Origin of the sequence: Ketobacter sp. (genome assembly GCF_003671495.1) — a bacterium.
Taxonomy (GTDB): domain Bacteria; phylum Pseudomonadota; class Gammaproteobacteria; order Pseudomonadales; family Ketobacteraceae; genus Ketobacter.
Map to the genome: position 1 here is coordinate 1 of NZ_RCHN01000022.1, position 56,797 is coordinate 56,797.

The 56,797-nt window shown below is 54.9% G+C and carries 58 protein-coding genes (1 of these 58 cut by a window edge); 25 read left to right on the plus strand and 33 right to left on the minus strand.

The window, feature by feature from the left end; genetic code table 11:
* Window positions 1-166: 166 nt before the first annotated feature.
* The 11 genes from D9N14_RS22705 (at window position 167) to rraA (ending at window position 9,369) form a co-directional block, all read left to right on the plus strand.
* The gene (locus D9N14_RS22705; RefSeq protein WP_411267932.1) at window positions 167-310 is read left to right on the plus strand and encodes a hypothetical protein; all 144 of its coding nucleotides are present in this window, start codon (window positions 167-169) and stop codon (window positions 308-310) included.
* Window positions 311-497: 187 nt separating this feature from the next.
* On the plus strand, window positions 498-857 hold the full coding sequence (locus tag D9N14_RS11105) for a tlde1 domain-containing protein (protein WP_290579580.1): 360 nt from the start codon (window positions 498-500) through the stop codon (window positions 855-857).
* A 434-nt stretch (window positions 858-1,291) separates the two neighbouring features.
* The gene (locus tag D9N14_RS11110) at window positions 1,292-1,840 is read left to right on the plus strand and encodes an NADPH-dependent FMN reductase (RefSeq protein WP_290579582.1); all 549 of its coding nucleotides are present in this window, start codon (window positions 1,292-1,294) and stop codon (window positions 1,838-1,840) included.
* Between the two features lie 139 nt (window positions 1,841-1,979).
* The gene (locus tag D9N14_RS11115) at window positions 1,980-2,351 is read left to right on the plus strand and encodes a hypothetical protein (RefSeq protein WP_290579584.1); all 372 of its coding nucleotides are present in this window, start codon (window positions 1,980-1,982) and stop codon (window positions 2,349-2,351) included.
* Between the two features lie 90 nt (window positions 2,352-2,441).
* Window positions 2,442-2,921, plus strand: coding sequence for a hypothetical protein (locus D9N14_RS11120; RefSeq protein WP_290579586.1), 480 nt, complete (start codon window positions 2,442-2,444; stop codon window positions 2,919-2,921).
* Window positions 2,922-2,972: 51 nt separating this feature from the next.
* Window positions 2,973-3,218, plus strand: a complete 246-nt coding sequence (locus D9N14_RS11125) for a hypothetical protein (protein WP_290579588.1) — start codon at window positions 2,973-2,975, stop codon at window positions 3,216-3,218.
* 130 nt (window positions 3,219-3,348) lie between these two features.
* Window positions 3,349-4,149, plus strand: coding sequence for an outer membrane lipoprotein-sorting protein (locus D9N14_RS11130; RefSeq protein WP_290579590.1), 801 nt, complete (start codon window positions 3,349-3,351; stop codon window positions 4,147-4,149).
* Between the two features lie 85 nt (window positions 4,150-4,234).
* Window positions 4,235-5,638 (plus strand): hypothetical protein, encoded by a 1,404-nt coding sequence (locus D9N14_RS11135; protein WP_290579592.1) that lies wholly within the window; start codon window positions 4,235-4,237, stop codon window positions 5,636-5,638.
* Between the two features lie 144 nt (window positions 5,639-5,782).
* Complete coding sequence (locus D9N14_RS11140) at window positions 5,783-8,032, plus strand: response regulator (protein WP_290579594.1); 2,250 nt, start codon at window positions 5,783-5,785, stop codon at window positions 8,030-8,032.
* Between the two features lie 144 nt (window positions 8,033-8,176).
* Window positions 8,177-8,884 (plus strand): NAD-dependent epimerase/dehydratase family protein, encoded by a 708-nt coding sequence (locus D9N14_RS11145; RefSeq protein WP_290579596.1) that lies wholly within the window; start codon window positions 8,177-8,179, stop codon window positions 8,882-8,884.
* Complete coding sequence (gene rraA, locus D9N14_RS11150) at window positions 8,881-9,369, plus strand: ribonuclease E activity regulator RraA (RefSeq protein ID WP_290579598.1); 489 nt, start codon at window positions 8,881-8,883, stop codon at window positions 9,367-9,369. Before D9N14_RS11145 ends, rraA begins: the two co-directional genes overlap by 4 nt.
* 77 nt (window positions 9,370-9,446) lie before the next feature.
* Here the strand turns inward: rraA and D9N14_RS11155 are convergent, their stop codons facing one another.
* Complete coding sequence (locus D9N14_RS11155) at window positions 9,447-10,427, minus strand: malate dehydrogenase (protein WP_290579600.1); 981 nt, start codon at window positions 10,425-10,427, stop codon at window positions 9,447-9,449.
* Window positions 10,428-10,560: 133 nt separating this feature from the next.
* Entirely contained in the window at window positions 10,561-10,869 is a 309-nt protein-coding gene (locus D9N14_RS11160; RefSeq protein ID WP_290579602.1) for a hypothetical protein, read from the minus strand.
* A gap of 332 nt (window positions 10,870-11,201) precedes the next feature.
* On the opposite strand from D9N14_RS11160, the gene D9N14_RS11165 reads away from it, so the two are divergent.
* Window positions 11,202-13,877, plus strand: coding sequence for an EAL domain-containing protein (locus tag D9N14_RS11165; protein ID WP_290579604.1), 2,676 nt, complete (start codon window positions 11,202-11,204; stop codon window positions 13,875-13,877).
* Window positions 13,878-13,921: 44 nt separating this feature from the next.
* Window positions 13,922-14,257: a BolA family protein gene (locus D9N14_RS11170; protein ID WP_290579606.1), complete on the plus strand. Its 336-nt coding sequence runs from the start codon at window positions 13,922-13,924 to the stop codon at window positions 14,255-14,257.
* Here the strand turns inward: D9N14_RS11170 and D9N14_RS11175 are convergent.
* Window positions 14,248-14,673, minus strand: a complete 426-nt coding sequence (locus tag D9N14_RS11175) for a YbaN family protein (RefSeq protein ID WP_290579608.1) — start codon at window positions 14,671-14,673, stop codon at window positions 14,248-14,250. The genes D9N14_RS11170 and D9N14_RS11175 overlap by 10 nt on opposite strands.
* 4 nt (window positions 14,674-14,677) lie before the next feature.
* Window positions 14,678-15,640, minus strand: a complete 963-nt coding sequence (locus D9N14_RS11180) for a hypothetical protein (RefSeq protein ID WP_290579610.1) — start codon at window positions 15,638-15,640, stop codon at window positions 14,678-14,680.
* 203 nt (window positions 15,641-15,843) lie between these two features.
* Here D9N14_RS11180 and D9N14_RS11185 point away from each other — a divergent pair, with 203 nt between their 5' ends.
* The 3 genes from D9N14_RS11185 (at window position 15,844) to D9N14_RS11195 (ending at window position 19,099) form a co-directional block, all read left to right on the plus strand.
* Complete coding sequence (locus D9N14_RS11185; RefSeq protein ID WP_290579612.1) at window positions 15,844-16,518, plus strand: M48 family metallopeptidase; 675 nt, start codon at window positions 15,844-15,846, stop codon at window positions 16,516-16,518.
* Between the two features lie 212 nt (window positions 16,519-16,730).
* Window positions 16,731-17,834 carry an acyl-CoA dehydrogenase family protein gene (locus tag D9N14_RS11190; RefSeq protein WP_290579614.1) on the plus strand — a complete coding sequence of 368 codons (1,104 nt, stop codon included), beginning with the start codon at window positions 16,731-16,733 and terminating at the stop codon, window positions 17,832-17,834.
* Window positions 17,835-17,890: 56 nt separating this feature from the next.
* Window positions 17,891-19,099, plus strand: a complete 1,209-nt coding sequence (locus tag D9N14_RS11195; protein ID WP_411267934.1) for an acyl-CoA dehydrogenase family protein — start codon at window positions 17,891-17,893, stop codon at window positions 19,097-19,099.
* Window positions 19,100-19,371: 272 nt separating this feature from the next.
* Here D9N14_RS11195 and D9N14_RS11200 read toward each other — a convergent pair whose 3' ends face one another.
* Complete coding sequence (locus tag D9N14_RS11200) at window positions 19,372-21,117, minus strand: alkaline phosphatase D family protein (RefSeq protein ID WP_290579618.1); 1,746 nt, start codon at window positions 21,115-21,117, stop codon at window positions 19,372-19,374.
* A 330-nt stretch (window positions 21,118-21,447) separates the two neighbouring features.
* On the opposite strand from D9N14_RS11200, the gene ttcA reads away from it, so the two are divergent.
* From ttcA to D9N14_RS11215, 3 genes are read left to right on the plus strand one after another with little or no spacing between them, the layout of a single operon-like run.
* The gene (ttcA, locus tag D9N14_RS11205) at window positions 21,448-22,401 is read left to right on the plus strand and encodes a tRNA 2-thiocytidine(32) synthetase TtcA (protein ID WP_290579620.1); all 954 of its coding nucleotides are present in this window, start codon (window positions 21,448-21,450) and stop codon (window positions 22,399-22,401) included.
* A gap of 12 nt (window positions 22,402-22,413) precedes the next feature.
* The gene (locus tag D9N14_RS11210) at window positions 22,414-23,637 is read left to right on the plus strand and encodes a nucleoside recognition domain-containing protein (RefSeq protein WP_290579625.1); all 1,224 of its coding nucleotides are present in this window, start codon (window positions 22,414-22,416) and stop codon (window positions 23,635-23,637) included.
* Window positions 23,638-23,686: 49 nt separating this feature from the next.
* Window positions 23,687-24,658, plus strand: coding sequence for a LysR family transcriptional regulator (locus D9N14_RS11215; RefSeq protein ID WP_290579627.1), 972 nt, complete (start codon window positions 23,687-23,689; stop codon window positions 24,656-24,658).
* Here D9N14_RS11215 and D9N14_RS11220 read toward each other — a convergent pair.
* The 22 genes from D9N14_RS11220 to D9N14_RS11325 form a co-directional block, all read right to left on the minus strand.
* On the minus strand, window positions 24,652-27,099 hold the full coding sequence (locus tag D9N14_RS11220; protein WP_290579629.1) for a hypothetical protein: 2,448 nt from the start codon (window positions 27,097-27,099) through the stop codon (window positions 24,652-24,654). The two genes, D9N14_RS11215 and D9N14_RS11220, sit on opposite strands and share 7 nt — an antisense overlap.
* Window positions 27,100-27,419: 320 nt before the next feature.
* Window positions 27,420-29,594 (minus strand): malate synthase G, encoded by a 2,175-nt coding sequence (locus D9N14_RS11225; protein WP_290579631.1) that lies wholly within the window; start codon window positions 29,592-29,594, stop codon window positions 27,420-27,422.
* Between the two features lie 186 nt (window positions 29,595-29,780).
* Entirely contained in the window at window positions 29,781-30,578 is a 798-nt protein-coding gene (locus D9N14_RS11230; protein WP_290579633.1) for a hypothetical protein, read from the minus strand.
* Window positions 30,575-31,096 carry a hypothetical protein gene (locus tag D9N14_RS11235; protein WP_290579635.1) on the minus strand — a complete coding sequence of 174 codons (522 nt, stop codon included), beginning with the start codon at window positions 31,094-31,096 and terminating at the stop codon, window positions 30,575-30,577. The genes D9N14_RS11230 and D9N14_RS11235 overlap by 4 nt, the downstream gene beginning before the upstream one ends.
* A 157-nt stretch (window positions 31,097-31,253) precedes the next feature.
* Window positions 31,254-32,243: a YeiH family protein gene (locus D9N14_RS11240; RefSeq protein ID WP_290579637.1), complete on the minus strand. Its 990-nt coding sequence runs from the start codon at window positions 32,241-32,243 to the stop codon at window positions 31,254-31,256.
* An 83-nt stretch (window positions 32,244-32,326) separates the two neighbouring features.
* The gene (locus D9N14_RS11245; RefSeq protein WP_290579639.1) at window positions 32,327-32,662 is read right to left on the minus strand and encodes a DUF971 domain-containing protein; all 336 of its coding nucleotides are present in this window, start codon (window positions 32,660-32,662) and stop codon (window positions 32,327-32,329) included.
* A gap of 16 nt (window positions 32,663-32,678) precedes the next feature.
* Window positions 32,679-33,650 carry a HEAT repeat domain-containing protein gene (locus D9N14_RS11250; RefSeq protein WP_290579641.1) on the minus strand — a complete coding sequence of 324 codons (972 nt, stop codon included), beginning with the start codon at window positions 33,648-33,650 and terminating at the stop codon, window positions 32,679-32,681.
* A 7-nt stretch (window positions 33,651-33,657) separates the two neighbouring features.
* Entirely contained in the window at window positions 33,658-33,891 is a 234-nt protein-coding gene (locus D9N14_RS11255; RefSeq protein WP_290579643.1) for a ferredoxin family protein, read from the minus strand.
* 19 nt (window positions 33,892-33,910) lie between these two features.
* Window positions 33,911-35,644, minus strand: coding sequence for a fumarate reductase/succinate dehydrogenase flavoprotein subunit (locus D9N14_RS11260; RefSeq protein ID WP_317622615.1), 1,734 nt, complete (start codon window positions 35,642-35,644; stop codon window positions 33,911-33,913).
* Complete coding sequence (locus D9N14_RS11265; RefSeq protein ID WP_290579647.1) at window positions 35,644-36,405, minus strand: GntR family transcriptional regulator; 762 nt, start codon at window positions 36,403-36,405, stop codon at window positions 35,644-35,646. Before D9N14_RS11265 ends, D9N14_RS11260 begins: the two co-directional genes overlap by 1 nt.
* Before the next feature lie 153 nt (window positions 36,406-36,558).
* Entirely contained in the window at window positions 36,559-37,179 is a 621-nt protein-coding gene (locus tag D9N14_RS11270; protein WP_290579649.1) for a c-type cytochrome, read from the minus strand.
* Window positions 37,169-37,825 carry an SCO family protein gene (locus D9N14_RS11275; RefSeq protein WP_290579651.1) on the minus strand — a complete coding sequence of 219 codons (657 nt, stop codon included), beginning with the start codon at window positions 37,823-37,825 and terminating at the stop codon, window positions 37,169-37,171. Before D9N14_RS11275 ends, D9N14_RS11270 begins: the two co-directional genes overlap by 11 nt.
* Window positions 37,822-38,679, minus strand: coding sequence for an ABC transporter ATP-binding protein (locus tag D9N14_RS11280; RefSeq protein ID WP_290579653.1), 858 nt, complete (start codon window positions 38,677-38,679; stop codon window positions 37,822-37,824). Before D9N14_RS11280 ends, D9N14_RS11275 begins: the two co-directional genes overlap by 4 nt.
* Complete coding sequence (locus D9N14_RS11285; RefSeq protein WP_290579655.1) at window positions 38,676-39,326, minus strand: hypothetical protein; 651 nt, start codon at window positions 39,324-39,326, stop codon at window positions 38,676-38,678. The genes D9N14_RS11280 and D9N14_RS11285 overlap by 4 nt, the downstream gene beginning before the upstream one ends.
* A gap of 60 nt (window positions 39,327-39,386) precedes the next feature.
* Window positions 39,387-40,304 (minus strand): ABC transporter permease, encoded by a 918-nt coding sequence (locus D9N14_RS11290; RefSeq protein ID WP_290579657.1) that lies wholly within the window; start codon window positions 40,302-40,304, stop codon window positions 39,387-39,389.
* Window positions 40,301-41,731, minus strand: a complete 1,431-nt coding sequence (locus D9N14_RS11295) for an ABC transporter substrate-binding protein (RefSeq protein WP_290579659.1) — start codon at window positions 41,729-41,731, stop codon at window positions 40,301-40,303. Before D9N14_RS11295 ends, D9N14_RS11290 begins: the two co-directional genes overlap by 4 nt.
* 286 nt (window positions 41,732-42,017) lie before the next feature.
* Window positions 42,018-43,202, minus strand: a complete 1,185-nt coding sequence (locus tag D9N14_RS11300; RefSeq protein ID WP_290579661.1) for a cupin domain-containing protein — start codon at window positions 43,200-43,202, stop codon at window positions 42,018-42,020.
* Window positions 43,203-43,211: 9 nt separating this feature from the next.
* Window positions 43,212-44,579: an adenylosuccinate lyase gene (gene purB / locus D9N14_RS11305; RefSeq protein WP_290579663.1), complete on the minus strand. Its 1,368-nt coding sequence runs from the start codon at window positions 44,577-44,579 to the stop codon at window positions 43,212-43,214.
* A 64-nt stretch (window positions 44,580-44,643) separates the two neighbouring features.
* Window positions 44,644-45,288 carry a high frequency lysogenization protein HflD gene (hflD, locus tag D9N14_RS11310; RefSeq protein WP_290579665.1) on the minus strand — a complete coding sequence of 215 codons (645 nt, stop codon included), beginning with the start codon at window positions 45,286-45,288 and terminating at the stop codon, window positions 44,644-44,646.
* A complete protein-coding gene (gene mnmA / locus D9N14_RS11315) occupies window positions 45,285-46,403 on the minus strand; it encodes a tRNA 2-thiouridine(34) synthase MnmA (RefSeq protein WP_290579667.1) in 1,119 nt (372 codons plus the stop codon). The genes hflD and mnmA overlap by 4 nt, the downstream gene beginning before the upstream one ends.
* Complete coding sequence (locus D9N14_RS11320) at window positions 46,396-46,854, minus strand: NUDIX hydrolase (RefSeq protein ID WP_317622613.1); 459 nt, start codon at window positions 46,852-46,854, stop codon at window positions 46,396-46,398. Before D9N14_RS11320 ends, mnmA begins: the two co-directional genes overlap by 8 nt.
* A gap of 93 nt (window positions 46,855-46,947) precedes the next feature.
* The gene (locus D9N14_RS11325) at window positions 46,948-47,700 is read right to left on the minus strand and encodes a hypothetical protein (RefSeq protein WP_290579671.1); all 753 of its coding nucleotides are present in this window, start codon (window positions 47,698-47,700) and stop codon (window positions 46,948-46,950) included.
* 158 nt (window positions 47,701-47,858) lie between these two features.
* On the opposite strand from D9N14_RS11325, the gene moaC reads away from it, so the two are divergent.
* The 3 genes from moaC to D9N14_RS11340 are packed head-to-tail and all read left to right on the plus strand — an operon-like array spanning window position 47,859 to window position 49,118.
* Window positions 47,859-48,383, plus strand: coding sequence for a cyclic pyranopterin monophosphate synthase MoaC (moaC, locus tag D9N14_RS11330; RefSeq protein WP_290579673.1), 525 nt, complete (start codon window positions 47,859-47,861; stop codon window positions 48,381-48,383).
* Window positions 48,380-48,631: a molybdopterin converting factor subunit 1 gene (moaD, locus tag D9N14_RS11335; protein WP_290579675.1), complete on the plus strand. Its 252-nt coding sequence runs from the start codon at window positions 48,380-48,382 to the stop codon at window positions 48,629-48,631. Before moaC ends, moaD begins: the two co-directional genes overlap by 4 nt.
* A 7-nt stretch (window positions 48,632-48,638) precedes the next feature.
* On the plus strand, window positions 48,639-49,118 hold the full coding sequence (locus tag D9N14_RS11340) for a molybdenum cofactor biosynthesis protein MoaE (protein WP_290579677.1): 480 nt from the start codon (window positions 48,639-48,641) through the stop codon (window positions 49,116-49,118).
* Here D9N14_RS11340 and D9N14_RS11345 read toward each other — a convergent pair.
* Window positions 49,094-49,747, minus strand: a complete 654-nt coding sequence (locus D9N14_RS11345) for a pseudouridine synthase (RefSeq protein ID WP_290579679.1) — start codon at window positions 49,745-49,747, stop codon at window positions 49,094-49,096. The two genes, D9N14_RS11340 and D9N14_RS11345, sit on opposite strands and share 25 nt — an antisense overlap.
* A gap of 116 nt (window positions 49,748-49,863) precedes the next feature.
* Between D9N14_RS11345 and icd the strand changes: the two genes are divergently transcribed.
* On the plus strand, window positions 49,864-51,126 hold the full coding sequence (gene icd, locus D9N14_RS11350) for an NADP-dependent isocitrate dehydrogenase (RefSeq protein ID WP_290579681.1): 1,263 nt from the start codon (window positions 49,864-49,866) through the stop codon (window positions 51,124-51,126).
* Window positions 51,127-51,385: 259 nt separating this feature from the next.
* On the opposite strand, the gene D9N14_RS11355 is transcribed toward icd, so the two are convergent.
* Entirely contained in the window at window positions 51,386-51,685 is a 300-nt protein-coding gene (locus D9N14_RS11355; protein ID WP_290579683.1) for a cold-shock protein, read from the minus strand.
* 262 nt (window positions 51,686-51,947) lie between these two features.
* On the opposite strand from D9N14_RS11355, the gene clpS reads away from it, so the two are divergent.
* Window positions 51,948-52,328 carry an ATP-dependent Clp protease adapter ClpS gene (gene clpS, locus D9N14_RS11360; protein WP_411267933.1) on the plus strand — a complete coding sequence of 127 codons (381 nt, stop codon included), beginning with the start codon at window positions 51,948-51,950 and terminating at the stop codon, window positions 52,326-52,328.
* 53 nt (window positions 52,329-52,381) lie between these two features.
* Window positions 52,382-54,643, plus strand: coding sequence for an ATP-dependent Clp protease ATP-binding subunit ClpA (gene clpA / locus D9N14_RS11365; RefSeq protein WP_290579685.1), 2,262 nt, complete (start codon window positions 52,382-52,384; stop codon window positions 54,641-54,643).
* Between the two features lie 87 nt (window positions 54,644-54,730).
* Here the strand turns inward: clpA and infA are convergent, their stop codons facing one another.
* The 4 genes from infA to trxB all read right to left on the minus strand — a co-directional run.
* Window positions 54,731-54,949, minus strand: coding sequence for a translation initiation factor IF-1 (gene infA / locus D9N14_RS11370; protein WP_156868714.1), 219 nt, complete (start codon window positions 54,947-54,949; stop codon window positions 54,731-54,733).
* Window positions 54,950-55,153: 204 nt separating this feature from the next.
* Window positions 55,154-55,867 (minus strand): arginyltransferase, encoded by a 714-nt coding sequence (locus tag D9N14_RS11375; RefSeq protein WP_290579690.1) that lies wholly within the window; start codon window positions 55,865-55,867, stop codon window positions 55,154-55,156.
* Window positions 55,868-55,969: 102 nt separating this feature from the next.
* Window positions 55,970-56,695, minus strand: coding sequence for a leucyl/phenylalanyl-tRNA--protein transferase (gene aat, locus D9N14_RS11380; RefSeq protein WP_290579692.1), 726 nt, complete (start codon window positions 56,693-56,695; stop codon window positions 55,970-55,972).
* A gap of 13 nt (window positions 56,696-56,708) precedes the next feature.
* On the minus strand, window positions 56,709-56,797 hold the end of the coding sequence (gene trxB, locus D9N14_RS11385) for a thioredoxin-disulfide reductase (protein WP_290579694.1). It continues 865 nt past the right edge of the window; 89 of the gene's 954 nt are visible here — the last part of the coding sequence; its start codon lies beyond the right edge, outside the window; the stop codon is at window positions 56,709-56,711.

Sequence of the window (56,797 nt, forward strand, 5' to 3'; positions counted from 1 at the left end):
TGCTCATTAGACACCTCTTCTATGGTGGCGAGTTTACCACCTATGTTGGTGTCCGGTATCATTAGACCACTACATCTGGAGGCAGGAAGTGACGGCACCGAACCAGATTTGGGTGGGAGACATAACATACCTGAAGGTAAACGAAGAATGACGTTACCTGGCGGTGGTGTTGGACTTGTTTAGTAGGAAGATCATCGGCTGGACCTTGGGCAAGAGGAAGTCAGCGAGCTTAACGATGAAGGCCCTCAGAAGAGCAGTGAAGCATCGAGGGCGGCACCCTGGCCTGATTTTCATTCTGACCGAGGCATAGAATACGGGGCATATGAATACCGCGAACTGCTGGATACGTATGGAATACGGCAAAGCATTAATCGTGTGGGTGTTTATCACCAGAGGAATATGAGCGTAGTATTTGAATTAACAATACGGTGTGCGCAAAAGCGGATGAGGTTTCATTTTAAACGTCATTCTTTGAGTAAAATAGTAGGGAGTTTGGTATGCCATGGAAATATGATCAAAGTAGCGGAGAGCTTCGTTACAACGGCGCTTTAATCGGCACGGGTTACGCTGGTAGTGGTGTTGGAAAAAACAACCCAAAAATGGAGCACGTTGCTGATGTTGGGCCAATTCCCAAAGGTGAATATAAAATAGGGCCATCGTATAAAAGTGCGACAGGTTTGGGGCCAATTGTAATGGATCTAGATCCGGTAGGGCACAATGCACTCGGGCGAACCTTGTTCAGAATACACGGCGACAATTCAACTGGAACTGCATCTGAGGGGTGCGTCATAATGCCCCGAACTGTAAGAGAAAAAGTATCTATTAGTCAGGATCGAATTTTAGAGGTGGTGGATTGATGCGTAATATATGTAAATGTATTTTTGTGTCAATCTCATTTGTCTTTTCATTGGTTGCTTGTGCATCGAGTCCACACTGTGACGGCAAAGACAATTGGGCTGCTAGTATGGCGTTTGTTCACCTTAAAAACGCTAACATTCTGAGAAATGAGGATGTCGATTTTTCTAAAACTGAGGTTTTACTCTTAGCATCAGAGTTAAAGGCTGATGGTTTATATCTTCAGCTGCATAAAGTTAATTATTATAAGAGTAACGGTGCTCAAATCACCGTGATCACAGAGAACATGGCATCTGCTTCTGAGTGTTCAGAGAGCCCGGTCAGAGTATATCTAGTAAGTGAAATTTATGGAGCCTAACGCCTGCATGCACAGTAAGCTACGCAATAACTCCAAAGCAGAGAAGAGTATCTGCCCCTACCATATCGAGGTACTCATATGAAGTTCCTTCTATTATCCGGCAGTTTTCGTTCAGACAGTAGGAGTCTCGCGATACTCAATGCGATCCAACGGCGATTCCCAGTTCATGACTTCGTACTTCCCGACCTGACAGTTCTTCCGTTTTATAGTGAGGATTTAGCCTTTCCCAAGCCAACGGCGGTGGAGGGGCTTATTTCCGAGGTCGCTTCGGCGGATGGAATTGTGGTCTGTTCGCCAGAGTACAATCACAGTGTCCCTGCTGTGATCAAAAATGCGATAGATTGGGTCTCCAGACCCGCGTTCGAATCGGTACTCAAAGGAATGCCGGTAACCATTGTAACCCAGGCCAGCAGCCCTGTAGGCGGGGCACGGGCGCAGGCCCATTTCAAGTTGATTTTCGATTCAACGCTCTCGATAATTCACCCTGTACATGAAATGATGATTTCTGATATAGATCGGGTGGTCGGTTTAGATGGTGCAATCATCGATGCTAAGGTTAGCAACCGATTAGACCGGCATATGAACGGTTTTTTTGATTTTGTTGTTCAGATTTCTCGTCAGCGTTAAGGGTAGCGACTGTTTCGGGTTGGTGTATTGAGGCATCCCATCAATTTTTGAGATTTCTACACGCTCGGTGCTTTGTATGGTGTGATGGCCCAGTTATCCAGTATAATTTTTGATTTTCCACTGAGGGTATTTCCCAATAATGCTACGTTCTCCTGCTAGTTTAATCTGTTGCTTTCTGTTCGCCGGTTGTTCTACGTTCAAGCAGAATCATTATACCGATGTGAGTGTACTATGTGAGCCGGATGGAGCGATCGCCAGCGTCAATGATGAGCATAAGCCTTCGCCTGCCACATTCAGCGTAGTGACCAACAAGGATATTGATGTTTCCTGTCAAATGCCAGGCTACATGACGTCAACCAAGAAAGTTCGCACCCATATTACGACGACCGGGGTTTTGGATGCCATCGGAGGATTTCTTTTTCTGGTTCCCGCCATTGGCTTGATTTCCCCGGGGGCGTGGGCATTGAATGAGGAGGAGTTCAAAATGGTTCTGGTGAAAGAGCCTGACTAACGCGCAGATGGATGGTATCCCCCATCGCTCTATTGCACCATGGTTACGTTTCGCGGATGTTCGCGTATGAGAATTGCCTGTGAGGCCCCAATGCGTTTGTTGTTAGTGTTTATCCTGCTTTTGTCGGGTTGTGCTTCGAATCCGCAGCACTATGCTCAACCCATCCACTCTGCAGAAACCGCCAGTTTATCGAATATCTCTACTCGCAATAGTGTTAACGACTGGATCAGATTCCAAGTGACATATATCGATGAGCTGTGGCTTAGTTATCGAAGGCCCTGGTACGATCCTTTTCGAGATATGGATACGATTCTATTGAGCTCCGGCCAGCACCACATAGTAGTGAAGGCGGAGTTTAATCGCAGCAACGTTGATTGTCCTTGTACAGCAATAGGTGATCTCAATTTTCATGCTGAGCCTGGTAAATCATACAAGGTCAATGGCGAGCTTGTGGGCGACGCCGTTCGATTTTGGGTAGAGGAGCTACCTTCTGGACAATTAGCATCTGATGCAGTGGCGTCTCCCTATGTAAAGTTGAAGTACAGCAGCCCCATTATGTTGTTCTACTGACGCTTGCAAATACATCGAACTCATACATTAGATCAGGACTCGGGACGGTAAATGGAATTGCTGGTTCGCGCGCGAGGGAAACTGCTCTTGACTGTAATGGTAGGGATGATTGCCTGCCAAAGCATTGAAGCTAAGACAAAATCAAGTGCAGCGAAGGATTGTGACAAGATAGCTCAGCAGATAGAGACCTACACCAAGTTACGTCGTAACGGTGGCACCGCTAAGCAGATGGACAGTTGGCATCGAAAGCGGAATAAACTGAAACAGCGTTTCAGAGCAGCCGGTTGTACATATTGAATGGTTAGCCGATGTATACATATTTCTGTAGATCGTTTCTGAAAATATATAGTCCCTTTGGTTGATGTGGCCCGGATACACTGTGTTAATATGCTTACTGGTCAATCTGTATAGGGACTTGAGAGGTAATATGTTAATAAAAAACAACAAGATAGCAGGCATACTGGTTTCTTTTTCTTTGTTGGTGGCGGCGCCCCTGTTCGCGGAGACTCCTGAAGAGAAGGGGTACAACATATTCAAGGCGGCAGAGGACCGGGATGAGGGCTACGTTGATAACGAAGCAGACATGCTGATGATCCTGATGAACAAGCAGGAAGCCACCAGCGAGCGCGAGATGTCTGTAAAAGGCCTGGAGGGCAAGGGTGACGAAGGTGATATGTCGCTGATGGTATTTTTGTCCCCCAAAGATCAGAAAGGTACCGCGTTGTTGACCCATCAACATAAAGATCGCGACGACGATCAATGGTTGTATCTGCCGGCGCTCAAGCGGGTTAAGAAAATCGCTTCCAGCAAAAAATCCGGACCGTTCATGGGCAGCGAGTTCTCGTTTGAGGATATCGGTGGACAGTCCATCGAGGACTACACCTATAAATATTTGCGGGATGAAACCTATGAGGGACAGGATTGCTTTGTAGTGGAGAGCTATCCGGTGGATAAGAACTCCGGCTATACGCGTATTGTGACCTGGGTTGATAAAGAGCACTACCGTACCCTGAAAGCCGAGTTTTATGACCGCAAGAAAAGCCACTTGAAAACACTCACCGCCAGTGGATTCAAGCAGTATGAAGGTAAGTTCTGGCGCCCGGGCGAGATGCTGATGGTGAATCATCAGACCGGTCGCAGCACCATTCTGAAGCAGAACAATATAAAATTTAAAACCGGTTTGAGCGAATCAGATTTCAACAAGAACAGTTTGAAGCGCGCTCGTTAACTACAGAAACCGCGCTGGGTTTTAGCCTTGCGCGGTTTTTTTTCGTTTATAGCCTGGTCAATGTTTGATCAGCGGGTTGTTTTGGATGAACGTAATTCGAAGTGTTTTGTGGTGTGCCCTGGTGGGTGCGTGCAGCTCGAATGCCCACGCGGTTTTGGAACCGATTCTGGAGCATGGGGAATGGAGTGCGGAAACCGGTCTGGAGTACCGTTATTTTAAGGATCCGGGCGAGTTTGGCCAGTCCCAGCATGCGGCGGCAGTGCGGCTGAGTGCTGAGTATTTCACCTCCTGGAACGACGACATGGACCTGTTTACTTTCCGGCCGTATTTATTGCTGGATTTCCAAGATTCGGAGCGCACGCATTTCGATATCCGGGAAGCGCTCTGGATTCATGTGGGGGAGGATTGGGAGCTCAGGTCCGGTGTGACCCGTGTATTCTGGGGTAAAACCGAGTTTATCAATCTGGTGGACGTCATTAACCAACAGGACCTGGTGGACGGCGACGATGAGAAACTCGGACAGCCTATGATTAACCTGTCCTTGGTGCACGATTGGGGGCTGTTCGATTTCTACTTGTTGCTGGGTTTCCGAGAGCGCACCTATCCAGGGACTGACGGGCGCCTTCGAACACCGATCCCCGTTGATACCGACAACGCCCAGTATTCCTCCGATACCGGGCCCAACGACATTGATTGGGCGGCCCGTTGGCAACGGCCCCTGAATGACTACGTTGAAATGGGGCTTTCCCTGTTTTCCGGTGTGGATCGTGAGCCCTGGTATTCCTTCAATTTCGATCTGGATAATCCAATGCTGGTGCCCAACTACCATCACAAGGATCAGCTTGGTGTGGAGCTGGAGTTCCTCTATGAAGGTTGGGCGGTCAAATTCGAAGCCGTTGGGGTAAGCAGCGCTCGGGAGGAATATTGGGCTGCGGTCACCGGAATCGAATACAGTTTTTACGGCTTGTTCGGAACAAATATCGACATGACATTGATCACCGAGTTCATGCACGATTCCCGTGAGGACCTCGCGCCCGGCTATCTTGAGCACGACATCGGTATAGGTGGTCGTTTCAGTTTCAATGACGAGTACGATACCAACATGCTGGGTGGTTTCCTATGGGATCCGGACACTGAGGAAAAGGTCATCTCCTTGGAGTTTGAACGGCGCCTTTACTCTGACCTGAAGTTGGAAATACAAGCCGTTTCCGTTCTGGAGCGAGGCACACCGGAAGTCGCAGATACCAACGTAGAGGCAATCGCGGATATCCTGAATTCCCCCTTGTTTGGTGACGACGCGTTCTCTTATAACGAAGTGGTGGAGTTTCTGGCCGGGCTTATCGAGGATGAAGGGCTGCAATTTATCTTCGACCCCAATTTTGGTCTTGACCTGTTGCAACAGGTTCAGAGAATGGCAGATACCAGTCGAAAAATCAGTGTGATCGAAAGCGATGATTACATTCAGCTCAAACTGACCTATTACTATTGAGCTTTTAGGCTACTGCCTTGACTGCACATCAATTCCCGTCGATCCTCATAGCGTTTGGTCACAAAGATTTCAATGGTTTGCTGCGGGTTGTGCCCAATTCTGGCTATACTGAACCTAATCATTGGCTGGAATTGACACCATTTCATGGATCGTGACGATAAGCTCCTAAAGGATCGCAAAATTCTGCGCAGGATTGATCAGAATCTTGCCCATCAAAGTCGGTTTTTCATCGCCGCGAATATTCTGGTATTTCTGTTCGTGGCCTCAGTGGGCGGATACTATGTCCACCACGTCGCCATGACGTCGTTCTGGGGGGCGTTGTTGTTTTGCCTTTCCGCCCCGGTTTTCTATCTGGCGTTGCGTTTTGATCCCACCTACGGTGCTGGCCCCGCCCGTTGGCGGTCGCTGTTCGTCGTGCTGCAAATCGCCAATTCCCTGTGCATGGGCTTGTTTTGCGCGGTGATCATTCTGATCGACAAATTGTCGGTCAATGGCTTTCTGCTTTCGCTGTATATGGTCGGCTACTCTTCCATAAACAATGTGGAGTGGTCTCCTTACAATAACCGTAACGCGGTTCGGCTGTTCTGCAATCTGGCCCCCACCATTGTGGCCTATGCCGTTATCGCGGATATCAATGGCCTCACCATCGCGGTGGGTTTGCTGGTGATTCTGGTGATGTTGCTGCGCCAGTCCAGGCTGCTGTGCAGCCGGCATTGGGATAACGTGAGAGTGCACCATGAGCTTCATACCAAAGCCCGGGATCTGGCCCACGCAGCCAGCGAAGCGAACAGCGCAAGCCAGTTCAAAACGGAGTTCCTGTCCAACATTACCCATGAGATCAGAACACCCATGAACAACGTTCTGGGGATGCTGGCCCTGCTGGACGATACCGAGCTGAGCGCGCAACAGCGGGAACTCCAGAATTTGGCGGTTCAGTCCGGCGAGGGCTTGCTCAGTCTGATTGATGATATTGTGGATTTCTCCCGCATTACCTCCGGTCAGATCCAGCTCAATGAAAGTGTGTTTCACGTCAAGCGCTGCATAGATCAGACCCTGGAATTGCTTGGCCCACGGGCCCATGAAAAAGGCATGGAGCTGAGTTGCACCTTCGCTGAAGATATACCGGTCCGGGTCAGAGGGGACCAGGGCAGGCTGGCCCAGCTGATCAATAACCTGGTATCCAACGCCATCAAGTACAGTGATGGTTCCGACATCGTCGTGCATGTGGATATCAACAAATTGAGTGAAAGCCTGGCGGAGCTGCGAGTAACGGTTAAAGACAACGGCCGTGGTATCGATCCAGACATCCAGGATCATTTGTTTGAAGCGTTTTCCAAGACTCTGACCGCCCGGGAAGTTGCACAGGGTAGCACCGGCCTGGGGCTGGCCATCAGCAAAGGACTGGCAGAATGCATGCAGGGGGATATGGGATTTACCAGTTCGGCTGAGAGCGGCACCGAGTTTTGGTTCACGGTGCAAATGGCGCTTTCCACCCAGCAAGCGCAAAAGCTGGCGCTGAATAAAGAACTCTTGAATAAGAATGTGTTGGTGGTCGGAGCCCAGGGTGGGGTGCTGGACGCATTGCTTTACCAGCTCGCGACCTGGAACATGATGGTGGAGTCCGTTGACTGCAACGATCGTGTTCCCGGCTTGCTGCAGGAGGCAGCTGCCGCCGGGCGCAGCTATGACCTTCTTATCGTCAACATGCCGGTGCTGCAGCCCCTGGATATGGAGTTCATTACCGGTATCCAGCGGTCCGCGCCGTTGGAATCGTTGCCACGAATCATCGTGTTGTCCTCTTTGGCACAGCGCGCCGATGTCATGCGGATGGGACTGGACGATACCCTTGAAGTGGAGTGGTTGAGCAAACCTCTGACGCGGGAGAAAGTGTGCCGTGCGCTCATCCACTGCTTTGAACTGGACCAGCCGGATGAGACCACCGATAAACAGGATTCCAATTCAGGCGAGGTCGTGGGGCGGCGCGTCCTGTTAGTGGAGGATAATGCAGTCAACCAGATGGTTGCAAAAGGAATGCTGAACAAGCTCGGCTATGTGGTGACCTCGGTGGTGAATGGCAAAGAGGCCTTGGGTATGCTGGAGGAGAAGGACTTCGACCTGATTCTCATGGACTGCATGATGCCCATTCTGGATGGTTATGAAACCACCGCCGCCTGGCGTGAGAAGGAAGCGGCAGAAGGCGATCAACGGATTCCTATTATCGCCATGACCGCCAGTGTGGTGGAAGGCGAGCAGCAGAAATGCCTGGCCTGCGGTATGGACGATTACCTGTCCAAGCCTGTTAAACTGGAAGAGCTGGATGCTAAAATGCGGCAATGGCTGGGCAGTAAGGGTGCTGGTTCACCCACCAGTGAAACCTCTCTCCGCTCGGCATAACCCGCTTGCGATTTACCAGTAAACTGGCCAACAGACCCACAGATCAGACAGGCCGATAAGACAAAGGCCTCGCAGTTCAATGGGCATGGAATACCGGAGTACTGGAACACTGCTGAATCACAATACAGGTGAATAGGAACTCAGATGAACGTACTTTTGTTGGGGGCTACCGGGTTAATCGGCCACCATTGCCTGGGCTACTTGCTCGGTAATCAGCAGATTACCGAGGTCATCGCCCCCACCCGTCGCTCGCTGCAGGTGAAGCATCAGAATTTGCATAATATGCTTGTGGATTTTGATCGACTGGATGAATACCCGGAATTGTTTGAAGTGGACGCCATACTCTGTTGCCTGGGCACCACCATCAAACAGGCCGGTAACCGCGAACGCTTCAAGCTGGTGGACTATCAATACTGTATGGATGCCGCAGAGCTCGGCCGCACCCATTCAGCACGATCTTTTTCACTGGTTTCAGCCATTGGTTCATCAGAGCATTCCCTGTTTTTTTATTCGCGGGTCAAGGGGCAGTTGGAAGCACACCTGCGGGAACTGGAATACCCCAAATTATCCATATTCCGGCCCTCTCTGTTACTGGGTGAGCGGCAGGAAAATCGACTGGGAGAGTTGGCGGCGGCCAAGCTTGCCCCCTTATTTAATCCGTTAATGATCGGGGGCTTATCCCACTACAAGGCCATATCTGCGGACACCGTTGCCAGGGCCATGGTAAACGATGTGATCCATGACTGCCGGGTCGCAAATCCTGCCGATGGTAAACCCAAAGTGGAGGTGTATAGCTACGACAAGATTGTTAAACTGGCGGGAAATGAGCCCAAAATAGGGGAAGCAGTATGAAATTGGTAACGCCAGACCTGTGTGACGCATACCCGGATGATGTCCGCATTGTGGAACCCATGTTCACCAACTATGGTGGCCGGGTGGCCTTTGGTGGTGAGATCATTACCATCAAGTGCCATGAGGACAATTCGCTGGTGAAGGAGCATGTTGCCAAGCCGGGCGCCGGTCGGATCATGGTGGTGGATGGTGGTGGTTCCCTGCGCTGCGCGCTGTTAGGGGATATGCTGGCAGAGAAAGCTGCGGAGAATCAGTGGGCAGGACTCATCATTTATGGTTGTATCCGTGATGTGGATGAGATCCGCAAGACGGACCTTGGGGTTCAGGCGCTGCGCACCATCCCCATCAAAAGCAATCGCAAGGGGCGGGGTGATCTGAATATTCCCGTGACCTTTGGAGGCGTGACATTCCACCCCGGCGAATTCGTCTATGCCGACAACAACGGCATCATTGTGTCCTCCCGGGAACTGAGCATGCCGGAGTAGAGGCCACCACAGGTTAGAAAAACAAAAAAACCGGCATCCAGTGCCGGTTTTTTTGTTTCTGACTGGGGCGGAACGTATCAGGGCAGCAGGTGGGCTACTGCGTCTCTCTCTTCGCTCAACTCAGTTTCAGTGGCTTTCATTTTCTCAGAGCTGAAGTCGCTGATTTCCAGACCCTGAACGATTTCCCAGTCGCCGTTTTTGCAGACACAGGGGAAAGAGTAAATCAGGCCTTCGGCGATGCCGTAGCTGCCATCGCTATAAACGCCCATGCTCACCCAATCGTTCTCGGCGGTGCCCAAGGCCCAGTCACGCATGTGGAAAATGGCCGCGTTGGCCGCAGAGGCCGCACTGGAAGCGCCACGGGCCTTGATGATGGCCGCGCCACGCTGTTGTACAACGGGGATGAACTCGTTGCGATACCAGTCCTGGTCCACTTTGGGCTCGGCTGCAGCACCGCTGATCAGCGCTTTGGAGATATCAGGATACTGAGTGGAAGAGTGGTTGCCCCAGATGGTCATCTTGGTGATGTCGTTGATGCTGGTGCCGGTTTTCTGGGCCAGTTGCGTCAGCGCACGATTGTGATCCAGACGGGTCATGGCGGTGAACTGGCGGGGGTTGATGTCCGGCGCATTGCGCTGGGCGATCAGGGCGTTGGTGTTGGCGGGGTTGCCCACGACCAGTACCTTGATGTCACGGCTGGCGTGATCGTTGATCGCTTTACCCTGCACCGAGAAAATGGCGGCGTTGGCTTCCAGCAGATCCTTGCGCTCCATGCCGGGGCCACGGGGACGGGCGCCAACCAGCAGGGCATAGTCTGCATCTTTATAGGCAACGTTGGGATCGTCGGTGATAACCATGTCGTGCAGCAGAGGGAAAGCACAGTCATCCAGTTCCATGGCAACGCCCTTAAGCGCTTCCAGGGCGGGTGTGATTTCAAGCATCTGAAGAATTACGGGCTGGTCCGGACCCAGCATCTCACCGGCAGCGATGCGGAAAAGCAGAGAATAGCTGATTTGGCCGGCGGCACCAGTCACGACCACACGTACAGGTTGTTTCATTGGTTCGATCTCCTGTCATCCTGTTTTTAAGACGCACAATTCTATGCATCTGGACCATTAAATACCAATGATTTGTTTCTATAGGGCTATTCGAGGGCTGCTTGGCAGCTGAATATCCTAAAAATGGCTGAGGTTAAACGTCCTCATCAATATAGACTCCGCCACGCTGGATGGTGGCCGGGTTCTGGTTGCCGGCATTTTCCAACAGTGAGCGGATTTCCGGCCGCAATGCCCGGTGCGCGTTGCGCCGATCCTGACGGCGGCGATCTTCTTTGACCGGCAGGTTCTGCCGGCGCCGCTCCTTCACTGCCCGACGATCCACAAATTGTGGTCGATCCTGGGGCTCAACCGGTTTGCTCCGTTCGCTGGCATACACCTTGATCGAGCGGTTGGATTTCAAGCGCTCGATGGGGCGGCGGTGTATACGTGGCATCAACAACATGAACAGAGGCCTCTTGGTGGGTGCGGATAGATTCCTTGCCTGCTTCCAGATGGTTATCGGCAGCTGGCCGATTTACTTTAGTTATCAATAAGTTGTTCGACCAATCTATGACTTGACCAAAAAACGTGCGTTAGTTCAGAATTATCCGGCAGGACTCGGGTTTTTGATAGACAAATCATTAACCTAAGTCTATTTTGATAACCTATAGACAGTATGCACGCCCTGAACTTGAACAAGTCGTTGTGCATATTAGATGCCAAGGAATCTGGCCAGCGTCAAGACACCCGGGGCCTCTCTGGGTAAAGTGTCACACAAATTGGTCAAGATTCTGTATGAACGGTCTCTGTAAGCCGGCTTTGCTCGTCTCTTTCCGCCATTTTCCCCGGGCGCTCCCGTTGGGCCCTGCTTTCGTTCTATTGTGTCTGTTCCTGCTTCTGACCTGGGCGAATGCGGCCTGGGCCTCAGACCGTTTGGTTGCCACGGAATCCAAGCTCTCGGTGCTGGTGAACAGCGTGGGAGCCAAACAACTGGATGTGTCCACTTACCTGGAGATTACGCCAGATCCCGGTGGAAACATGGGCTTGGATGAGGTGGTGTTGCTGCCGGACATTGCCTTTGAGCCGTTGCAGTCGCGCACCCTGCTCAGCACGATGGAGAGTCGCTTTTTTTGGGTCAGGGCTCGAATACGGGAGAGCTCCCGGGTATTGGGTAGCCATTCGCGCTGGATGTTGGTGCTGGAAAATCCGCTGCTGGAAGGATCTCCCATGTACCTGGCCAAAGCCGGCACACCACGGCTGGAGGATTATACCCAGGTGGCCCCCGTAAAAGGGCGCTATCTGGTGTATCCGATTGAGTTGGTAGCCAATGACACCCATCAATTCTATATCCGATTGGAAGTGCGGGGCGCCACCTCCATTACCGCCAAGATCTGGCAGGAGACAGCCTACCAACTGCACAAACGCAAGACCCTGCCGGGCTGGGGTCTGTTGTTTGGCGGCTTGTCCGCACTGATTCTATACAATCTCTTTGTCATGGTGTCGTTGCGCGAGACCATGTATTTTCACCTGTCGGTGTTCCTGGCCTGCAGCCTGCTGGTGACCGCCCATACCGAAGGCTTCCTGGCGCAATTTGCCGGCGATGTGCGGGCGTTTCGTTGGGTGGGGTTTGGCGCGTTCTTCCAGTGCATTGCTTTGGTGAGTGCCGTCTTGTTTACGCGGGCTTTTCTGCAGACGGCCAATGATCATCCGATGGTGGAACGCTGCCTGAAAATCTCGTTGTTCCTTTCGCTGTTTCTGGGCGGTGTACTGATCCTGGGGTGGCTGCCCATTCCAGTGTTCTTCGCCCTGTTTGCGGTAGCGGGGTTGCTGTTTTTCATACCGTCGGTCATCGTATCCCTCAACGTGTCTGACCGCGGCACCCGTTATTACCTGGCGGGGTGGTCGGTGTTCATCGTGGGCTATGCCATCTACCAGTTCGGTCAGCTGGGGATGATTCCGGTTAATGATGTGACTACTCATATGAAAGAGTTTGCCCTGGGCATTCTGGGGATCACATTGTCGTTGGGGATTGCGTCCCAGATTCAGAAAGAACGCTTCCAGAAAATTCAGGGCCTTAATCAGCAGCAGGAAACCATGCTGGAGCTCAAGTACACGGAAGAGCAGATCCAGAAAAAGGTGCTGCGCGATACCTTGAAGGAGTTTCCCGACGAAGCCACGTTGGAAGGCGTCGCTCGTAAGGTCATCGCCGCAGTGGAGGAAACCGGCGAAGCGGTGACCCTGGTGATGGTGGAGTTGCATCACCTGGCCCTGGTGGAGCACAAACTGGGACATGCGGCGCGTAATGAACTGCTGACCCGGGCCACCAAGCGCCTCAGCATTGTCTTGCGCAGTATTACCGGTGTAGTGCCGCTGCAGGAGTTCCAGGGGCAGTATGTACCGATGGCAGTGCTGGACGCCAACCGCTTCGCTTTCCTGTTGCGCTCCATGGATGATGTGGCGGTGAATTTTGCGGTGGATGAGGTGGAATCCTCCATGCAGCGGCCGTTTTTCTATCAAGGCATGGGGTTGCAGCCGGGTGTGTCATTCGGTGTGGCCAGGCTCAATGAGTCCGATGCCAGTTATGAAAAACTGTATGACCATGCCTTGCGCGCTTTGCAGGCGGATACCGAGAAAAACCTCAAAAAAGGTTACGAGCTGGAGTCGGTGGATCAATACAATCCCCGCAATATCAGCCTGATCAACCAACTGCGCCAGGCCATTCAGGAAGACCAGATCAGCCTGTACTTCCAGCCGGTTTACGATTTGAATACCCGCAAAACCTGCGGTCTGGAAGTGTTGACCCGGTGGGATACCGATGTGGGTGAGAAGATCAGCCCCAGCGAAATATTCTATCTGGCGGAAGTGGGTGGGTTTGTCGCTGAGCTGACTCTGAATGTGGTGGACAAGGCGATTTGTTACTATCTGGCGGCCATCGATCCGGAGGAAAACCCGGTCAAGCTGTCGGTTAACCTGTCACCGAAGTGCTTGCGGGAAGAGCGCTTCCTGGAGGAAGTTGGGGTTTTGCTAAGCCGTTATCACATGCCATCCAAAATGCTGTCCTTCGAAATCAAGGAGGCGGCCATCATCGAGGACCCCAGCATCACCCGGGAATCCCTCAATCGAATTCGTGCCATGGGCATCGGTTTGACTATTGACGAATTTGGTGCGGCCTACAGCAATCCCAGTTACATGAGCAGCCTGCCGGTTACGGAGGTCAAGCTGGATCAACGCATCGTGGCCCGCCTGGAAAACAAGTTCCACTTCGAGTCGGTGTCCGGGGTAATCGGTTTGTGTCGGGAAAGAGACATCACCCTGGTGATACACGGTGTCGAGGATGAGGGCACCTTGGCAAAACTCGAACGCATGGGGTGCACCTTCGCCCAGGGGCACTTTTTTGCCGCGCCGGTGAAAGCCAGTGAATACAAGCTTAACAAAGGACCATTGCGCCGATCCCGCTACCAACGGGCTTGACGCCTCGGGTATAATAACCCTTCAAACCGAAGGGGAGTCGCATCATGTCACAGGCAAATCCTGTTCAGCAGGCCATCGAAACCAAGCTGCATGCTGAACTGCAGCCGTCATTGCTGGAAGTGGTGAACGAAAGTCATATGCACAGCGTGCCACCCAACTCTGAAACGCATTTCAAAGTGGTGGTGGTGTCTGATCTGTTTTCCGGGAAACGTTCCGTGGCCCGTCACCAAATGATTTATAAAACATTGTCAGAGGAAGTGGCCGGCCCGGTGCACGCCCTGGCGATTCACACCTATACCAGCGAGGAATGGCAGCAGAGCGGTGCCGCCAGCCCGGCGTCACCCAAGTGCCTGGGTGGCAGCAAAGCCGATCAACATTGATTGTCCAGTGTGCCTGTCTTGGGTTGCACTTCCAGGGTGGGCATACGCAGGATGTAGACGGTAACCCCCGCAGCAATGCCGAACATCATCAGTTTCAGGGCCACAGGGTCCACGAAGAAGAGGGCGGAAGTGCTGATGGTAAACCACATCAGGATCAGGATGTAGGCTTTTGCCTTCATCGGGATGCCTTTCCCATCCAGATACAGGTGAATGTACGGTCCCAGCTGAGGCTGATTCAATAACCAGGAGTGGAAGCGTTGGGAGCTTTTGGCAAAGCAGCTTGCCGCCAGCAATAAAAACGGCGTGGTGGGCAGCAGTGGCAGGAAAATTCCGATCACACCAAGCACAACAGACACCCAGCCAATCACAATCAGGCAGTAACGAGCGACAATATTGGGTTGAATGTTGTTTTCCATCACGTCAGAAGCGCAGGATCATGCCTGTAGATATACCGGATTCTTGCCAGCTTACCTCATTCAGTTGCGTTGATCCACGGGAGCCATCGGCAAAGTATACGGTGTCTTGACCTGGATCGGTTTTCCAGTCTTTCTGTTGCCAGCTCAACCACATGGATATGGTCTGATTGAAGTGATAGGAGTAATCCAGCGACACCGAGTAGCCATTTCCTGTGGCCCGTTGGGAGAAGCTCTTGGGGTGGGCAAAATCGGAGCGCAGGTTCCAGTCGGCCACGGCGCTGTAATCCAGCCATTCGAAGCGCGCAGCCAGGCCAAGCTGGTGATGCCGGGTTTCCAGGCTCCAGCCCAAGCCCAGCCAGAGGGAATCCCAGGTGGTGTCGTAGGAGCTGTTCAGGGTGCCTCGGAAGGGGCCAATGGCAGCAGGGTCGTCCGTATTGATGGTCTGGACGCCTTCTGTCATCAGCATGTTCTGGGTTTTACGGCTGAAGCCCACCATGGGTTTGATCACTTGGAAGGCGTCCAGCTGAACGCGTCGGGCCAGTCCCAGGCTGAAGTCTGTCATTTTTGAGTCCACCGCCGAGGAATAGCTGCGGCTGTACTCTCCGCTGCGATTGTCACCGTCGTAGTCCGAATCCTGCACAGTACCCTGGTTCGCGGCGCCATGGCTGAAGCTGGCAAAGACCTCGTGCTGAGCCAGCCAACCGCGATGCAGTCGCAAGGTGGATGCCATGGTAAACTGGCGGAAGTTGACGTCTTTATAGGTCAATTCCGAGAGGATGTTGGGCCCGTCATTGCCGCCGGCGATGTTCCATTGCAGGGTGCCCTGGCTGTTTCCCATTCCGGTGTTCAATTCCAGGTCATAGGCGGAGGCGGTGGGCAGCTCATAGGCGTAGTAGGCGGAGACCGGGCCACAGAGCAACCACCCGCTGCAAATGCCCATGGTTTTCAATACATTGTGAATTCGCATCGATCCGTGTCCTGATAAGTATCGAACTCCTTACTTACAGGGTAGATCAGATCCGTTGAGTGAAAGACAGGTAACTGGTTGAAATCAAATAAGATAATTAGTATTCAAGGAGTTAGCTTGGAAATTAATTTCCGCGATGGAAGCGACGGGTTTTTGGCATCAGGAACCCACTTAGGTTGTTATTTGTTCGATGGAGGCCGCCGGTGAATGATGTCCGCGCATGGCAATACAGCGTGAAGTACTCACGCCGTAAAACCATAGGGATCTACGTAAGCGCCGAGAGTGGGGTAGAAGTGCGGGTGCCCCATTTCGTCTCCCGGCGCGAAGCGGATGATTTTGTCGCCTCCAAACAGGAGTGGATCGAGAAGCAGCTGGCCAATTTCGCCAGTCGACCGGCACGTTTCGAACCCTGCTTCCAATGGGGTGAAGCGTTCTACTTTCTTGGTGAAAAGCAGGTTTTCCACTGGCAGGACGTAGCGGGCGTGGACCTGGTGTTGAGTGGGAAGGCGGACGACCCGACGGATAAAATCGAAGCCATGGTGCAACGCTGGTTCCGCCAGCAGGCTTTGACGTTGTTTACTGAGCGTCATGACTGGTGGCGCTCACAGATGGGCTCGCTGCTGGATTTACCGCAGTCCACTCTGCAGCAACGTAGCATGAAGCGGCGCTGGGGTACGTGCCGCCGGAACGGCAAAATCATCCTCAATAGCAATCTGGCCCGTTACCCTCTGAATTGTGTGGACGTGGTGATCGTCCATGAGCTCTGCCACCTGCTGGAATTCAACCACAGTCGCCGCTTTTATCATTTGATGGATCAGGTGATGCCGGATTGGAAACAGCATGATGAAATGCTGAACCGGCTCAGTCTTTTGTATTGATACTGCGGTATTGATTATTCCAACCCCCATGGGACCGGCGTTCTGACCCGGTTGACCTGGATTTGTCACTTTTGATCATTGTTGGATCAATTGCCTCTGCCCTAGCATTTAAACAAGCGTTTAATCCCAATGACTACCCAATAACGCCTGCCAGACCGTTTTGCACGGACCACTATATTTGACCGATACCTAGATACCCAGAGGGAGCCAAGATGTCCGATCAATCCGCTGCCAGTTTCGACCTGACGTTAACAGAAGAGCAGCGCATTACCCGCGAATCCATCCGTCGTTTTGTTGAATCCCATATCAAACCCAATGCCCGCGCTGCCGATGAAGCCGCCGCGGCACCGGCGGATTTTTATCGCCAGGCAAGTGAGCTCGGTTTGGGCCTGATGCCCATTCCCGAGGCTTTGGGAGGGGCAGGGATGGCACGCGCGCCCATTTCCAATGTATTGAATGCCGAGGATCTGGGGCAGGGCGATATGGCACTGGCCATTGGTGCGCTGACGCCACTCAGCTTCATCAATGCCGTACTGGATTTCGCATCACCGGTGCAACAGGAGACCTATCTTACGCCGCTGGCCATGGAGTCCCTGGTGGCCACCATCGCGTTGATGGAACCCAAAGCCACGTTCGAGCCTACTGCATTGCAAACCTCTGCGGTGAAGGTGGATGGCGGCTATCAACTGAATGGTGTGAAAACTCTGGTACCACTGGCAACGCAGTCCCGTTTTATTCTGGTGTTGGCCGCATTGGATGGTGAGGCAGCGAGTGCCGGTTTTGTGGTGGAGTCCGCTGCAGAGGGTATGACCATCCAGGAAGAATCCTGTATGGGGTTGCGACCGCTGGAATTGTGTCGCGTGGAATTGCATGACGTAGTGGTGCCGGAATCTGCGCGCATCAACCTGGACATGGGGCGATTGCTGGATCTGTCCAGCATTGGTTTGGCGGCCGTGGCGGTGGGTTGTTGCCAGGCGGTGCTGGATTATGTGGTGCCCTATGTGAATGATCGTACGGCCTTTGGTGAGCCGATTTCGCACCGGCAATCCGTGGCGTTTATGGTGGCAGACATGGCCACCGAGCTGGAGGCCATGCGCCTGCTGGTGTACCGGGCGGCTTCCCGTGCTGAGCAGGGCTTGGCTTTTCACGAGAACGCTTATTGGTGCCGTACATTCTGCTCCGAAAAAGCCATGGAGATCGGCACCAATGGCATTCAGTTGCTGGGTGGGCACGGTTTTATCCGGGAGCATCCGGTGGAAATGTGGTATCGCAACCTGCGGGCTGCGGCTCTGTTACAAGGTGCGGTTGTCATTTAAAGATCGGCATCTGATCAGCCTGTACCATTGGAATTCACATAGCGAGAATCAACATGATCAATCTTGAGTTACCCAAGAAACTGCAGATGGCACAGCAGATGAGCCATCAGGTGGCCGCCACCGTATTCCGGCCCATTGCCCGTAAATACGACAAAATTGAACACTGTGACACTCCGGAGGAATTGATTCCCCTGGGGCAGATGATCAAGGGCATGGGCGGCGACGGCAAAAAGCCCGAAAGCCAATCCGGGGGCCGTGCCAGTGACGCGGTTAACAACGGCGCCAACATGATGCAGGTGTTGACCACCGCGGAGATGAGCTGGGGCTGCATCGGTCTGATGCTGTCGATCCCGGGGTTGGGGCTGGGCAACGCGGCCATCCAGGCCGTGGGCACTCCGCAACAGAAAGAACGGTTTGGTGGTTTGCATTGTGCCATGGCCATCACCGAACCCGGCTGTGGCTCGGATTCTGCGGCGGTGAAGACCTCGGCGGTGCTGGATGGGGATGAGTGGGTCCTGAACGGCGAGAAGATTTTTGCCACTTCTGCCAGTCGCGGTGATGCCGTCGTGGTGTGGGCCACCCTGGATAAATCGAAGGGCAAGGCGGCCATCAAATCCTTTGTGGTGGAACGGGGCACGCCGGGCATGGAGATCGTGCGCTGTGAAGACAAAATGGGGCTGCGGGTGTCGGATACGGCGGCCATTGTGTTTACCGATTGCCGCATTCCAAAGGACAATATCCTGGGGTCCGCGGAAATCGCAGATACCGCTGAAGCGCGCAAAAAGGCCTTTGGTGGTGTAATGCAGACCTTTGATAACACCCGTCCGCCGGTTGCGGCCATGGCCTATGGGGTGGCGAGGGCCGCCCTGGAAATCACCAAAGAGTTGTTGCAGAAGGAAGGGATTGAATTTCGCTATGAAAAGTCCATCTATAACAGTACCGCGATTCAGGCGGAAGTCTATCGGATGGAGGCGGAGCTGGAAGCCGCGCGCCTGTTGATACTGAAAGCCGCCTGGATGGCCGATAACAAGCAGCCCAATTCCAAGCAGGCGTCCATGTGCAAAGCGAAAGCCGGACGGGTGGGGAACCAGATCACCTTGAAGTGTGTTGAATTGTGCGGATCACTGGGTTATGGCGAAGAGCTGTTGTTGGAGAAGTTTGCCCGGGATTCCAAGATTCTGGACATTTTTGAAGGCACCCAACAAATTCAGCAACTGATCATTGCCCGCAATGTGTTGGGTAAATCGTCCAGTGAGTTGAAGTGACGGGTGTCGCGGGGGAGACGGTCAAGGTAGAGCGCGGACATGGAGCCTTTCGGTAGCATGACGCTTGGCCTGCGGCTTCCCTGTGCTTCTCAATTTAACCGGAAGCGTCAGAACTCGCGCGTTGCGCTCAGACAGCTGACGCTTTTTTCCGGTGAAATCTGCGATGCTCGGCGGCGCGAGAATGCTACCGAAAGGCTCCATGCCCGCGCTCAGTAGCTGGCTGCTTTCCCGCTCGGCGTTCCCTGTGAACAGCTACTTCGCAATCAACCTCCCTAGTAAATCAAAGCCGCCTGCGTCACCAACCAGGGGAAGGTGGTGTACTTGCGGTAATGGCGGATCAGTTTCACCGCCTGCTCCCCGTCATTCACATTCTTGTCCACAATATAGGCTTTCCAGTCGCACTGCTTGTTGGAAAACTCAATGGTGGAATAGCCGTTCTGGGTGGTGTTGAAATAGCGGATATGGGGATTGGTCAGGCGCACGGCCGTGTTGGTGACCGCTTGTGCCAGTAGCTGTTGTTCCCCCTGGGGAGTGCTGGCGCCGATCATATCGAACAGGCCGGCGGAGGTGACCGACGGGGTCATAAATTCCACGCCGATGAAATTGTTGAAGTTGAAGATGGAGCGGTTGTCGTAATCCTGCTTGATGTGGGATGCCATGTAGGTGTGTAAATCCCCGGTGACCACCACAAAATTCTCCACCTGGTTGGCGGCAATCTCGTTGTTAATCAGGTTACGTTCGTAGTCGAAACCGTCCCACGCATCCACATTGATGGGCATCTTGCCGTTGGACAGTTGAATGCCCAGTGAGCCCATGTAGGTCTGGTTGCCCAGCAGTTTCCACCGGGCTGTGGAGCCGATGACGCCATTCAACAGCCAGTCACGCTGATCTGCCCCCAGCAGGCTCTGCTGGTCACTTTGCCAATTGGAGCAACCATAGGGAACATAGCGTTCAAAGAAATCGCCCTCGCCACAGGGGTGTGCTGTGCGGTAACTGCGGCCGTCCAGCATAAACAGATCCACCAGATTGCCCAGTTGCACCCGACGGTAATATTTCAGGAAACGATGGGGATCCGAGGAACTCCAGTCCACTTCCACCCGCGCCGGAACGTACTCCAGCCAGGCCTGCTGGGAATCCAGCATCAACTGGTTAAGGCGGGCGGGATCGTTGCCGTAGGCCGCATCCAGGGTGAAAGGGTGGTCCGGTGCACCCAGGGTGTCACGTTCGTAGTCCCAGTAGGCGTCATTCGCGGTTTCGTGGTCGTCACGGGTGATGATGAAGGTGTGTTGTTCCATGGCCTGCTGCAGGAACGGATCGGAACGATAGGTCTTGTACAGGTGGCGGTAATCGTCCAGATCCAGGGCCACCAGGCCGTCGCTGGGCAACACAATCAGGCGGTCCTCAAAAGGCAGGCTCTGGAAGCGCGGGTCACCGGCGGTTTCATAAATGAAGTCCCCCAGGTGCAGCACAAAGTCGATGCTGTCGTCCTGGGCGATCTGCGCCAGGGCACCGTAGTAGCCGTTGGTGTAATCCTGGCAGGTGAGCAGGGCCAGCTTGAGATGATCCAGCTCCGCCCCAAAGGGTGGCGCCGTACGGCAGCGGCCGGTGCGACTGACGGTGTTGTCGTAGACAAAGCGATAGTAGTAGCGCAGATTGGGCTGCAGGTAGCCGTCCACGTCAATGGAAACGCAGTAATCCCGCTCCGGGCGGATGTTCTGGGATTCCACGATGCTTTCGAATTCCAGCTGGATGAATTCCGGATCGCGGGCGACCTGAACGATAAGGGCCTGACCGGCCCGCCAGGCGGAAGGGTCCACCCGGGTCCACAGCACCACACCGGTGGGCGTGGGGTCGCCGGACGACACCGACAAACTGAATACCCGGTGTGAATCCTGGTTGAGGGGGGCATCCGCGGATACCAGCCCGGCCTGGGCATCGCCACTGGTGAAAGTGACCACATAGGGTGTGGCTACGCCGGCGGCGAGAAAGGAGAGAAACGTGCGTCGATCAATACTCATGGGAATCCCCGGACATCCTTGCTGTTGTTATGGCTACCTGACGGTGGGGTATCGGTGAGCTTGCCTCATGTCGGTTCCCCAGGGTAGTGCGTTTTTTATCTTTTTATTGTGTAATTCTTATTTCAGTTGCGAAAATAATGAACGTTTTCGAACCTGATTGGGCCGAATAATAGTCAAATTGGCACATTAGTACAACTAAGTGGATTAACCTATCAGCGCGGCTTCTGGTTCGGCGATTAGCGCGGATGTGGCCGGTTTCAGTTCGGTCAGTTTACATGCTGCTGCTAATCGGGTAAAAAGCCTCGTCCAATCGTTATAGCGGGAAGTATCATGTCTGTCATCCACACCGAGTCCACCAGCTTCGAGCCCAACCGTGAAACCGAGCTCACGGCGGAGCAGGCCAAGAAGCAAAAGACCCGCTTCAATAAGCTGCAGAAAAAACTGCGGCGGGAAGTGGGCAAGGCCATTGCGGATTACAACATGATCGAGGAAGGGGACCGCATCATGGTGTGCCTGTCCGGCGGCAAGGATTCCTACACCATGCTGGACATCCTCATGAGCCTGCAGAAAAGCGCGCCGGTGAATTTTGAGCTGGTGGCGGTGAATATGGACCAGAAACAGCCGGGGTTCCCCGAGCATGTATTGCCGGAGTATCTGGACCAGTTGGGCATTGAGTACTACATCATCAACCGGGATACCTATTCTGTGGTGAAGGAAAAGATCCCGGAAGGCGCCACCACCTGCGGCCTGTGTTCCCGCCTGCGCCGCGGTACCTTGTATTCCTTTGCTGAGGACATCAAAGCCACCAAAATTGCCCTGGGTCATCACCGGGACGATATCGTGGAAACCCTGTTCCTCAACATGTTCTATGGCTCGCGCCTGTCGGGAATGCCTCCCAAACTGCTGTCCGATGATGGCCGCAACATTGTGATCCGGCCGCTGTCCTATTGCCGGGAGAAGGACATCATCGCCTTCGCCAATTTCAAGGAATTCCCCATCATTCCCTGTAATCTGTGCGGCTCCCAGGAAAACCTGCAACGCCAGAACATCAAGCTGATGCTGAAAGACTGGGATCGCCAGCAACCGGGCCGCATTGAACATATCTTCAATGCCATGCAGAACATCAAGCTGTCCCAGATGGCGGACACAAACCTGTTCGATTTTCAGAACCTGCAGCTGGATCGCAGTACTGAACGCAAAGAGTATGAATTCGCCCACGACCAGACCGTTGATGGTAAACCGGCCCGGGATGCGGTAAAAATGGTGAATCTCGTTAACCTGTAAGGCCCATTGCCGTTGCTCAATTACCTTTGGGGTGGATTTTTTCTGGTGGGATTTGCCGTTGCCCTGGTGCGTTTCTTTGGGGGTGACACGACGGTGTTCCAGGCCATCATTCAATCCACCTTTGATATGGCCACCCTCTCGGTGGAGATCGCCATTGGTCTGGTGGGTCTGTTGGCGCTGTGGTCCGGCCTGTTTCGGATAGCGGAGCGGGCGGGGCTGATTTCGGTTCTGAGCCGCATACTGGCACCGTTTTTCAGCCGGGTGATGCCCGAGGTGCCTAAAGGGCACGCTGCCCAGGGCGCCGTCACCATGAATCTGGCGGCCAACATGCTGGGGCTGGATAATGCGGCTACCCCGCTGGGCTTGAAAGCCATGCAGGCGCTGCAGAGCCTGAACCCCGTCAGCCACACCGCCAGCAACGCCCAGATTCTGTTTCTGGTGTTGAATACTTCTTCGGTGACCCTGTTGCCGGTCACCATTTTCATGTATCGCGCGCAGTTAGGCGCGGCCGACCCCACCGATGTGTTTATCCCGATTCTGCTGGCCACCAGCCTGTCCACCCTGACCGGGCTGGTGACGGTGATGTTGATTCAGAAGATTCCCTTCGACCGGGTGGTGCTGGGATACCTCGCGGCCGGCGCCCTGTTAATGAGCTGCTTTATCTATTGGTTGACCCTGTTGCCCGCGGCTGATCTGGGCCAGGTGTCCCAGTTATTGGCCAATGGGGTGCTGCTCACCGTGATTGCGCTGTTCATCGCGGCGGGCTTGTGGAAGCGGGTTGCCGTGTACGAGGAGTTTGTGGAAGGGGCCAAAGAAGGCTTTGAAACCGCGGTCAAGCTAATCCCCTACCTGGTGGCTATGTTGGTGGCCATCGGGGTGTTTCGGGCCTGTGGCGCGCTGGATTACCTGATCGGGCTGGTGGGGGCGGTGTTGGGGGCGCTGGGTGTGACCACGGGCTTTGTGGACGCGTTACCGGTGGCGCTGATGAAGCCCTTCAGCGGCAGTGGGGCACGGGCCCTGATGCTGGATGTGATGAACACTCACGGGGTGGATTCCCTGGCCGGCCGCATCGCAGCGGTGATGCAGGGGTCCACCGAAACCACCTTCTATGTGCTCACGGTGTATTTCGGTGTGGTGGGGATCACCCGGATTCGCTATGCCCTGTGGGCTGGGCTGCTCTGCGACGGGGTGGGCATGGTGAGTGCCATTGCCCTCGGGCTATGGTTCTTTGGCTGAATCTGCCATAATTCATGAAGTTTATAGGTTTGGTCTGGATATTTAATTCATGAATGTAGCGCGGGTTGACCTGAATCTGTTGGTGTATCTGGATGTGTTGTTGCGGGAACTGAATGTAACCCGGGCAGCAGAGCAGTTGGGCATCACCCAACCGGCCATGAGTAATGGCCTGAAACGGCTCAGGGATCTGTTCAACGACCCCCTGCTGATCCGCTCCAGCGAAGGCATGAAGCCCACCGAACGGGCCCTGGATCTGCAGCCCAAGGTACGGCAGATCCTGTCGGACACCCAGTATCTGCTGGAACCGAAACAGGAATTCAAGCCTCTCACCAGTAAGCGCGTATTCCGCATCATGGTCAGCGACTATGCTGAGGCGACGTTGATTCCGCTGTTGATCAAGCACATCCGCAGCGAAGCGCCCAACGTGATCCTGGATTTTCTGACCCCCAGTGATGTCAGTTACCAGGATCTGGAGCAGGGGCGGGTGGATATGGCCATCAACCGCTTCAATGAAATCCCCCAGTCCTTTCACCAGAACACAGTGTGGACCGACAGCTTTTCCTGCCTGGTGAGCCGCAAAAACCCTGCTGCGGAGAACTTCAATCTCAAAGCCTACCTGAATGCCCAGCATATCTGGGTGAGCAAAACCGGTATGGGGGTGGGGTTTGGGGTGAACCCGGAAAAGTCTGGCGGTTTGGGGTGGATCGACCAGGCTCTACAGCGCATTGGCAAAAAGCGTAAGATCACCATCTTTACCCGTCATTACCAAACCCCTGGCCTGCTGGTGCAAAACAACGACCTGGTGGCGACGTTGCCCACAAAAATTGCCCGCATGCAGGCAGAGAATCCGAAGCTGGTGATCCTGGACCCTCCTTTCTACATCCCGGAATTTGAGCTTAAGATGGCCTGGAGCCCGCTGTTGCATCCCAACGCCGGGCACCAGTGGTTACGGCGGCTGATTATGTACACCGCAGAGCGTATTGCAGACGACGAACGCCGTCTGGTGGGAGAGCATCAATGAGCCAATACGCCGAAGCCAAGCTCCAACAGAGCAGTTCGGTGTGTGTTGGAGGTGATGTGATTGTCCACCAGCGCTTTGTGGATAATGCGCTCGCTGCCCGGGATGTCGTCAAACAAGCCCAGGTGCAGGTCCTTGCTGCTGGTTTTGGATAACAGGTCGTTCAATTTGATGAACGCGGAGTGTTTGTTGCCGCTGTTGTATTCCAGCCACAAATCCAACAACGAGATCGAGAGGAAGTGAACGGAAAAGCCACTTTCGATATTCAGGTAAAGCAGTTGCTGCACCAGTTTTTGTGACTCGTTCGGATTGCCGCACAGGCGATAATAAAATACCCCCGCCATGAGCCAGCTCAGCTGACTGATCCAGTCGAGAGTGGTATCCGGTTCCAGGCTCTCATCGATGTGCCGGGTCAGGCAGCATTCCTGCGCCAGGGATTGCGCCCAGGCCGTGTCCTGATTGATCGTCGCCAGCCTGAAGTGTTCCAGCATGACCTGCGCATAGTACCGGTCCGAGCCGCTGCAGGAAGATACCCGTTCCATAAACGTCAGCAGATGCCGTGCCGTGTCCAGTTGCTGGCGGCGGATGGTTTCCCGTACCAGGGTCTGATAGGCCGCAAATTGCGTATCGCTGTGCAGCCAGGGCAGGGTCGAGCACTGGGCCAGGCAGGTTTGGTAGCCCGCCTCGCGGTCAACTGTGCGATAAAGCAGGTAACCATAAAAGATAGTGACCAGCGATTTGCCGACGCCCTCGGGATATTGCCAGTGTCGGCCCAGGGTTTTTCGTAGCGAGTTTAATGCATGCTGCGGATCACTGTTGAAATAGTACAGGCGCGCTTCAATCTGTTTGGCAATGGCAAAGTTGAATTCGTAGCTCAGCTCATCGGAGGTTTCCCTGGACAGGTCGATATAATGCTGGGCCTCGCGGGCATGAAAGCGGTGCAGCTCCACCTCGGCCAACAAACTGTACAGGGTGGCCCGCAGTGAGGTGTACACCTCCGGGTGTTTGGTCAATAGCCGGAGGCGTTCCACCAGCTCTTTGCTCAAGCGTTTTTGTTGCGAAAGTATGATCCCATAGGCTACCGCACAATTGGCTTCCGTGTGGTTTTCGGGGCTTTGGATAATGGCTTCAATGCTTTTGTCTCCGGTCAGGCTGTGCAGCTCCAGCGCCGATTCTTGCAAGCGACCGGACAGGTTCAGGAGCCAGCACCAGGCCATGCGGGTCTGTGCCAGGTTTTGCGTCAACGGATTGCGGTTGGCGATGCGATCCTGATACAGCGTCAGCAGATTTCCGGAACGCAGCCAGGACACCAGATTTCCCAGATAGTACTCCAGCTGCACGGTGCGCTGGGGGTGATGTGTGGACAGGGTGACGCCTTCCAGGTGGAAACGGTGATCGCTCAACCACCGGCAGGCATTGGCTACCAGACGACCGCGCTGCGCTTCCTCCAGAGCCTCGAAGCGCATCAGCAGGCGTTCCCGTACCCAGGGGGAATAGCGAAAACACAGTGGGTGTTCGGGATCAACCTCGAGGAAAAATCGCGTGCTTTGCAGGGTTTGCAATGACGTTGTGACGGGGGCGCCCTGTACAAAGCTTTGGCAAAGTTCCTCATTGAATCGGTGCAGAAAACCGGTTTGGGTCAGAAAACCTGAGGTTTGCGTATCAATGTGCTCAATCATTTGATCAAGCAAAAACGTGAACAACGCCCGGGCCGGTTGCTTGAAGTCACACACCTGCGCTGCGATGTGGTTGAGGCACAGTTGTGCCAGCTTCACGCCGGCTGGCCAGCCTTGTGTGGTTTTGACGATTAATTCGTTGAATGCCTGATGGGCGGCGTTTTTGCTGAGGAACACCCGCAATTCGTTGGCGTTGAAATAAAGCTGGTCCTGGGTGAGCAGGACGCTATCACGGTTGTCGCCTTGGTCCCCCAGAAGCGCGGAGCGGGACGTACCGGCGATGATCCAATATAAGTTGGGACTGCGATGGATCAACTCGATGAAGCGATCATGCCAGGCGCTGTTGCGCAGTATCTGCACATCATCCACGATAACCGTGACAGGCTCCTGCAAGCCGTTGAGCGCAGTGTAGAAAAGGTCGAATAAAATAAAGGGTGGTAAACCAGGGTCACTGAAATCCCGGCTCAGTATCGGGCCGGTGAAGTCCGGGATAATCCGATTGAGGGCGACCGTCAGGTGTTGGAAGAAGCAGGTAGCGCTGACATCGGTCTCTTGCAGGGTCAACCAGGCGGTGTGTTCCGGGTTCAGGCTGTAGAACTGTTGCAACAGCGTGGTTTTACCGCCGCCATTGGGGGCCAGCACGGCCCTGACTTTTTTGTTGCCGTTACGCTGCAGTACTTCCAGCAGGCGGGTCCGGGGAACCATGCTCCGGTTATCCATGGGGGTGAACCAACTGGTATCCAGATTGGCAGACAGAAACGTGGCCATACCCGATCTCAATTCACTGTTTGTAGATATAGTTATTGTTATAGCTTATGCGTTATTGTTTCTTGTTTTTTTGTCGATCCTAACAAGCCAAAGAGCATACTGGTGGGTGCAGAAGTCCTGTTGTTGAATTACCCGGGTGATCCCTTTAATCAACAGTAAACGGAAGGCTGAATGTAATATAAGGCCAGAAAATCAACGTTTTTTCAAGCTTGATCGTGCGGGAAAGTGCTTCTGATCGGGTTAAGCCGATGAGTTAGAACAGAAAACCCGGCCATGAGCCGGGCTTTCTGTTTTGGCCGCGGGGAGCCGCGCAGGCGGAATCAGCAACCGTACTTGGCTTTCGCCTCGCGGCGGCGGCGGTGCAGGACCGGCTCGGTATAGCCGCTGGGCTGTTTGCAACCATCCAGCACCAGTTCGCAGGCGGCGGCAAAGGCCACGCCATCAAACTCGGGTGCCATGTTGCGGTAGTGGGCGTCTCCGGCGTTCTGGCGATCCACCACGGCTGCCATGCGGCGCAATGTTTCCATCACCTGGGCTTCGCTGCAAATGCCGTGGCGCAGCCAGTTGGCCACGTGCTGACTGGAGATGCGCAGGGTGGCGCGGTCTTCCATCAGGCCGACATCGTTGATATCCGGCACCTTGGAGCAACCAACGCCCTGATCAATCCAGCGCACCATATAACCCAGAATGCCCTGGGCATTGTTGTCCAGTTCTTTCTGAATTTGGTCTGCGGTCAGGCTGGAAGGGTCGGCCATCACCGGCACGGTCAGGATGTCATCCAGATTGGCTCGGGGGCGCTGCTTCAGTTCTTCCTGCACAGCGGCTACACTGACTTTGTGATAATGCATCACATGCAAGGTGGCGGCAGTGGGTGAGGGTACCCAGGCACAGCTGGCACCGGCTTTGGGATGGCCGATTTTGGCCTCCATCATGGCTGCCATTTCATCGGGCATGGCCCACATGCCTTTGCCGATTTGGGCGCGGCCCTGCAGGCCGCTTTCCAGCCCGATGTCCACGTTCCAGTCTTCGTAGGCGTTGATCCAGGGCTGGGCTTTCATGGCCGACTTGGGAATCATGGCGCCGGCTTCCATGGAGGTGTGGATCTCGTCACCGGTGCGATCCAGGAATCCGGTATTGATGAAAATCACCCGGTCTTTGGCCTCACGAATACAGGCCTTCAGGTTGACGGTGGTGCGACGTTCCTCGTCCATAATGCCGATTTTCAGGGTATTCGGGGCCAGGCCCAGAGCCTGTTCCACGCGTCCGAACAATTCCACTGCAAAGGCCACTTCCTCCGGGCCGTGCATTTTCGGCTTAACAATATAAACGCTGCCTTCACGGGAATTGCGGAAGGGGCCGTTACCCAACAGATCGTGTTTGGCGATCAGCGAGGTCACCATGCCGTCCAAGATGCCTTCGGGAATTTCTTCCCCGTTGTACAGTACGGCTTCGTTGGTCATCAGGTGGCCCACGTTACGCACCAGCAGCAGGGAGCGACCGGGCAGCACCAGTTGGCTGCCGTCGGCAGCGGTAAACTCGCGATCGGGGTTCATGGTGCGGGTCAGCTGCTGGCCGCCTTTCTGGAAGGATTCTGACAAGTCACCTTTCATCAACCCCAGCCAGTTGCGATAGACCACGCATTTGTCGTCGGCATCCACCGCCGCTACAGAATCCTCACAATCCTGGATGGTGGTGATGGCGGATTCCAGGCAAAGGTCGTTGACGCCGGCGGCGTCGTCTTTGCCAATGGCGCCGCTCTTGTCGATCTGGATTTCGATGTGCAGGCCGTTGTTGCGCAGCAATACCGAGCTGGGTGCCAGCTCAGCGCCTTTGTAGCCGACGAATTTTTCCGGCTGGGCCAGTTGGGTTTCGCTACCGTCTTTCAACGCAATGATCAGTTGTCCATCTTTAATGAAGTAGGCGCTGGCATCTTCGTGTTGGCCATTGGCCAGGGGGGCGGCATCGTTGAGGAAGGCACGCGCATAGGCGATCACCTTGTTACCACGAACAGGGTTGTAGCCCTTACCCTTTTCGGCGCCGCCCTCTTCAGAAATGACATTGGTGCCGTACAGGGCATCGTACAAGCTGCCCCAGCGGGCGTTGGCGGCGTTTAATGCGTAGCGGGCGTTCATCACCGGTACCACCAGTTGGGGGCCGGCGATGGTGGCGATTTCCGGGTCTACGTTGGCGGTGCCAATTGCAAAATCATCGCCTTCGGGCAACAGGTATCCAAGCTCGGTGAGAAAGGTTTTGTATTCCGCCATGTCGATGGCCTGTCCGGCGCGCTCCTGGTGCCAGGCATCGATTTTGGCCTGAAGGTCGTCCCGCTTTGCCAGCAGGGCTTTGTTCTTGGGAGCCAGGTCAGCGACGATGTTTTCCAGTTCCGCCCAAAAGTGTGCCGGTTCAACACCTGTGCCAGGTGCGATCTCGTTGGCTACCAGGTCAACCAGTTTGGTAGCGATTTCTAATCCACCGATTTTGGTGCGCTCTGTCATCGTGTCTGTCTCCAATTATCCGCCTCTGACCTGATAAATCAGGGGCTTGGTTCTGTAAAGCGATATGTAAAGCGGGTTTTGCAAGGGGCTGCGATAATGCAGTTTAGACGGAAGTGTGTCAAATAGTTTCCCGGATGACCAATAAGTCATGGTGATAGTGGTTATCAACCACCTAAATGGGTCTGGTCAGTCGAGGATATCTGCCCGAATTTGAAGGGATTTTCCGCTGGAACCACCGCGTCGTGTTGAGTGCGTGGAGGAGCCGCTGGAGGTGGCCACGGTCTGGCTGGTTCCGGCGATCGGCGTCCACTCTCCGGGATCCACTACCACCACGGTTTCGGCGTCCATTTTCTGGACTTTGCCATCGTTTTTCAGCTTCATGCGTTGATTGGTGGTGAAGATTTCGATGCGGATTTTGTCCCGCACCAGTCGGGGCACCACATAGAGCTGATTGCCCACCGAGCGATACTCTTTGACGCTGCCGGTTTGCCATGGTCCCAGGAATGCAATCTGCTCCACCGGCACGTCCTGGCCTACATCCAGGGCGCCTTGTTCGCCTTCCAATACACGGATCTGATGGTCTGCATTGTCCACATGGGTGCTGAAGCGATTCTTACTGACCACTTCCACGTCCACACCGGAACGGTTGCTGTTGCCGTGATACACCACAATCTTGCCATCGGCGGCGTTTTCTTCTGCGGTCAGCTGGCTATTATCGGCGTAGCGCAGGGAGACCTGGATATTCTTCAACGGCCGATCAATTTCTTCCAGGATGCGGAGCAACTCATCCTGTGCAGCGGCTGGTGCTTTCACAAACAGCTTGTTGTGGTAAGCCGTGATCCGGTCCTCCGGCCCCAGCAGCGGCTCCAGAATGGGCACCAGCTTATTGGCCGGCAAATAGGTCTCATAAACCTCAGTGGTCTGCTGCGCCATGACCAGCATGGTGTTCAGGGTCAGCAATAAGGCACAGAGAAAACGGATCATAGTGCCAGCCTTCTCAGTTCGGTGCAGGGCATACCGCGAGCCCAGATTTCATTGAATTCCCGCGCATACTTTACCGCATCGGGGACAGCACGAAATTCACAGTGACCACGCAGGGAACCAAGGGCAAAGCGCTTTACCATGCCCAGGTCATCCACAATCATGTACTCGTCGGTCATGTCTTCATACTCCCGCGGCAGACTGCGGATCTCGCAGCGGGTGGGCAGGCGTTTCTGCAATTCCACCAGCCGGTGCCCCAGCTTGGCGGCCTTGTTCGGATCTTTGAGAAGAATGCTGACGCTGAACCCCCGGTGGTCGCGGAACAACGGCGTCAGCAGATCGAGAAACTCGCTGCGGTCGTAGAATGCGTGCTCCAGCTCCTGGGTGAATATCTTGATGTGGCGCTTGGCCTGTGGCGCCATGCTATCCAGCGCAGCATGAAACTCTTCCAGGGATTCCAGCAGAAACGTGCCCGGACTTTCGCCGAGTTCAAGCGCTTGGGCCTGTTGTTCGAATGACATGTTTAATATCAGTGATTACAGTTGGTGTGCATTTTTATTAAGTCTAACAGTAAATCCGGTTTCTGGAACAGGAACCCATCACCGTTTCTGCGGCATCAGGTAACCCTTTCTTATAGCGGAACGGCTTGAGCCGGTGAAGCGGTTATGGCTTTTGGCACTAATCAGATCGGAATACCGCACTCAGTAAACCACCCGTTGTAGCCAACACCGCCACCGCCAGCAGGGCAATGAACACCGTATTCAGAAGCACCAGCGCCAGGGTCCGCCTGTCCACCGAGAACAGTTGCAGGAGGTTGGTGCGAATGCCCAATGCGGCCATGGCCATCAACAGCAGACACTGTGACAGGGAGCTGATGGCCGCCTGCACAATGGCCGGCAATGACACAGCATTGTTCAGCAACATCAGCAGGACAAACAGGATCAGAAAACCCGGCACCCGCGGTGCTGTGGACGTGGATTGGCTCCAGTATCTGGAGCTTGCGAGATTGACCAGCAGCAGGACGGGTAACAGCAGGGACACCCGCAGCATTTTGGTGTAGATGGTGGCGTCTGCGGCCTGGGGCGAAAGCATTTCACCGGCACCGATGGCCTGTGCCACATCGTGGATACTTGTGCCCAGAAACTGGCCAGCGGTTTCGGCACTCAGATTCAAGTGGGTGAGCAGGGCGGGGTACAAAAGCATGGTTACCGTACTGATACCGGTGATTGCCACCAGGGTGCCGGCCACCTGATGGTCGCTGGGGCGTTTTGCCGATTGCAAAGCCAGCAACGCCATGGCAGCCGAAACACCACAGATAGCGGTGGCCACCCCGGTCAGTAGCGCCATGAAGCGATCTGCTCCCAGCCAGCGCCCCACCACCAGGCTGAATCCAATGGTGGCGCTGGTGCAGACCATCACCAGAATCAGGGGTTGATAGCCATACTCAGTAATGTGCTCCAATGTGATCCGAATCCCCAGCAGGGCGACGCCGACGCGCAAAAGGGACCGGGTGCAGTATTCCAGTCCTGGCCTGAATTCGTTGTGAGCGCTGAGATTATTGAACGCCATGCCCATCAACACGGTGGTGAGGATCAGCGGGCTACCATGTTGACTGCTGAGGTAGTGAGCCGCAAACACGATGGTGAGGCTGATGAGCAGGCCTGGCATCAAGGGTATTAGCTGGTTTTGAGCCTGGGTCCTGAATTTGTGTATGGAATGCCGGGTGACGGGGAGTCGATGCATGGTGCGGGTCAGGTGTTCAGGTGGTCCAGGCCATTACCTGCCGCGATGGCCTGCAGGTAAGACCAGGGGTATACCCCTTTATCATGACCATCGGCGAAGATAATCTGCAGGCCGGCAATACCGGCCATGGCCACGTGATCAATCTGGCTGTTGTCGCTGATCAGCGGGGTGCCAATCCGGTTGCGGGCGCGACAACGAGAGCAGGCGCAGAACGAGCGCAAGGTCTCACCAGACAGCGTCGCGGCGCCACCGTCCGACCATTTGATCTCGAGTTCCGAGCGCTGACGGTGCAGGGTGATGTCCAGCGGCACTGCCTGTGACACGATCATACGTGACTCGTTCATGGATTCAGTCTCCGTGCTAGGGGGTGGTGTTTGCCCCTTGCGAGGCGGTTCGTTCCAGGGCCCAGCGTGCCAGCTTGCGCACATCCGGATCGTTGTCTTCCAGCGCCCGGCGAATGAACGGTAACCCGTCCTCGTGGGCCAGTTCGCCCAGGGCCGCCACCGCAGTTTTGCGCAGGTTGCTGATGGGGTTGTCGATACAGGTCCCCAATGCCGGAATGCCTTCAATTGCTCCTACCATGCCAATGGCTTCGGCGGCTTTCTCCTGTACCTGCCAGCGTTTATCCCCGATGGCCTGGATCAAGGCGCCTTTGGCGTCCTTGGCTTTGAGGCGGCCCAGGCTGCGGATGGCTTCACAACGCACTTGCCAATGGTCGTCGCTGACCGCGGCGATCAAGGTGTCGGCCACCTTGTCCGGAGTAGCATAGACCAACGCGCCCACGGCGCTGCGCCGCACCTCGGGATCGGCATCGCTCTTCGCCACCGCTTTCAATTGCGGCAGGTTCTCGATTTCCTGAAGATAGCCCAGCACGCCCACTGCTTCCCGGCGTACTCCGGCGTCATCGTGACCCAGCAATTCGATGGCGTAGGGGCGGGCATCCTGGATACACAATTGTTTCAAGGAGCGCAGAATCGATGCCAGCACAAACGCATCGTCTGACTTCAAAGCGGCAATCAGGGCCGGCGCCGCATCCGGATCTTTCAGATCCGCCAGCGCCTTGGCGGCAGCGTTGCGCACGTTACGGTCGGGGGCGTTGAGGGCGTCCACCAGGGCGTCCATCATGTCCGCCGGATCGAACTCGTCGATGACCCGGGCAGCTTCCAGGCGCACCATTTCATCTTCGTCGGACAGCGCCTGCAGCAAAAGCTCAACACCGGCTTCGTCCACGCTGTCCACCAGATCCATCACCGCCACCCGACGGATACCTGGGTCGGTGTCCTGCAGACGTTGGGCAATGGAGGCCAGGATCGGATCAGAATACTCAGTCATAAACACCTCAGCGCAGCAGGTAGGGAATGTTCACCGTCACGGCATCTGTGGGGCAATCGGCCTCACAGGGCATGCAATACCAACATTCGTCGTAGCGCATGTGAGCCTTGCCGGTTTTCTCGTCGATCCAGAGCACGTCCAGGGGGCAGACATCGATGCAGGTGCGGCAGCCCTTGTCGGCGATGCATTTTTCATTGTCCACCACCACGGGGACCATGGTGATTTGAGTTGCAGTTGGCATAGGTCTTACTCCCGTTGGTTTAGCTGACTTTTTGAATGCGCATGCGCTGATAGGCGGTTTTCTCTTCCTCGTCCAGCTCGATGACGTAAGGATCAACGGGCCGCTTCTTACAGGCCATTTGCTCCTGTTCATCCTTATAGAGTTGGACATGGCAGAACCAGTCTTCGTTGTTGGTTTCGGGGTGATCCACATAGTGGTGATACAGCCCCCAGCGGCTTTCCTGGCGGTACATGGAGGCCTGTGCCGCCATCAATGCGCAATCCAATACATGTTGCGCTTCGTTGGCACGCAGTAGCTCATGGGGATCGCGGGCGTAGAGGTATGGAATATCCTGTTGCATGTCTTTCAGGCGTTGTAACCCGATGTCCATTTTTCGGGTAATCTTGGGCGGTTGCAGATAGTCATTCACCAGTCGACGTATTTTATATTCGAACTGGTTGGGGGGAATGCCGTCGTCTCGTCGCAAGGGTGCCAGAATGCGATCCCGTTCCTGCAGGATGAATTCTTCGTCCAGTTGCGGGACAGTGCGATCGCTGGCGAACGTCACCGCGTTTTCACCGCAGATCTCCCCATAGACAAATGCACCCAGCATGTAACTGTGGGGGATGGAGGCCATGTCGCCGGCGCCGTAGAGTCCGGGCACGGTGGTTTCTCCTTTTTCGTTGACCCAGACCCCGGAAGCGGAATGTCCGGCGCAGAAGCCGATTTCGGAGATATGCATTTCCACCATTTTGGTACGGTAATCATTGCCGCGACCATCGTGGAACCGGCCCCGGCTGGGACGTTCATTGGTATGCAATACCTGTTCGATCTCCTGGATGGTTTCTTCCGCCAGGTGGTCCAGTTTCAGGAATACGGGGCCGTTACCACTCTGCAGTTCGTTGTAGAACTCCATCATCATCTGGCCGCTCCAGTAATCACACTCAATGAAGCGGTCGCCGTTGGCATTGGCGGTGTAGCCTCCTAACGGTCCGGTCACATAGGCACAGGCAGGGCCGTTGTAATCCTTCAGCAGGGGGTTGATTTGATAGCACTCCAGGCCGGACAGCTCGGCGCCCACGTGATACGCCATGGAGTGGCCGTCACCGCAGTTGGTGGGGTTTTCATAGGTGCCATACAGATAGCCGGAGGCGGGCAGACCGATGCGTCCGGCGGCACCGGTGCACAACACCACCGCTTTGGCCCGGATCACGATGACTTCGGCGTCCCGGGTGCCCACCGCAATGCAGCCGCTCACAATACCCTCGCTGTCCTTCAGCAGGCGCACCGCCTGATAGCGGTTCTCAACCTCAACCCGATTGCGACGCAGGCGCCGGTAAAGGATTTTCTTGATGTTGTGGCCTTCCGGCATGGGTAGTACATAGGTGCCCAGGTGATGCACTTTTTTTACATCGTATTCACCGGTTTCGTCTTTCTGGAAATACACGCCCCACTTATCCAGTTTCTGGATCATGTCGAAGGAGCGTTCCGCGTATTCCAGAACCCCTTTCTGCAACACAATACCGTCGTTGGCAATGGTGATTTCCTTGGTGTACTGCTCCGGTGTGGCATGACCGGGGATGACGGCGTTATTGAGCCCATCCATGCCCATGCTGATGGCACCGGAACGTTTTACGTTGGCTTTCTCCAGCAGCATAACCGTGGCTTTCGGGTCTTTCTCCTTGGCTGTGATTGCTGCCATCGGACCGGCAGTTCCGCCGCCAATGACCAGTACGTCGATATCTTTGATGGTGATGTCGTGGAGTTGAGTCATCATAAGCCCCCTTGCTTACCTGGTGTACGGGTGCGATCCCGTTCAACGTGAAAGTGGTATTTGTAGGAATCACCGCGAAACGCCAGATATTCGTAATCCACGGGATGGTTGTTGACGTCGTGTGTCAGGCGTTGCACCCACATGATGGGCGCGCCCGGTTCCATCTGCAGTAGCTTCGCGATATTGGCGTCTGCCGGGCGTGCTTCCAGGCTGATTTCAGCACGACCCAATGGGATGTTCAGCTCGTTTTCCAGCAGAGGAAAAATGTCCCGGCCCAGGTCGCGTGCGAACAGGTGACGCCCAATCTGCATGGGGAAAAACGAGGTGTCGACGGAGACAGGCTCTCGATTCAGGTAACGTACCCGAATCACCTCCACCGCACCTTCCTTGCTATGAATGTTCAATTTGTCCTGCACATCTTTGCTGGGGTTGATCTCGCGGATGCTGACCAGTTGGGCCGAGGTTTCATAGCCCTGGGAATTCATGGCTTCCTCAAATCCTTCCAGGTGCTGCACTTCCTGCATGGCTTTGGGCTTGCTGGCGAAGGTGCCTTTGCCCTGGGTGGTGAAGATCAGGCCTTCCCGATGCAGGTCCCGCAGAGCCTGGCGCACGGTGATCCGGCTCACGCCAAAGCTGGCCATCAGTTCGCTCTCCGACGGCATTTTCTGATAGGGCACATATTTGCCCTCCAGGATCTGTTTCTTCAGCGTTTCCTTGATCTGAAGGTACAGTGGTTGGTGCTGCATGGCGTTTTCTTTCATCGTCTGTTCCTGCTTTGCTTAATTCTGGATAGCTCGACGCTGTGTGCGCTGGTCGGTTGATCGTGGCCGCTTGCTCGTGACTGCTAGGTGTTGACGTTTGGTAATAACATGTCATAACAAGTTTGAAAAAGCCGCGTCCGATCTGTCGGCACCTCAATCCGGTGGCTTGTGACGCAGCAGCGTTCGTGACAGGTAGTGGGTCACTGCGGTTTGTTCCTCTGGGGACAATGCTTTTGCGATGGCAGGCATGGGCGTTTCAGACTGTGCATCGCGCCGGCCGGAGCGGAAGTCGTCCAACTGCTTGTTCAGATAGGCAGGGTGCTGTGCGTCCAGCCAGGGCGTACGGGCCTGCGACGGGTTATGACACTGGACGCAGGCCGCGAGTCCCGGGCGACCCTGCTGATAGAGCGCCTTCCCTTGACGATACCGTTCAATGTCCCCTGTGGGGGCTGGCGGTTCGACCGCAACCTGGCTCTCAAAGTGCTCTGCAATGCTGGCCAGGTCCTGTGCCTGCACTTCCTCGCTGATCGCCTGCATCTGGCCTCCGTCATTGGTGCGTTGCCCGTTGTGGAACGCGTTGAACTGCTGGACGATGTAAGCGGCTTTCTGCCCGGCCAGTTTCGGAAACTTCGCCATGTGACTGTTACCGTCCAGGCTGTGGCACATGCCGCAGATCTCCCACGGCGCCATACCGTCTTTATCGATCATGCCGGCTTCTGCAGTTTGCAGACTGAATCCCAGGAACAACATCAGTGTGGGACCTCTATAATTCACGGTGCTGATCATCGTACTGTTCGCTGTGTTGCTCAAGGCGAGCCTGTTGCTTGGCATTGCCATCGCGGATCACCTGCACCAGAAATTCACTGCTGCGATGGGAGTGGAACGGCGGGTTCAAGGTGGCCACCCATTCCCCTTTGGGGTTCACCACCGCAACGCCGGCACTGTGACGGACGTTGTAGGCATTATCACCGGGAAAGCGCTTTTCGATGCGATAAAGACCACCAATACTGTCAACCAGTGAGGTCAGCTCATTGTCGTCTCCGGTGATGCCCACGTAGTCGGGGTGAAAGTGCGCCAGATAGGCGGCCAGTACCGATTCGTCTCGATCCCGGTCCACCGCAATGAACACGATCTTCGGAATCTTGTCTGGCATCATGCGCATCCCCAACTGCGCACGAATGGCCTCCAGCCGCAGTAATGTCATCGGGCACACGTCCGGGCAACTGGTGAAACCCAGTACCAACAGGGACCATTGGCCTTTCAACTGTTCCAAGCCGTAGGGATTGCCGTATTGGTCTGTGAGGCTGAACGCGGCCACCGGGGATGGCGCACGGCTAGAGACATCTTCATTACCGGCGTACAAGAACGCACTGACCAATAGCAGGGTCGCGCAGAGTACACCTTTCGTTATACCGATCATGCATTACACTCCCGTAGCTCAAACGCCTTCATGCTCTCTGCGCGGATGTACTGCAGGCAGGTTCGCTTTAACGCTACAAACGCTTCAGACGTGGCCATTTCAGACTGACGGGGGCGCTCCAGCTCGACCTGGAGATCCGCGATCACAGTACCGGGGCTGGCGCTCATGATCAGGATGCGGTCCGCCAGGAAAATGGCTTCGTCCACATCGTGGGTCACAAACAACACCGTGGTGCCGAACTCCGACCAGATATCCAGCAGGCTCTCCTGCATCATCAGTCGGGTTTGTGCATCCAAAGCACCGAAGGGTTCATCCATCAACAGTACGCTGGGGTAATTCGCCAGGGCGCGGGCAATACCCACTCGCTGTTGCATGCCGCCGGACAATTCACCCGGGTAACGTTTCTCCATTTTGCTCAAGCCGATCATGGCCAGAAAAGTTCGCGCGATGGAGTGGCATTCCGCTGCGCTGTGGCCGGCCAGGCGGGGCCCAAAAGCGATATTCTCCAGCACGGTTTTCCAGGGCAACAATGAATACTGCTGGAATACCATACCCCGATCCGGCCCCGGTCCGGTCACTGCTTCGTTGTCCACCAGGACCCGCCCGGTGGTGGGTGTCACGTACCCGGCAACGGAGTTCAGCAGGGTGGACTTCCCGCAGCCGCTGGGCCCCAGGATGCATACGAACTCGCCCGGCTTGATGGTGAGACTGGTTTCCCGCACCGCGATGCTGCGATTGGTACCTTCACCGAAGCTGATGCCCACGGATTCGATACTGACATGACCCCGTTCCTTGGAATCCTGGCGGTGCTTCTGCATCAGGTTGTGTTGGATTGAAATCACGCTGGTGTTCACGCCAAGTCCCCCATGGGTGCGTTTTCGATGACTTCAGGTCGCGCCAGGTGGAAACTGACAGCCACCAACAAGAACAAACCGACGACATTCAGCCAGCTCCCCAACGGCTCCAGCCACAACGCCGTGGTGGCACCCAGTCCCAGCATGGCAAGACCCACCACCCAGGTGGGCGTAGAGCAACATACCACCCACGACAGAGTGATGGAGGCAATGGCCATCAAGCTGGCTCCGATGCCGGTTGCGGTGCCAGAGGTACGGGCGTCCATGGGGGAAACGGCCTGGCAGGATTGGGAGTGCCGCAGTAACAGAAAGTTGGTGGACACGAGGCCACTAAGCAGCAGCACCATCAACACCTTGGCGGGCACAATGAACAGGCTCCATTCGGAGATGCCCATGCCAAAGTCGTAGTTCATGTAGCCCACCTCCAGCAACCACTCGTCTTTAATGATTGTCAAACTGTCGCGCAAAGATGGCGTGGATTCCAAAATCCGGATGAGGTTTCCCCACCAATCGAACAGGTTTATGTAGTTGGGAACATTGCCAAACCGAATAATCAAACTCAGCAACAGCAGGAGGTAGTAGGTGACCACGATCGTCAGAGTCATTGCCCACCAACGCTTCAGGTTGTTACCGATGATTGATCCCATGTAACTGATCCGATGATAAAAATGCCGATGGACGATTCGATTCAACATGTTTCAGGTCCACTAACGTTGCAGTTCTTTCCAGCGCAATGCCGGCCGGGTGACAACCTTGATCAAAAAAGTGGACAGGGTACCGAGGCCACCAATGACCAGCATACCGACCACGATGTCGGGGTAATTAATCAGCGAATAGGCGTCCCAGGTGAAATAGCCAATGCCGTACTGGCCGGATATGATTTCTCCTGCCAGCAGAGAGAACCAGCTGACCCCCATACCGATGGCCAGTCCGGTAGCAATGCTGGGCAACGCTGCCGGCAACACTACATGCCAGAACACCTGCAATTTGTTGGCGCCCAGGGAGAGTGCGGCGCGAATCATGACTTCCGGTGTTTGCTCAACCCCGTGGATAGTGTTGAGGATGATGGGGAAGAGGGCGCCCAGGAACGTGATGTAGATGATGGAGGACTCTTCTGTTGGCCACATCAGAATCGCCAGCGGGATCCAGGCCACTGCCGGAATGGGGCGGATGACTTCGATGTACGGCAACACCGCAGCCCGTGCCAGACGGGACCGGCCCACCGCCAGCCCTATGGCGACACCCAGCAACACAGCCATGCCATAGGCAATCAGAATGCGGCGAATACTGACTAAAATATGGGTGTAGAACACGGGCTCCGCCAGGTGCCCGACAAATGCGTCCGCCACTTTCAGCGGTGACGGAATGTTTTCGAAATTAATGAAGAAATTGAATTTGTACAGGGTAGCCAGGTGCCAAAGCAGGATGCCCAAGCAAAGGGATAGTCCACCCACCAGAATGCTTTGCGCCTGTTTGCTTTTGACTGCCTGGGCCAGCCGGCCAGCCATGCGTTCATTGTTGCTGGGCAGGCTGGCGTTCGGCATCGGCTGATCGGGCAGGGAGGGCACCTGAACCGCGTCAGGTGCTTTCTCCGGGGGTTTGTTGTTGGCTAACGCGTAGCTCATTGCGCGGCCACCAGAGTTTCGTCAGCAGGGTTGAATGCTGCCAGGGCACCTTCCAGCCCCATGACCGACCCTTTCAATTTTTTGGCGTAGGCATCTGCGTCCGGTTTGCGCAGGAAGGTGGCAAATCCGTCTTCGGATTTCACAAAGAATGCGGTCTTGCCGAACAGTTTCAGGCCGGTTGCCTTGTCATACACATAGGTGGCATTCAGCTTGGCGCCGGTTTGCTGCAGTTCATTGAGCGCTGCCAAAAATTCCGGCAAGGTTTTGTAAGTGGAAATTCCGTCCCGGGCGTGCCAGATTTCCATCGGCAGATCGGCATTGGCAACCGCCGGGTCGACGATAAGCGACTTCTCTGCATCATAATCTTTGCCCAGTTCCTGATAGGCTTTCTTTAAGTAGCTTTCGGTAATCCACTCATCAAAATCCAGCGGGGGAATGGCTTTCTCTTTCACCAACACACCGTGATCGGTCTTCAGGGCCTCAACCCATTTCGGTTTGATGGTGGGGTCCAGGGTCAGGTGACCACCCCTGGAAAAATAGATATAGAGCACTTCCTTTTCGACTCCGGTCCACTTTTCCATCAGGTCAACAGCGGCCACCGGGTCTTTGCGAATCCATTCCCCGGCTTCATACACTGCTTTGATGAATGCGGTGACCACCTCCGGATATTCATCGGCAAAGTCCTCCCGTACCACCACGCCATGCAGATACGGTACGCCGGTTTCGCTGCCGTCGTAAATCTTGCGCCCGGTGCCGCGGAACTCCATCAATTCAGACCAGGGGCAAAAGTCAGAGTGGGCGTCGATTTTGGCCGCTGCAATATTGGCGGCACCCACCGCCGGGCTCTGGTTTTTCAAACCGTATTCTTTGGTGGAAATGCCGTTGTCCTGCATGGCTTTGAGTAACATACCCCAGGCCGCGCTGCCCACCGGTACGGACACATCTTTGCCTTTCAGTTGATCGATGCTGTAGATGTCTGATCCCACCGGCACCACAATGGCATTGCCGCTGCCTTTCAGGTTGTATCCGGTACCGGCCACGTACTTGGTGCGCAGGGATTCGGTTTCCTGAAACTTGGCGCCGTTGACGATCAACGGATAATCCCCCATCACACCGATGTTCAATTTGTTTGCCATCATCTGGTTGGTGATGGGGCCACCGGATGAGTAATCACTCCAACTGATGTCATAGTCGGCGTCTTTGTACTTGCCGTCCTTTGGCAGGTACTTTTCCAGCAGTTTGAGTTCTTTCACCACGATGCCGGCGGTATACGTATCGGTGCACATACTTTGATGGCCAATGGCGATGCGAATGTCTTTGGCTTGGGTGATGGTGGGTGTCAGGGCCGCGATACTGAGCGCGGTGAAAGTGGCAAGCGACTGTTTGGTGAAGGTCAGTGTGGAGAAGAACTTGGTTTTCAGTTTCATGGTAGCCCCCCGGCGACGGTTTGTTCTGATCTTGAAACTTGTATTAACTAGTTATAACCACATGCTTAAAGCGACGCAGAAAACGTGCCATAAGCTGATCTGAATCAGGGAACGGGTCTATAACTGCATGAAAATGTTGATGTTAATTTCTGGGGGGATGCGGATGGAGCGATTCGCGACTGGAAACGGCAGGGCTGGAACAGCGCACCGTCGCCGTGCAGTGTGAGCCACATGAGGGTGCGACCTGGGCTTCGGCTGGGGGGCGGCTTAATACAAGTTGATATTGTCAGTCGTGATAGGGTTCTTCTTCGAAATACAGCACGCCCATATTGAGCAGCTGCGTCAGGAAACGGAGATTCACTGGAGCCTCACAAAACATCGCCAGTTTGGTGGGGTCATAATGGCGGCTTTTGCAGAGGAACAGAATCAACTGCTGAGTGAAAGGGTGGAACTCCAGCTTTGTCCCATTGATGAACAGCGCGGTGGGGTGGTTCTGGTCCCCAGTGAAGATAAAGCGGCTGGATTCTTCCCGGCATACGGACAGTTTCTGATGCAGAAGCTCCAGCACTTCCGAGGCATGATAGTCTTCTTCCGGTGGCTCCGGGTTCTGGTCGTATTTGGTCTGCGACAGGTACTCCCCCATCCAGTGGGTGATCTGCTCCCGGTCTGAAATCAGGCGCTGCAGCGTGGCAGCCACCTTCTCTACGGCACTGGGTGCCAGCCAACCGGGGTTGGATTGCAGGGTCAGGTCCGGATCGGTGTAGCGCTGGCCTTCATTGCTATTGGCCATCAGAAAGTGGACAAACTCACCGATGATTTCCTGTTCGCTGGGGGCACGAAATCCCACACTCAATGTGATGCACTCGTTCTCGGCCACCCCATAATGTGCCAGGCCTGGGGGCAGATACAGCATATCGCCCGGGTTCAGGACCCATTCCTGTTGGGGATGGAAGTCCTTCAGAATGCGCACTGGCAGGTTTGGGATCAGCGCGGAGTGTTCATCGCACATCTGGCCTAGGCGCCAGCGCCGTTGTCCCTGGGTCTGGATCAGGAACACATCATAGTAATCATAATGAGGGCCGACGCTGCCACCCTGGGGCGCAAAGCTGGCCATGATGTCATCGATGCGCCAGTTGGGTATGAAATCAAACGCAGACAACAGATCCGCTACGGCAGGCACCTGGTGATCCACCGCCTGCACCAGCAGGGTCCAATGGGTTTTCGGCAGATTCTTGAAGGTCTTGTTGTTGAAAGGGCCGTGGCGTAATTCCCAATCCACCGGGCTGCGTTCCAGAATAATGCGGGATTCCACCGTATCATCCAGGGATAACCCCGCCAGCTCATCCGCTTCCAACAGGTGCTCAATGTTGGGGAAGGCGCCCCGCACCAGCATGGGGTGTTTCTGCCAGTACTCCGACAAAAACAGTTCCGCTGAGCGGCCCCCCAGAATCGCCAGTGGTTTGGACGCCATGACCGCCCCCTAGATGCGCTTGGCCTGTTGGGCCGCGTTGCCGATATAGCCGGCCGGCGACAATGCCTTGAGGCGTACTTTTTCCTGCTCCGGAATTTCCAGTGTATCGATGAAGTCACTCATGGCCGCCTGGGTGATGGCCTTACCACGGGTCAGCTCCTTCAGCTTCTCATAAGGCTTCTCAATACCGTAGCGACGCATCACGGTCTGAATAGGTTCTGCCAGAACTTCCCAGGCGTTATCCAGGTCCTCAGCCAGGCGTTGTTCGTTGATCTCCAGTTTGCCAATGCCTTTCAGGCTGGCTTCGTAGGCGATCAGGGCGTGAGCCAGGCCGACCCCCAGGTTGCGCAGTACAGTGGAATCCGTCAGGTCCCGCTGCCAGCGTGAGATCGGCAGTTTCTGCGCTAGGTGCGCCATGATGGCATTGGCGATGCCCAGGTTGCCTTCAGAATTCTCGAAATCAATGGGATTCACTTTGTGCGGCATGGTGGAGGAACCGATCTCACCGGCCACGGTTTTCTGCTTGAAGTAACCCAGGGAAATGTAACCCCAGACATCCCGGTCAAAGTCGATCAGGATGGTGTTGAAACGGGCAATGGCGTCATACAGTTCCGCAATGTAGTCGTGGGGTTCGATCTGGGTGGTATAGGGGTTCCATTCCAGTCCCAGGCCGGTAATAAATTCTTCAGCATTGCGCTCCCAGTCCACTTCCGGATACGCGCTCAAATGCGCATTGTAGTTGCCCACCGCACCGTTGATCTTGCCCAGGATCGAGACGTTTTTGATCTGCTCCAGCTGGCGCTGCAGACGGGCGGCCACGTTGGCCATTTCCTTGCCCATAGTGGAGGGGGAGGCGGTCTGGCCGTGGGTGCGTGACAACATGGGAATGTCGGCATACTGGTGGGCCAGATGGGTGATGGAGGCAGTCAGCTTTTCCAGCATGGGCGCCAACACCTCGTCACGGCCGGTCTTCAGCATCAGCCCATGGGACAGATTATTGATGTCTTCGGAGGTACAGGCAAAGTGAATGAACTCGCTGACCGCTTCCAGCTCGCCATTGCCCGCAATCTTCTCTTTGAGGAAGTATTCCACCGCTTTAACATCGTGATTGGTGGTGCGTTCAATATCTTTGATGCGCTGTGCATCCTCTACCGAGAAACCCTCCACCAGGGCGTCCAGCAGGGCGTTGGTCTGGTCCGAGAACGCAGGAACCTCCGCGATGCCTTCGTGCTGGGCGAGCTTCTGCAGCCACCGCACTTCCACCAGGACGCGAAAGCGTATCAGGCCAAACTCGCTGAAAATGGAGCGCAGGGCCAGAGTTTTACTGCCGTAGCGGCCATCAACGGGTGAAATGGCGGTCAGGGCATTCAGTTCCATGGTGTGGGTCCTCAATCTATCGGGTTTAACGCGGTTTCGGTTCTACGCAATAATCTGCTTCGAATCAGGATAAGGTGATTTCGTTTTGCAACAGCTCCAGGGCTTTCACCAGGCGGCCTTTACCGAAGGCGAATTGCAGGCGGCTGCCGCCCATCTGGCGCCAGAGCATGGCAGAACGAATGCCGGCCAGAAGAATGGCGCGGATTTTGGCGGCATTTTCAGCACGCTGTAAATGGCTCGGGTCGCCGTTTACCTGGATGCGGAATTTGAATTTGGCCAGGGTATCCAGGTAGATGTCGTTCAGTTTGGTGACCACAGCCTGGCTGGTCACTCCGTCAAAATGTTGCAGCTGGTGCGTCACCTGTTCCAGTCGAGACCGTAGCACGCTGTTAATGTCAGATTCGCGTCGCAGCAGTTTTTCCACATGCAACATACCGATGGCATAGCGGATGGCGTCGGCATAGCGGGCACTTTCCTTTTCCTTCAACACCAGAAGCAGAGTATCCACACCCAGTTTGACGCCTTTACAACCGCCATACACATCTTCAACGGTCTTCGGGTCCAGCACAAATATACTTTCTATCAGGGGGCTGTAGGCGTCCTGATTTACCTCCCCGGTACGGGCCAATTGTTGTACCAGGGCCGCCGCCTGAAACAGGCCGGCCAGGGCCAGGGCTTTTTCTTCTTCCTTATGCCTCAACTCAGTCACTCCCCATCCTGATTCCAGGTGCGGTCGATGACGCCGCCCCCCAGACAGGTTTCCCCATCATAGAACACCACTGACTGGCCCGGTGTCACGGCCCGCTGCGGCTGGTCAAATTGCACGATAATCCTGCCGCTGGCGTCTGTGCTTACCAGGCAGTCCTGATCTGGCTGGCGATAGCGGGTCTTGGCCTTGCAGCGCAACGGTAACGCCGGACTGGACGTGACCCAGAAGATTTCCTCGGCACTCAAGGTGTCCGTGAACAGAGCCGGATGGTGGGTACCCTGGCCCACCACCAACTGATTGCGCTCCAGATCTTTGCGCAGCACAAACCAGGGTGCTTCGGAGCAATTGGCCAGCCCGCCGATTCCCAGTCCCTGGCGTTGGCCGATGGTATAGAACATCAACCCGGAATGCTCGCCGATGGCCTCACCGGATTCTGTGATGATCACTCCGGGTTTGGCCGGGATGTACTGCTCCAGGAAATCTTTGAAACGGCGCTCGCCGATAAAGCAGATCCCTGTGGAGTCTTTCTTGTCATGATTTGCAAAGCCCTGGGCTTTGGCGATGGCGCGTACAGCAGGTTTTTCCATATCCCCCAGGGGGAACAGGGTGCGGGCAATCTGTCGGCCGTTGACCGCGTGCAGGAAATAACTCTGGTCTTTGTTCTGGTCCAGCCCTTTCAGCAGAGGGGCCACGGTTTCCCCGGCAAACTCCACCGCTGGTCCGCGGCGGGCGTAATGACCGGTGGCGATGAAATCCGCACCCAGAGTCAGCGCATAATCCAGAAAGGCGCGGAACTTCACTTCCTTATTGCAGAGGATATCCGGGTTAGGTGTGCGGCCGGCACTGTACTCGGCAATGAAGTGCTCAAACACGCGATCCCAGTACTCCGCGGCAAAATTGGCGGTGTGCAGCTTGATACCGAGGGCATCCGCCACCTGTTGGGCGTCCGCCAGATCAGTCAATGCGGTACAGTATTCGGTGCCGTCATCCTCTTCCCAGTTCTTCATGAACAGGCCTTCCACGGCATAGCCCTGCTGCATCAATACATAGGCAGCAACGGAGGAATCCACCCCGCCCGACATGCCGACAATGACTTTGGCCACGGGGTTACTCATCGGCGCTCAGCTCGTGTTCGTAGATCAGGTCCAAGGGGTAGCGCTTACCGGCGGCGAAATCCTCGATACAACGTTTGACCAAAGGGCTGCGCCATTGGGAGCGTCGCGCTTCCAGCTCCTCCAGATTCAGCCATACCGGACCAATGATGCCATCATCCAGTTGGGCTCCGGGTACCGCCTCAATGGCGTCGGCGGCGAAGCAGAAACGGTAATAGGTGACACCGTTGGGTGCAGAGTAATTGTAGATGCCCACCAGATGAGTCAGCTTAACCTGCCAGCCGGTTTCCTCCAGGGTCTCCCGCAGAGCGGCAGCCAGAATGGATTCGTTCTCTTCGATATGGCCGGCGGGTTGGTTGAGCACGGTCTCGCCGTCCACGGTTTCTTCTACCAACAGATAGCGGCCGTGTTGCTCCACAATGGTGGCTACGGTGGCGTGAGGGGTCCAGGTCATCATTGAATTCGGGTGTCTGCGCTGCAAAGAACGCGCAATTCTACCCAAATTCAGCTTAATTCCCAACCCGCAGGTACGGCATCCGGGGGAATTTCAACCGGGGGTGGCGGTTTTCAGGTATCGGTGCCGGTAGGTCTGCACCTCAGAATGCAGCAAGGTCTCGAAATACTCCGCCATGGGCAGCAGGGTGGCATGGTCCATATCCCGGAACATCCGGTGCACGACCGCGTTCGAGCCTTTCTGAACCGTATGGATCCCAAAGTCCGCCGCCTTGCGGGTGATGCGGCCGATATCCGCCTGGTCCACCGGCCTGGTATAAAACATATCGATCCCGGCGCCGATCAAATCTTCAATAGAATCAATAACATCCATTCGATACTGCTCAATGTTGGGATCACTGTGCACGCGACGCATATTGGCCACCACCCGTTGATACAGCGGCTCTTCCAGCTGAAAGCAGGCATAGGCTTTTCCCGCATCGTGGTCATCCACACAGATCAGGTAAGAGAAGTTTTTCGCAAGCCGTTCCAGATCCCGTATTTTCCGGTTTTTCAATAGCTTGCGAATCACCAGGTGAATGCCTTTCTGAACCGCGTGAATCCCGGCATCGGTGGCTTTTTTGAGGCTGGGGGAGATCTGGGCCAGCTCGGCAGGTCGCTCATAATAGGCGTAAAAACCCGCGTCGGTGATCGCGATCAGTGTGTCCGCGGCCAGGTCGCAGAGTTGACTGGCGTCGCCGCCGGCCTGGATGCGGTTGATGGTGGCCACCACCTGTTGATACAGCGCGTCGTCGACGGGGTAGCCGAAATAGCGAATGGGCTTTCGCGGGGTGTCCTTGGTTTTCATTTGTGTATCCGTTCGTTATATTGCGTCAGGGAACCAGCACAGTGGCAGCATGATACTACGGACCCGCGAGGTGTGTAATTTGCTGCGAAAACCCGGTCGTTGGGTCCTGCGGTCAGCAGCGAAATGCTGCTCAACTCTACCACCAACCAGATTCATTCATGACTGAACTTACTCACCTGGATGCCCAGGGGCACGCCAACATGGTGGACGTCACCACCAAGGACATCACGCAACGGGAAGCGCGGGCGGAAGCCTGGGTGCGAATGTTGCCGGAAACCCTCCAGCTGATCACTGAGGGGAAACACAAGAAAGGGGATGTGTTCGCCGTTGCCCGCATTGCCGGCATCCAGGCAGCCAAGAAAACCAGTGAGCTGATTCCATTGTGTCATCCACTCATGCTCACCAGCGTCAAGGTTGAGCTGAAAGCCGTACCGGAGCGCAATGGGGTGCACATCACTGCCCTGTGCAAACTGGCAGGACAAACCGGTGTCGAAATGGAAGCACTCACCGCCGCATCGGTGGCGGCCTTGACGCTCTACGACATGTGCAAGGCAGTGGATAAAGGCATGACCATCGAGCAGGTTCGCCTGCTGGAAAAGGTGGGCGGCAAGAGCGGTCACTGGGTCGTGCCGGCGGAGCAGGGTCTTACACAGGCAAGTGCCACTCAGCAGGAACCCAAATGATCAAAGTGTTGTTTTTTGCCCGGGTGCGGGATCAGGTCGGCTGTAATGAACTTGAAGTAGAGTTACCGGACACTGTGTCCAATGTCGGAGCGTTCACGGATCTGCTCAAAAGTCGCAATCAGGCCTGTCGCGACGCTCTATCAAACCCAAACATATTGGTGGCGGTCAATCAGGAGATGGCGAGTAGCCAGACGACTGTGGAAGATGGCGATGAGATCGCGTATTTCCCGCCTGTAACAGGAGGCTGAGGTATCCATGGATTCGGATCAATCAGAACAAGAACGGATACACATACGCGTCGAGCCGCAGGATTTTGAGCTGGGCGTGGAATATGAACGATTGCGGGAGCGATCCCATACCAGCGGAGCCATCGTGGTTTTCACCGGTTTGGTGCGCGATTTTAATGCCTGCGGCGCGCTTGATGGCATTGTCTTGGAGCATTACCCGGCCATGACCCACAAGAGTCTCAAGGGTATCGCCAAGCGCGCCATGACCCTGTGGAATCTGGAGGGGGTAACCATCGTCCATCGCGTGGGTGAGCTGCACAATCACGATCAGATCGTGCTGGTCGGCGTTTCGGCCACCCATCGGGCAGCCGCCTTCGATGGCGCCCGCTACATCATGGACTACCTGAAAACCGAAGCGCCATTCTGGAAGAAAGAAGTCACCTCCAGTGGGGCTTCGGAATGGGTCGAAGCCAAGGAGTCGGATCAGCGGGCGCGGGAACGCTGGTAGCCCTTACGGGGCTTGGATCTGGGCTTGCTGGGCGTGGTTTTCCGGGAAACCGCCAGTAAGGCGTCCGGAACCGTCTCGATTCGGCTCTCACCGGGTTGCAGTGTGTCCAGCGACCAGGGGCCCACTGCCCAGCGCACCAGTCGCAGGGTAGGGTAGCCCACCGCCGCCGTCATCCGGCGCACCTGCCGATTGCGGCCCTCAGTGATGATCAGCTCCACCCAGGATGTGGGTATGTTGGCCCGATAGCGAATCGGCGGAACCCGTTCCCAGAGCAGAGCGGGTTCGTCAATCCTCGTGGCCCGGGCCGGCAGCGTCTTGCCATCTTTGAGCGCTACCCCGTGGCGCAATTCGGCCAGCGCCGTTTCGGTGATCTCGCCTTCCACCTGAGCCCAATACGTCTTGGGCAGTTTGTGTTTGGGATCGGTGAGGCGGTGTTGCAGCGGGCCATTTCCGGTCAGTAGCAACAGGCCTTCGGAGTCGTAATCCAGCCTTCCGGCCGGGTATACATTTTGGTGGTTTATGTGGCTCGCCAGAGTGGGTTTGCCCTCGTGCTCAGAGAACTGACTGAGCACCTGGAAGGGTTTGTTGAGCAGGATCACCTGGTTAGAAGGCAGCGCTGACGTAGACATTATGTGGTTGATTAATAGCCGATTATCACGAAAATCATGAGGCGAAGAGAGACAGTTTTTTGTATACTTCGCGCACCTAAACCGTAATTGTATGTAAATAGGGAGTAAAAAACGACATGGGGTACCAAAAGATCAAGGTCCCAGTAGATGGTGACAAAATCACCGTCAATGCTGACCTGTCCCTGAATGTCCCGAACCATCCCATCATTCCTTATATTGAAGGTGACGGGATCGGTGTGGATATCACGCCGGTGATGCTCAAGGTGACCGATGCAGCCGTAGAAAAAGCTTACGGCGACAAGCGATCCATCTCCTGGATGGAGGTGTACTGCGGAGAGAAGTCAACCAAGGTCTATGGGCCGGATGACTGGATGCCGGAAGAAACCTTTGAAGCATTGCGCGAGTACATTGTGGGCATCAAAGGCCCATTGACCACTCCAGTAGGGGGTGGCATTCGATCCCTCAACGTGGCTCTGCGTCAGGAACTCGACCTGTACGTCTGCCAGCGCCCCGTGCGCTGGTTCCGTGGTGTGCCCAGCCCGGTACACACGCCGGAAAAAACCAACATGGTGATTTTCCGCGAAAACTCTGAAGACATTTATGCCGGTATCGAGTGGAAGGCCGACAGTGATGAGGCCAAGAAGGTCATCCGCTTCCTACAGGAAGAAATGGGTGTCACCAAAATCCGCTTCCCAGAAGGTTGCGGTATTGGCATCAAGCCCGTGTCCAAAGAAGGCACCCAGCGCCTGGTGCGTAAAGCGATCCAGTATGCAATCGACAATGATCAGCCCTCTGTAACGCTGGTGCACAAGGGCAACATCATGAAATACACCGAAGGTGCGTTCAAAGACTGGGGATACGAATTGGCGGTGGAACGCTTCGGAGCAGAGCCTCTGGATGGCGGCCCGTGGCATGTCTTCAAAAACCCGAAAACCGGCAAAGACATCATCATCAAGGATGTGATTGCTGACGCCTTCCTGCAGCAGATTCTGATGCGTCCTGACGAGTATTCCGTGATCGCCACTCTGAACCTCAATGGCGACTACATTTCGGACGCGCTGGCGGCGGAAGTAGGGGGTATCGGAATTGCCCCGGGTGCCAACATCGGCGGCAGTGTTGCCGTGTTTGAGGCCACCCATGGTACGGCGCCCAAGTACGCTGGCCAGGACAAAGTAAACCCGGGCTCGCTCGTGTTGTCGGCTGAAATGATGCTGCGGCACATGGGATGGGTAGAGGCGGCTGACCTGGTCATCAAAGGGATGCAGGGCGCCATCGAGGCCAAAACCGTAACCTACGATTTTGAGCGCCTGATGCCGGATGCCACGTTGTTGCGTTGTTCCGAGTTTGGGGATGCCATCATCAAGCACATGGAAGACTGAGGTTTGCGATAACCTCGCAAAGTAAAAAAGGCTGTTTTATACAGCCTTTTTTCTTGCTCATGTCCGCACTAATGCTGACGCTTCAGATGCGTAGCCGCGCTTGACCACCGCCTTTGGCGCTGGTTTACTGGCTAATGTGAAGCAGCCAGGCGCCGCGCCGGAATCGGTAATCAGGCTGTCAGGGTCACGAAACTTATTCGCGTTTAAAGGGTCTACTACAACAAGACACCCCGCGAGGGGTGTCTGTTGGGTGGATTCTTTAAACGGCTTCCGCGTGGATTGTGTGGTGCAGATCCGGTGCACCAACAGAATCGTCGGCGTGAGTTTCCTGCTTGGAGGTGCTCTCTTGATCTACACCGATAACGTTGATGTTAACGGCGTGAAGACCTTTCGGCGCTTCCCTTTCATCGTAGGTAACTTGCTGTCCCGCTTTCAGGCTTCGGTAGCCGTCCATGCAGATATAGGAGTAGTGAACAAACAAGTCCTCGCCACCTGTGTCTGGACGGATGAAGCCATAACCCTTGGCGTTATTGAACCATTTCACTTTCCCGGTTGCCATAACTCAAGTCCTTCTGTTGGGACTACCTCAGTGTCGGTAGCCTTAAGTCAATTGTTATTATTGTTTACTGTCAAAGTACAAAAAATAAGAAATGTACTTCGCAGACGTGATTTGTGTTAACTTTTGTTAAGCACAGATCCCAATCATCATGATTGTGAAGTATTAGTCAAGTGTTTTTGCTGTTGAACTGACCAACGTTGCCCCAATATCGGTTGGTTATGAGGACTAAATATGTTAACCCCTTATTTTATGATTTCTGGTTATGAGTAAAGCCGAAGATCTTCTACTAACATTGAATAATATGAGCGGGATGGGAGACGAACCATCCACCCCCGATACGGACTACGAGGACGGGGTTGCGGTAGAGGAATCGAAGCCGGATTTGGCGCCTCCGCCCATGTACCAGATTGTGATGCTGGATGATGATTTTACGCCCATGGAGTTTGTGGTGGACGTGTTGCAGATGTTCTTTGGCATGAATCGTGAAAAGGCCACTCAGATAATGTTAACGGTTCATACCCAAGGCAAAGCCAGTTGTGGCACGTTCACTAAGGATGTAGCTGAAACGAAGGTGGCGCAGGTGATTAAGTTTGCAAGGGAAAACCAACACCCCTTGATGTGTGAAGTGGAAAGGTTTCACTAGAAAAATTGTCCACGGTGCATTGTCTATATTCTTGAGGATGAAGGTGTAAAGAGATGTTAAGCAAAGATCTGGAAGTCACTTTAAATCTGGCATTCAGAGACGCTCGTACCAAGCGTCATGAGTACATGACTGTGGAGCACCTCCTGCTGGCGCTGCTCGATAATGAAGCAGCCTCGACAGTCCTGAAAGCCTGTGGTACCAACCTGGACGAATTGCGTTCGGATTTGGCCAATTTTGTGGATGAGACGACCCCGTTGATTCCTTCCAGCGATAATGATCGCGAAACCCAGCCTACTCTAGGTTTCCAGCGCGTTCTTCAGCGAGCCGTTTTTCACGTCCAGTCCTCTGGCAAGAAAGAGGTAACCGGCGCCAATGTGCTGGTGGCGATTTTCAGTGAGCAGGAAAGCCAGGCGGTTTACTTCCTGAAGAAACAGAGCGTGGCCCGCATTGACGTGGTGAATTACATCGCCCATGGCATCTCCAAGGTGTCCGATGAGACCCACAATCTCGAGGATCATAGCCACGAGGTCCATGAAGAGGATCAGGTCTCGGAAGGCGCCGGTAAATCGCCTTTGGAAGCCTATGCCACCAACCTCAACGAGCAGGCTCTGGCTGGCCGCATCGACCCGCTGGTGGGTCGGGACGAAGAGGTGGAGCGCACTGTTCAGATACTCTGTCGCCGGCGCAAGAATAATCCGTTGTTGGTGGGTGAGCCCGGTGTAGGGAAAACCGCCATCGCTGAGGGGCTGGCCAAGCGTATTGTCGATAAGGAAGTGCCTGAGGCCATTGATGACAGCGTTGTCTATTCACTGGACCTGGGTGCTCTGTTGGCGGGCACCAAATACCGCGGTGACTTTGAGAAGCGCTTCAAAGCGCTGCTGGGCGAACTGCAGAAAAAGTCCCATGCAATTCTTTTCATTGACGAGATTCACACGATCATCGGCGCTGGCGCAGCGTCCGGCGGGGTGATGGATGCGTCCAATCTGTTGAAGCCGATGCTGGCCTCTGGTGAGATCAAGTGCATTGGTTCCACCACCTTCCAGGAATACCGTGGCATCTTCGAGAAAGACCGTGCCCTGGCCCGTCGATTCCAGAAGATTGACGTGGTGGAGCCGAGCGTGGAGGACACCTACGAGATCCTGAAGGGGCTCAAGTCGCGCTTTGAAGAGCACCATGACATCAAGTATTCCAACAAAGCTTTGAAGGCTGCCTGTGAGCTGTCAGCGCGCTACATCAACGATCGTCATCTGCCGGACAAGGCGATCGACGTGATTGATGAAGTGGGAGCCTTCCAGCGCCTGCAGCCCCCGAGCAAGCGCAAGAAGATCATCTCTGTGAGCGATGTTGAGGCAATCGTGTCCAAAATCGCCCGCATTCCACCGAAAACCGTGTCTGCCAACGACAAAGAGCTGTTGGCGAACCTGGAGCGGGATCTGAAAATGGTGGTGTTTGGTCAGGATCTGGCCATCGATGCACTGTCCAGTTCCATCAAGCTGGCCCGTGCCGGTTTGAGCCACCCGGATCGACCCATCGGCTCGTTCCTGTTTGCTGGCCCGACCGGGGTGGGTAAAACCGAAGTCACCAAACAGTTGGCGAAAGTCATGGGCATGGAGTTAATTCGCTTTGATATGTCTGAATACATGGAACGCCACACTGTGTCGCGGTTGATCGGTGCGCCTCCCGGTTACGTGGGATTTGATCAAGGTGGCCTGCTCACGGAAGCGGTCACCAAGTCGCCCCATGCGGTTTTGCTGCTGGATGAGATCGAGAAGGCCCACCCTGAAGTCTTCAACCTGCTGCTGCAGGTGATGGATCACGGTACCCTGACCGATAACAACGGTCGCAAGGCGGACTTCCGCAACGTCATTCTGGTGATGACCACCAATGCCGGTGCCGAACAGGTGAGCCGCTCTTCCATCGGTTTCACGCAGCAGGATCACAGTACCGACGGAATGGAGGCGATCAAGCGTATGTTCACTCCGGAATTCCGCAACCGCCTGGATGCCGTGATTCAGTTCCAGAACCTGGACATGGGCATCATCAAAGGCGTGGTGGACAAGTTCCTCACCGAGCTGCAGGCCCAACTGGACGACAAGCGGGTGATGCTGGATGTGGACGACAGCGCCCGTACCTGGTTGGCGGAGAAAGGCTACGACAAGGATATGGGAGCACGCCCCATGAACCGACTGATCCAGGAGAAGCTGAAACGCCCCCTGGCGGAGAAGATCCTGTTCGGGGAGTTGTCAGAGAACGGCGGTACGGTGCACATTTCCGAAGAAAATGGAGATCTCATCTTCGAGACCGAGCCAGCCTAAGAACTCTGAGACCCTTTCAAGATCGGTATAAACAACGAAAACGAGCCCATTCGGGCTCGTTTTCGTTTGTAACGCCAGTGGCCTGGATTAGCGAACGCGGTACGTAATGCGGCCTTTCGACAGGTCGTAGGGGGTCATCTCAACTTTTACCCGGTCGCCGGTGAGAATGCGGATATAGTTCTTACGCATTTTTCCGGAGATGTGCGCGGTTACAACGTGACCATTGTCCAGTTCGACGCGGAACATGGTATTGGGAAGGGTTTCGGTGATGGTACCTTCCATTTCAATGGAATCTTCTTTCGACATCCAGTGATTTCCTCTCGGCGCATTGATAATGCAAATGATGTTGGGCAGTCACTCTGCCAGCGAGGCGTGAATTTTGCCGTAAAAGCAGGGATTTATCAAAGCTAAAGTGGCTTTATTGTGCTGAAAAAGCGGGGTAGGGGAGCCAAACTTGCCAGAAAGAGCTTAAGGACGTTGATTTAATTTACTGATTTTGCGAAGAATTCACTAAAGTGAGACAGAGACCCAATGATTGTTTACATACATCTCCAGTGGGCGATACTCGGTTTTATACTTCATTTTCTGGCAGTCTTTGATCCAGTAACCCAGGTACAGAGCCGGTAATTCCAGCTTTTTGCACTCTTCAATCTGCCATAAGACCGCCATGACCCCCAGACTGCGTTTGGCGCTGTCCGGGCAGTAGTAGGTGTATACCGCGGACAGGCCGTTCTCCATGATGTCGCTGACTGCGACGGCCAACAGCTCACCCTGCGGGTCTCTGAACTCGTAAAAGCAGGTTTTCCCCCAGTCACTCAGCAGGAACGATTCATATTGTTCAGGCGTAGGGGGGTACATGTCCCCGTCTTTGTGTTTGGCTTCAATGTATTTGGCGTAAAGCTCATAGTGCTCATCGCGGAATTCCGCCGGCACCTGGGTGATGGTGAGATCGGCGTTGCGATTCCAGATGCGACGATGCTTGCGTGACAGGCGATATCGGTCCACGGGGATGCGCACGGGAATGCAGGCGGAGCACTGGCGACAGTGGGGGCGATAGAGGTAATTGCCGCTGCGGCGGAAGCCCACTTCGGAGAGCTCGCTGTAAAGGTTGTGATCGAGGTTGGCTTTGGGGTCGGCGAACAGGGTGATGGCGTCATTGCGCGGCAGGTAGCTGCATTGATGCAGGGGGGTGACGAAGAATTTTACCGCAGCAAGATCTGTCATAAACCTAATCGTAAAAGCCTTATTTATCTTAAGGTTAAGGGGCTGAAGCCCGGCTCATCGCGCTCATTACAGTATTAAACGAATTGTGGGATGTTTCCAGTGTCAGGTTTCACAATATTTCCAGTCAAGCGACCAGGGGCGAGGTTCCATTCGGGCCAGTTCAGTCACCGCCGGAACGTGGTTGTGGAGCAGTTCTTTGAAGGTGGCACGGTCGATGTTGGTGGAGCCAAGGCTCACCAGGTGAGGGTTTTCCACCTGACAGTCTATCAGTTCAAAACCCCATGCTTTCAATTGTCCAACCAGATGCACGAAAGCCACTTTCGAGGCATCGGTGGCACGACTGAACATGGACTCCCCGAAATACATCCTGCCGAGGGCAATGCCATAAAGCCCGCCTACCAGGTGGTTGCCCTGCCAGGCCTCCACTGAGTGAGCAAAGCCCAGCTCGTGCAGCCGGGTATAGGCAGCCATCATGTCCTTGGTGATCCAGGTGCCATCGCTGTAATGGCGGGGTTCCGAGCAGGCCCGAATCACCTGGGCGAAGGCGGTGTCCATGGTGACGTGATAGGTACCCTTGCGGAGGGTTTTACGCAGGCTGCGGGAAACGTGCAGTTGATCAGGAAACAGCACCGCCCGGGGTGAAGGAGACCACCACAGGATGGGTTGATCCTTGTCAAACCAGGGGAATATGCCTTTGCTGTAGGCATCAATCAAGCGCTTCGGTGACAGGTCTCCCCCCGCCGCCAGCAGGCCGTTGGGATCATCAAGTGCGTGTTCGATAGGGGGGAAGTCCTGGGTATGAAAACCCAGGACCGGGATCTTGATCATGAAGCGCAGTAAGTTAACTGTTTTCGTCCAGGAACTTTTCGGCATCCAGCGCGGCCATGCAACCAAAGCCGGCCGAGGTGATGGCCTGACGATACACGTGGT

Bases quoted from the DNA above. Each gene is read 5' to 3' on its own strand.
- D9N14_RS11105 (WP_290579580.1), top strand. From the start codon at position 498: ATGCCATGGAAATATGATCAAAGTAGCGGAGAGCTTCGTTACAACGGC.
- D9N14_RS11110 (WP_290579582.1), top strand. From the start codon at position 1,292: ATGAAGTTCCTTCTATTATCCGGCAGTTTTCGTTCAGACAGTAGGAGT.
- D9N14_RS11115 (WP_290579584.1), top strand. From the start codon at position 1,980: ATGCTACGTTCTCCTGCTAGTTTAATCTGTTGCTTTCTGTTCGCCGGT.
- D9N14_RS11120 (WP_290579586.1), top strand. From the start codon at position 2,442: ATGCGTTTGTTGTTAGTGTTTATCCTGCTTTTGTCGGGTTGTGCTTCG.
- D9N14_RS11125 (WP_290579588.1), top strand. From the start codon at position 2,973: ATGGAATTGCTGGTTCGCGCGCGAGGGAAACTGCTCTTGACTGTAATG.
- D9N14_RS11130 (WP_290579590.1), top strand. From the start codon at position 3,349: ATGTTAATAAAAAACAACAAGATAGCAGGCATACTGGTTTCTTTTTCT.
- D9N14_RS11135 (WP_290579592.1), top strand. From the start codon at position 4,235: ATGAACGTAATTCGAAGTGTTTTGTGGTGTGCCCTGGTGGGTGCGTGC.
- D9N14_RS11140 (WP_290579594.1), top strand. From the start codon at position 5,783: ATGGATCGTGACGATAAGCTCCTAAAGGATCGCAAAATTCTGCGCAGG.
- D9N14_RS11145 (WP_290579596.1), top strand. From the start codon at position 8,177: ATGAACGTACTTTTGTTGGGGGCTACCGGGTTAATCGGCCACCATTGC.
- rraA (WP_290579598.1), top strand. From the start codon at position 8,881: ATGAAATTGGTAACGCCAGACCTGTGTGACGCATACCCGGATGATGTC.
- D9N14_RS11155 (WP_290579600.1), bottom strand. From the start codon at position 10,427: ATGAAACAACCTGTACGTGTGGTCGTGACTGGTGCCGCCGGCCAAATC.
- D9N14_RS11160 (WP_290579602.1), bottom strand. From the start codon at position 10,869: ATGTTGTTGATGCCACGTATACACCGCCGCCCCATCGAGCGCTTGAAA.
- D9N14_RS11165 (WP_290579604.1), top strand. From the start codon at position 11,202: ATGAACGGTCTCTGTAAGCCGGCTTTGCTCGTCTCTTTCCGCCATTTT.
- D9N14_RS11170 (WP_290579606.1), top strand. From the start codon at position 13,922: ATGTCACAGGCAAATCCTGTTCAGCAGGCCATCGAAACCAAGCTGCAT.
- D9N14_RS11175 (WP_290579608.1), bottom strand. From the start codon at position 14,673: ATGGAAAACAACATTCAACCCAATATTGTCGCTCGTTACTGCCTGATT.
- D9N14_RS11180 (WP_290579610.1), bottom strand. From the start codon at position 15,640: ATGCGAATTCACAATGTATTGAAAACCATGGGCATTTGCAGCGGGTGG.
- D9N14_RS11190 (WP_290579614.1), top strand. From the start codon at position 16,731: ATGTCCGATCAATCCGCTGCCAGTTTCGACCTGACGTTAACAGAAGAG.
- D9N14_RS11200 (WP_290579618.1), bottom strand. From the start codon at position 21,117: ATGAGTATTGATCGACGCACGTTTCTCTCCTTTCTCGCCGCCGGCGTA.
- ttcA (WP_290579620.1), top strand. From the start codon at position 21,448: ATGTCTGTCATCCACACCGAGTCCACCAGCTTCGAGCCCAACCGTGAA.
- D9N14_RS11215 (WP_290579627.1), top strand. From the start codon at position 23,687: ATGAATGTAGCGCGGGTTGACCTGAATCTGTTGGTGTATCTGGATGTG.
- D9N14_RS11220 (WP_290579629.1), bottom strand. From the start codon at position 27,099: ATGGCCACGTTTCTGTCTGCCAATCTGGATACCAGTTGGTTCACCCCC.
- D9N14_RS11225 (WP_290579631.1), bottom strand. From the start codon at position 29,594: ATGACAGAGCGCACCAAAATCGGTGGATTAGAAATCGCTACCAAACTG.
- D9N14_RS11230 (WP_290579633.1), bottom strand. From the start codon at position 30,578: ATGATCCGTTTTCTCTGTGCCTTATTGCTGACCCTGAACACCATGCTG.
- D9N14_RS11235 (WP_290579635.1), bottom strand. From the start codon at position 31,096: ATGTCATTCGAACAACAGGCCCAAGCGCTTGAACTCGGCGAAAGTCCG.
- D9N14_RS11240 (WP_290579637.1), bottom strand. From the start codon at position 32,243: ATGCCAGGCCTGCTCATCAGCCTCACCATCGTGTTTGCGGCTCACTAC.
- D9N14_RS11245 (WP_290579639.1), bottom strand. From the start codon at position 32,662: ATGAACGAGTCACGTATGATCGTGTCACAGGCAGTGCCGCTGGACATC.
- D9N14_RS11250 (WP_290579641.1), bottom strand. From the start codon at position 33,650: ATGACTGAGTATTCTGATCCGATCCTGGCCTCCATTGCCCAACGTCTG.
- D9N14_RS11255 (WP_290579643.1), bottom strand. From the start codon at position 33,891: ATGCCAACTGCAACTCAAATCACCATGGTCCCCGTGGTGGTGGACAAT.
- D9N14_RS11260 (WP_317622615.1), bottom strand. From the start codon at position 35,644: ATGACTCAACTCCACGACATCACCATCAAAGATATCGACGTACTGGTC.
- D9N14_RS11265 (WP_290579647.1), bottom strand. From the start codon at position 36,405: ATGAAAGAAAACGCCATGCAGCACCAACCACTGTACCTTCAGATCAAG.
- D9N14_RS11275 (WP_290579651.1), bottom strand. From the start codon at position 37,825: ATGATCGGTATAACGAAAGGTGTACTCTGCGCGACCCTGCTATTGGTC.
- D9N14_RS11285 (WP_290579655.1), bottom strand. From the start codon at position 39,326: ATGGGATCAATCATCGGTAACAACCTGAAGCGTTGGTGGGCAATGACT.
- D9N14_RS11290 (WP_290579657.1), bottom strand. From the start codon at position 40,304: ATGAGCTACGCGTTAGCCAACAACAAACCCCCGGAGAAAGCACCTGAC.
- D9N14_RS11295 (WP_290579659.1), bottom strand. From the start codon at position 41,731: ATGAAACTGAAAACCAAGTTCTTCTCCACACTGACCTTCACCAAACAG.
- D9N14_RS11300 (WP_290579661.1), bottom strand. From the start codon at position 43,202: ATGGCGTCCAAACCACTGGCGATTCTGGGGGGCCGCTCAGCGGAACTG.
- purB (WP_290579663.1), bottom strand. From the start codon at position 44,579: ATGGAACTGAATGCCCTGACCGCCATTTCACCCGTTGATGGCCGCTAC.
- mnmA (WP_290579667.1), bottom strand. From the start codon at position 46,403: ATGAGTAACCCCGTGGCCAAAGTCATTGTCGGCATGTCGGGCGGGGTG.
- D9N14_RS11320 (WP_317622613.1), bottom strand. From the start codon at position 46,854: ATGACCTGGACCCCTCACGCCACCGTAGCCACCATTGTGGAGCAACAC.
- D9N14_RS11325 (WP_290579671.1), bottom strand. From the start codon at position 47,700: ATGAAAACCAAGGACACCCCGCGAAAGCCCATTCGCTATTTCGGCTAC.
- moaC (WP_290579673.1), top strand. From the start codon at position 47,859: ATGACTGAACTTACTCACCTGGATGCCCAGGGGCACGCCAACATGGTG.
- moaD (WP_290579675.1), top strand. From the start codon at position 48,380: ATGATCAAAGTGTTGTTTTTTGCCCGGGTGCGGGATCAGGTCGGCTGT.
- D9N14_RS11340 (WP_290579677.1), top strand. From the start codon at position 48,639: ATGGATTCGGATCAATCAGAACAAGAACGGATACACATACGCGTCGAG.
- D9N14_RS11345 (WP_290579679.1), bottom strand. From the start codon at position 49,747: ATGTCTACGTCAGCGCTGCCTTCTAACCAGGTGATCCTGCTCAACAAA.
- icd (WP_290579681.1), top strand. From the start codon at position 49,864: ATGGGGTACCAAAAGATCAAGGTCCCAGTAGATGGTGACAAAATCACC.
- D9N14_RS11355 (WP_290579683.1), bottom strand. From the start codon at position 51,685: ATGGCAACCGGGAAAGTGAAATGGTTCAATAACGCCAAGGGTTATGGC.
- clpS (WP_411267933.1), top strand. From the start codon at position 51,948: ATGAGTAAAGCCGAAGATCTTCTACTAACATTGAATAATATGAGCGGG.
- clpA (WP_290579685.1), top strand. From the start codon at position 52,382: ATGTTAAGCAAAGATCTGGAAGTCACTTTAAATCTGGCATTCAGAGAC.
- infA (WP_156868714.1), bottom strand. From the start codon at position 54,949: ATGTCGAAAGAAGATTCCATTGAAATGGAAGGTACCATCACCGAAACC.
- D9N14_RS11375 (WP_290579690.1), bottom strand. From the start codon at position 55,867: ATGACAGATCTTGCTGCGGTAAAATTCTTCGTCACCCCCCTGCATCAA.
- aat (WP_290579692.1), bottom strand. From the start codon at position 56,695: ATGATCAAGATCCCGGTCCTGGGTTTTCATACCCAGGACTTCCCCCCT.